This is a genomic window from Sinorhizobium arboris LMG 14919 (genome assembly GCF_000427465.1).
Lineage (GTDB): Bacteria > Pseudomonadota > Alphaproteobacteria > Rhizobiales > Rhizobiaceae > Sinorhizobium > Sinorhizobium arboris.
The window spans coordinates 789,051-829,551 of record NZ_ATYB01000014.1 but is presented as its reverse complement, the minus strand read 5'-3'; the positions used below and the strand labels follow the sequence as shown (position 1 = coordinate 829,551).

The 40,501-nt window shown below is 62.7% G+C and carries 27 protein-coding genes (2 of these 27 only partly in view); 15 read left to right on the top strand and 12 right to left on the bottom strand.

The features are described from left to right. On the bottom strand, positions 1–9,228 hold the 5' portion of the coding sequence (locus tag SINAR_RS0115040; RefSeq protein WP_441004998.1) for a tandem-95 repeat protein. 3,558 nt of this gene lie to the left of the window's left edge; the window shows 9,228 of its 12,786 coding nt (coding positions 1–9,228); it begins with the start codon at positions 9,226–9,228; its stop codon lies off the left edge, out of view. A gap of 736 nt (positions 9,229–9,964) precedes the next feature. Between SINAR_RS0115040 and SINAR_RS0115035 the strand changes: the two genes are divergently transcribed. After that, complete coding sequence (locus SINAR_RS0115035; protein WP_027999869.1) at positions 9,965–10,306, top strand: DUF2147 domain-containing protein; 342 nt, start codon at positions 9,965–9,967, stop codon at positions 10,304–10,306. Between the two features lie 156 nt (positions 10,307–10,462). Here the strand turns inward: SINAR_RS0115035 and SINAR_RS0115030 are convergent, their stop codons facing one another. Beyond that, a complete protein-coding gene (locus tag SINAR_RS0115030; protein ID WP_027999868.1) occupies positions 10,463–11,164 on the bottom strand; it encodes a glutathione S-transferase family protein in 702 nt (233 codons plus the stop codon). A gap of 234 nt (positions 11,165–11,398) precedes the next feature. On the opposite strand from SINAR_RS0115030, the gene SINAR_RS1000000135410 reads away from it, so the two are divergent. From SINAR_RS1000000135410 to SINAR_RS0115005, 4 genes are all read left to right on the top strand, one after another. Then, positions 11,399–11,572: a hypothetical protein gene (locus tag SINAR_RS1000000135410; protein WP_027999867.1), complete on the top strand. Its 174-nt coding sequence runs from the start codon at positions 11,399–11,401 to the stop codon at positions 11,570–11,572. 13 nt (positions 11,573–11,585) lie between these two features. After that, the gene (locus tag SINAR_RS1000000135405) at positions 11,586–11,759 is read left to right on the top strand and encodes a hypothetical protein (RefSeq protein WP_027999866.1); all 174 of its coding nucleotides are present in this window, start codon (positions 11,586–11,588) and stop codon (positions 11,757–11,759) included. 75 nt (positions 11,760–11,834) lie between these two features. Continuing rightward, a complete protein-coding gene (locus SINAR_RS0115010) occupies positions 11,835–12,155 on the top strand; it encodes a YnfA family protein (RefSeq protein WP_027999865.1) in 321 nt (106 codons plus the stop codon). A gap of 79 nt (positions 12,156–12,234) precedes the next feature. Continuing rightward, the gene (locus tag SINAR_RS0115005) at positions 12,235–13,737 is read left to right on the top strand and encodes an AMP nucleosidase (protein ID WP_027999864.1); all 1,503 of its coding nucleotides are present in this window, start codon (positions 12,235–12,237) and stop codon (positions 13,735–13,737) included. Between the two features lie 43 nt (positions 13,738–13,780). Here SINAR_RS0115005 and SINAR_RS0115000 read toward each other — a convergent pair whose 3' ends face one another. Then, complete coding sequence (locus SINAR_RS0115000; protein WP_027999863.1) at positions 13,781–14,731, bottom strand: lysylphosphatidylglycerol synthase domain-containing protein; 951 nt, start codon at positions 14,729–14,731, stop codon at positions 13,781–13,783. Positions 14,732–14,826: 95 nt separating this feature from the next. On the opposite strand from SINAR_RS0115000, the gene SINAR_RS0114995 reads away from it, so the two are divergent. After that, entirely contained in the window at positions 14,827–15,846 is a 1,020-nt protein-coding gene (locus SINAR_RS0114995) for a glycosyltransferase family 2 protein (RefSeq protein ID WP_027999862.1), read from the top strand. After that, positions 15,839–17,326, top strand: a complete 1,488-nt coding sequence (locus SINAR_RS0114990) for an ArnT family glycosyltransferase (RefSeq protein WP_027999861.1) — start codon at positions 15,839–15,841, stop codon at positions 17,324–17,326. The genes SINAR_RS0114995 and SINAR_RS0114990 overlap by 8 nt, the downstream gene beginning before the upstream one ends. 16 nt (positions 17,327–17,342) lie before the next feature. Here SINAR_RS0114990 and SINAR_RS0114985 read toward each other — a convergent pair whose 3' ends face one another. Both SINAR_RS0114985 and SINAR_RS0114980 read right to left on the bottom strand, forming a co-directional pair. Further along, positions 17,343–18,269 carry a diacylglycerol/lipid kinase family protein gene (locus tag SINAR_RS0114985; RefSeq protein WP_027999860.1) on the bottom strand — a complete coding sequence of 309 codons (927 nt, stop codon included), beginning with the start codon at positions 18,267–18,269 and terminating at the stop codon, positions 17,343–17,345. A gap of 152 nt (positions 18,270–18,421) precedes the next feature. Further along, positions 18,422–18,799 (bottom strand): winged helix-turn-helix transcriptional regulator, encoded by a 378-nt coding sequence (locus SINAR_RS0114980; protein ID WP_027999859.1) that lies wholly within the window; start codon positions 18,797–18,799, stop codon positions 18,422–18,424. 99 nt (positions 18,800–18,898) lie between these two features. Between SINAR_RS0114980 and SINAR_RS0114975 the strand changes: the two genes are divergently transcribed. Then, on the top strand, positions 18,899–19,912 hold the full coding sequence (locus tag SINAR_RS0114975; RefSeq protein ID WP_027999858.1) for a zinc-binding alcohol dehydrogenase family protein: 1,014 nt from the start codon (positions 18,899–18,901) through the stop codon (positions 19,910–19,912). A gap of 73 nt (positions 19,913–19,985) precedes the next feature. Here the strand turns inward: SINAR_RS0114975 and SINAR_RS0114970 are convergent, their stop codons facing one another. From SINAR_RS0114970 to SINAR_RS0114955, 3 genes are all read right to left on the bottom strand, one after another. Further along, positions 19,986–20,873 (bottom strand): ABC transporter permease, encoded by an 888-nt coding sequence (locus SINAR_RS0114970; RefSeq protein ID WP_027999857.1) that lies wholly within the window; start codon positions 20,871–20,873, stop codon positions 19,986–19,988. 262 nt (positions 20,874–21,135) lie between these two features. Continuing rightward, the gene (locus SINAR_RS0114965) at positions 21,136–22,134 is read right to left on the bottom strand and encodes an ABC transporter substrate-binding protein (protein ID WP_027999856.1); all 999 of its coding nucleotides are present in this window, start codon (positions 22,132–22,134) and stop codon (positions 21,136–21,138) included. A gap of 600 nt (positions 22,135–22,734) precedes the next feature. Further along, positions 22,735–24,399, bottom strand: coding sequence for an electron transfer flavoprotein-ubiquinone oxidoreductase (locus SINAR_RS0114955; protein WP_027999854.1), 1,665 nt, complete (start codon positions 24,397–24,399; stop codon positions 22,735–22,737). Between the two features lie 271 nt (positions 24,400–24,670). Here SINAR_RS0114955 and SINAR_RS0114950 point away from each other — a divergent pair, with 271 nt between their 5' ends. From SINAR_RS0114950 to SINAR_RS0114930, 5 genes are all read left to right on the top strand, one after another. Beyond that, entirely contained in the window at positions 24,671–25,960 is a 1,290-nt protein-coding gene (locus SINAR_RS0114950; protein WP_027999853.1) for an Hsp70 family protein, read from the top strand. 127 nt (positions 25,961–26,087) lie between these two features. Continuing rightward, the gene (locus tag SINAR_RS0114945) at positions 26,088–26,975 is read left to right on the top strand and encodes a uracil-DNA glycosylase (RefSeq protein WP_027999852.1); all 888 of its coding nucleotides are present in this window, start codon (positions 26,088–26,090) and stop codon (positions 26,973–26,975) included. Positions 26,976–27,116: 141 nt separating this feature from the next. Next, positions 27,117–27,293, top strand: coding sequence for a hypothetical protein (locus tag SINAR_RS1000000135395; protein WP_084617437.1), 177 nt, complete (start codon positions 27,117–27,119; stop codon positions 27,291–27,293). A 37-nt stretch (positions 27,294–27,330) separates the two neighbouring features. Further along, positions 27,331–27,486, top strand: a complete 156-nt coding sequence (locus SINAR_RS1000000135390) for a hypothetical protein (protein WP_084617435.1) — start codon at positions 27,331–27,333, stop codon at positions 27,484–27,486. 157 nt (positions 27,487–27,643) lie between these two features. Continuing rightward, positions 27,644–28,933, top strand: coding sequence for an MFS transporter (locus SINAR_RS0114930; RefSeq protein ID WP_027999851.1), 1,290 nt, complete (start codon positions 27,644–27,646; stop codon positions 28,931–28,933). A 43-nt stretch (positions 28,934–28,976) separates the two neighbouring features. On the opposite strand, the gene SINAR_RS0114925 is transcribed toward SINAR_RS0114930, so the two are convergent. Further along, a complete protein-coding gene (locus tag SINAR_RS0114925) occupies positions 28,977–29,915 on the bottom strand; it encodes a DMT family transporter (RefSeq protein ID WP_027999850.1) in 939 nt (312 codons plus the stop codon). A gap of 425 nt (positions 29,916–30,340) precedes the next feature. Between SINAR_RS0114925 and pepN the strand changes: the two genes are divergently transcribed. Both pepN and SINAR_RS0114910 read left to right on the top strand, forming a co-directional pair. Next, positions 30,341–32,995, top strand: coding sequence for an aminopeptidase N (pepN, locus tag SINAR_RS0114920; RefSeq protein WP_027999849.1), 2,655 nt, complete (start codon positions 30,341–30,343; stop codon positions 32,993–32,995). Between the two features lie 567 nt (positions 32,996–33,562). Continuing rightward, a complete protein-coding gene (locus SINAR_RS0114910) occupies positions 33,563–35,890 on the top strand; it encodes a PAS domain-containing sensor histidine kinase (protein ID WP_027999848.1) in 2,328 nt (775 codons plus the stop codon). A 15-nt stretch (positions 35,891–35,905) separates the two neighbouring features. Here the strand turns inward: SINAR_RS0114910 and SINAR_RS0114905 are convergent, their stop codons facing one another. The 3 genes in view from SINAR_RS0114905 to SINAR_RS0114895 are tightly spaced (at most 35 nt apart) and all read right to left on the bottom strand, a layout consistent with a single transcriptional unit that may run on beyond the window. Then, entirely contained in the window at positions 35,906–38,866 is a 2,961-nt protein-coding gene (locus tag SINAR_RS0114905) for a bifunctional [glutamine synthetase] adenylyltransferase/[glutamine synthetase]-adenylyl-L-tyrosine phosphorylase (protein ID WP_027999847.1), read from the bottom strand. A 35-nt stretch (positions 38,867–38,901) separates the two neighbouring features. Further along, positions 38,902–40,299 carry a sensor histidine kinase gene (locus tag SINAR_RS0114900; RefSeq protein WP_027999846.1) on the bottom strand — a complete coding sequence of 466 codons (1,398 nt, stop codon included), beginning with the start codon at positions 40,297–40,299 and terminating at the stop codon, positions 38,902–38,904. Next, a protein-coding gene (locus tag SINAR_RS0114895) for a response regulator transcription factor (RefSeq protein WP_027999845.1) crosses the window boundary here: on the bottom strand, positions 40,296–40,501 show its end. The gene runs 496 nt beyond the window's last position; only the last 206 of its 702 coding nucleotides appear in the window; the start codon falls outside the window, past its right edge; the stop codon is at positions 40,296–40,298. Before SINAR_RS0114895 ends, SINAR_RS0114900 begins: the two co-directional genes overlap by 4 nt.

Here is a 40,501-nt window from a genome sequence, read left to right as displayed (position 1 = left end):
GTCTGTGGCCGTAAAGGTCAGCGTCCGGTCGCCGGCGGTCGGGTCTTCGGTCGTGCTTTGATAGGTGATCGCCCGCAGCAGCGCGGTCACGTCCTCGCCCGGCATCGGGACCGCGGCGCCCGAAACATTGGTGAAGGCAAGGCCGGTTGCCGGGTCGTAGCGGTAGGCGAAGGTCGTGTCGCCGAAGGTGACGGTGCCGCTGCCCGCGACGCCGACGGTGACACTGTCCGCGGCACCGATTCCGATCACCTCCGCCGGGCCGTCGGCGAAGCCGCCGAGGGTCACGTCGAGCCTGACGATCTCGTCCTCGGCGTCGAAGGCCGCCGCATCGCCGTCGGCAATGGCAACGGGCGCATCGCCCTCCGTGAAGATCGCGGCATGGCCGAGCCCGGCTCCGGACGCGTCGAGATCGACCACCGGCGGATCATTCACCGCCGTCACGGTTACCGTTACCGAACCGGTGCTGTAGCCGCCCTGCCCGTCGGTGACGCGATAGGTGATGGTGTCGGTACCGTAGAAGTCGGGATCGGGCACGTAGTGCAAGGTGCCGTCGGCATTGATCGTCACCGTTCCGTTGCCCGCCGCGGGCGGCACCATGGTGTCGACGGACAGGACGTCGCCGTCCGGATCGGTGTCGTTGCCAATCACCGCAATGTCGACGGGCGTATCCTCTGATGTGGTCGCCGCATCGTTTTCCGCGGTCGGCGCCGGGTTGGTCACCGTGAAGGTGAACTCAGCCGAGACCTGGCCGCCCTGACCGTCATCGGCGGTTATGGTTACGGTATAGGGACTCATCGTCGAGGCGTTGCTGGCGATCGTGCCCGTGATCTCCCCGGTCGCGGCGTCGATCGACAGACCGGCCGGAAGCCCCGTAGCGCTGAAGGTCAGCGTATCGCTCTCGACATCCTGGAAATATTCCGACATGTCCAGCGGCTCGGCATCGAGCGATGCACCATCGGCCTTCGTCACGTCGGGCAGCCCGTCCGCATCCACGGTCGGAGCGTCATTGACGCCTGTGACGATGACCGTGAGCGTCGCCGTGTCCGTATGGCTGTCGGAATCCGCCAAGGTGTAGGTGATGGTCGTGCTGCGGCTTTCGCCGGCCTGGAGATCTTCGAAGGCGCCGTCGGGCGTGAAGCTGTAGCTGCCGTCTGAATTGACCACGAACGTGCCGCCGTTCGAACCGGTCACGGTCGCAGGGCTCCCGGGCGACACCGGCGAACCCATGACGGCGGACACGCGGATCGGGTCGCCGTCGGGATCGCTGTCGTTGTCCAGCAGTCCGTCGGTCGCGGCGACGGCCGTGGTGGTTGAATCCTCCGCAACCGATCCGGCGCCCGGCAGCGTGTCGTTGACAGCCGTCGGCGGCAGATTGGAGATCGTCCATGTAAACGTCTGTCTGACCACGCCGCCCTGGCCGTCATCGGCCGCGACCGTGACCGTATAGACACCGTCGCCGTTCGGTCCGCCCTGGCTGGCATTGCTTGCGACGGTGCCGCTGACGACCCCGGTGTCGGCGTCGATCGAAAGACCGGGCGGCAGCTGCGTAATAACGGCAAACTTCAGATCGTCGCCGTCGACGTCGCTGAAATAGACCGAAAGATCGACCGCCTCGGTCCCGGTCTTCACCTGGCCGTCATTGTCCACCTCATCCGAGATGTCCTCGCCGGTCGGCTCGTCGTTGACCGCATTGACCGTGATGGTGACCTGGGCGGTGGAAACACCCCCGTTTCCGTCGGCGATCGTGTAGGTGATCGTGTCCGTGCCGTTGAAATTGGCGGCCGGCGCGTAGCTCAGCGTTCCGTCCGCGTTGATGCTCACCGTGCCGAAGCCGGCCGTGGCCGAGGTCACGCTCAGCGAATCGCCGTCCGGATCGGTGTCGTTCTGCAAGACGTTGATGGTGATGCGCTTGAGCGCCTCCTGATACTGCGCCCTAGTGAAGCTGCCGGACAGCGTGACGACGGTGTCCGTGCGCGTCCAGGCTATCCCGTTCGAAAGCGTTCCCGATGCGGCGGCCGAGCCGTCGACCAGCAGCCGGTCGCCGGCCTGCGGGTTCGCCAGCGTGACGGTGGCGCCCGTCATGTTGGCGCTGTCGGCATCGGTGATGGTGACGTCCGCATCCGCGATCGCAACGCCGGCGCCGTCCTCCGTATAGTTCACCGTATAGTCAAGGCCAGCCGCGCCCGAGGAGTTGTTGGCGTCGAGATCTATGACCGGCGTGGCGACATTGTCACGATAGTCGAGATCCCGCCCGCGCGGCGCAGCATCGGAGCCATCGGCGGCGGTGTCGTTGTCCGTATCGGCGAGATTGAATGTAGTGCCCGTCAGGTTCTCGTCATTGACGTCGTAGCCGTCTTTGACGTTCGCGCCCTCGAAGATGTCGAGCAGCCCGTCGCCGTCGCTGTCGGCCGTCGAGGTGACCGAAGTCGGCTTACCGTCGTCCCGCTCGGCGATATCGGCGATACCGTCGGCGTCGCTGTCGGCGTCGAGGTAGTCCGGGGTGCCGTCGCCGTCGGTGTCGACCGGCGTCAGCCCAGCGCTCGCGGAAACCGACGTATCGGCGGTGTCGGCGTCATAGACGTCGTCGAGACCGTCATTGTCGGCATCGGCCATCGCAGCGCCTTGGCCGCTCGGAAGGATGTAGCTTTCGGTCGCCTGCGCTTCGACGTTGTCGGTGATGCCGTCATTGTCAGAATCGATATCCTGATGATCATAAAGACCGTCGCCGTCTCTGTCGCGCTGAACAAGCGCAACATTGCGCAGCGCAAGGCCTATTTCTCGAACCTGCGTCTCGTTACCCGGCTGCGGCCCGTAGGTATAGCTACTACCGGCGACAACAGCAAAGGAGGCAACCCCAGAGTAAGTCTGGCTCAGCGCGTAGTAATCCGGGTTGGTATCCTGATAGTGATCCGTGCGAAGATCCCTGAGAGACTCGCGGCCGAGTTCGTTACCGTCTGCATCGAAAAGTATCAGGGTGACGTCACGCAATCCGTCTCCCTCGCCAGCGCCGTCGACGGGCGATACGTCGTTAGCGATTACGAATGTGTCGACCGTTAACCCTCCCGAAGGCAAGCCTGCCGCCCCATCGAATCTTAGAGTGAAATCGGGATAGTCCGCCTCTTCCCCAGATGGATCGATCCTTAAGGAGGAATCAAAATCCCCGTCGTTCAACGCCGGGAGAGAACCTACTGTAACTTGCGCTCCGCTGAGAACGGGGATGGCCCAATTTCCCGGCCCCAAATAATCCGCTGGCTCGTATACAGTGTATTCCAAGGTGTCGAGTATCCCGTCATTGTCGTCGTCGATATCGCCGGCGTTGGCAGTACCGTCGCCGTCACTGTCGAGGGGCGTAAAGGTGGCCGCGGCCTCATTGGACGCCGTCGGCGAGGCGGCCGAGACGGCGCTCACGACGATGCTGCGCTGGGCGACCGTGCCGGACGTGCTCTCGAAGCGGACACTGCCCAGCGCCGTCTGGTAGTTGGCGAGCGTCGCGTCGCCGGTGAGTGTCAGCGTCAGGCTGTTGTCCGCGCTGTCGAAGCTGGAACTGGCGGTGATGCCCGGCACGGAAGCCGCCAGGTACAGGCGGTCGGCGGCGGTGGCGTTCAACAGCCTGATCGTCATCGACGTGAGATTGTCGTTCTCCGGATCGGTGACGGAGACGAGCTTGCCGATGGGAACCGGACCCTGGTCGTATGTGGCGGCATAGCCGGATCCGAACGTGGTGGTGTCGAGGTCGATGCGCGGCGCATCCGCCACCGCGGTCACGGTGACGGTGACGTCGGCGGTCTCGGTCAGGCCACCGGACGTGACGGTGTAGGTGAAAGCGGGATTGGGAGTACTGCCGTTATAGTCCGCCTTAGGCGTGAAGCGCAGTTTCTGCCGTCCCGCCTCCTCGATCAGCGTCACCGTGCCGCTGGCGACGGCAACCGAACCGTTCAGGCCGATCGCCGTCCCGTTGACGGCGGTGATCGTCCGGCCGGCATTCTCGAAGCTGTCGTTGGCAAGGACGTCGATCGTGACCGCGGTGTCCTCGTTCGTCGTCGCATTGTCGTTGGCGATGTCGGCCACCGCCGTCACCGCGATCGCCACCGTGTCGCTGTCCGAAAGCGTCCCGTCCGAAGTCATGATCGTCAGCTGCGCCGAGCCGTTGTAGTCGGCCGTCGGCGTGTAGGACGCCCCGTTCAGCGCCGCGTTGATCTCAGCCGCCGTACCGCTGAAGGTCATCGTCTGGTCGGCCGTGCCGTCGCCGGATGTGAAGCTGAGGCCGGCCGTGCCCGACAGCGTCAGCGTGCCGTTGGTGACACCAAGCATCACCGTCAGCGTGCCGCCGTCCGCGTCATTGACCGTGATGGCATTGCCGTTGGCCGCGCTGAAGGTCAGCGTCGCATCTTCTGCCGTCGTCTGTGCCCCCGGGACCGTGTTGACCGGCGCGTCGTTGACCGCCGTCACCGTGATCGTCGTCGTGGCGGCAGCGGACGTGTTCGTTCCGTCATTGACCGTCACCTTCACCTGCCGCGGCTGCGTCGAGGGTGTCTGGCTGGTGCTCCTGAAGGTGATGCGCTTGAGCGCCTCCTGATACTGCGCCCTAGTGAAGCTGCCGGACAGCGTGACGACGGTGTCCGTGCGCGTCCAGGCTATCCCGTTCGAAAGCGTTCCCGATGCGGCGGCCGAGCCGTCGACCAGCAGCCGGTCGCCGGCCTGCGGGTTCGCCAGCGTGACGGTGGCGCCCGTCATGTTGGCGCTGTCGGCATCGGTGATGGTGACGTCCGCATCCGCGATCGCAACGCCGGCGCCGTCCTCCGTATAGGTCACCGTGTAATCCAGACCGGCCGCACCCGAGGAGTTGTCGCCGTCGAGGTCGACGACCGGGATGACGACATTGTCACGATAGTCGAGATCCCGCCCGCGCGGCGCAGCATCGGAGCCATCGGCGGCGGTGTCGTTGTCCGTATCGGCGAGATTGAATGTAGTGCCCGTCAGGTTCTCGTCATTGACGTCGTAGCCGTCATTGGCGTCCGAACCCTCGAAGATGTCCAGCAGCCCGTCGCGGTCGCTATCGGTCGTCGAGGTGATCGAAGTCGGCTTGCCGTCGTCCCGCTCGGCGATATCGGCCGTGCCGTCGCCGTCGCTGTCGGCGTCGAGGAAGTCCGGGGTGCCGTCGCCGTCGGTATCGACCGGCGTCAGGCCGACGCTCGCGGAAACCGCGGTATTGGCGCTATCGGCGTCGTAAACCTCGTCGAGGCCGTCATCGTCGGCATCGGCCATCGCGGCACCCTGGCCGCTCGGGAGGATGTAGCCCCTGGTCGCCTGCGCCTCGACGTTGTCGGTGATGCCGTCATTGTCGGAATCGAGGTCGAGGCGGCTAACGATGCCGTCGCCGTCGGCATCTCTCGCAACCTTGAGATCCGCGACCTTGTACACCCGGACATCATCCAGACCAAGATATCTGGCCTCACCTGTCCCCCCAATCGATACGACGATGGTCGGCGCCGTCGACGTCGCGAGGAAAGTGATCGTCGATTCAGACCAGTGCTTTGCTACGTTCCCTTCGTAGGTAAGCGTGTCGCCGTCATATGCGACGCCATCGATGGTGAAGATAAAGTTTGCTTGTGTACCCGGCTCAGTGACACCATTGACGCCGCCGAATATCTGCTTGAAGGAAATCTGAACTTCGTCGCCGACTTGTATGCCGGCAGACGCCGGAATTTGCTTCGATATCGCTTCGGCGGTGAAGCCGTTGTACAGGGCGATGAAAACCTCCCCCTCAGCGGCGCCGGGAACGCCGTTCATCGCTCCGCCCCAGTAGTCGGTCCCCTCGAGCGAGAAACTCCCCTTCCAGCTGTCCGCCGATCCGTAATAACTAGTCCAGCCCGAACCGTTGATGTTCGAATTCAGACTTCCGGTGTTGGTGTTCTCCGTCCAGGCGACATCTTTGGCGCCCTCCATCGACCCGTCGATAAGCGATGGCACCGGAACCCTGTTCTCGATGACGTCCAGAATGCCGTCGTTATCGTCGTCGAGATCGCCGGCATTGGCCGTTCCGTCGCCGTCACTGTCGAGGGGCGTAAAGGTGGCTGCGGCCTCATTGGACGCCGTCGGCGAGGCGGCCGAGACGGCGCTCACGACGATGCTGCGCTGGGCGACCGTGCCGGACGTGCTCTCGAAGCGGACACTGCCCAGCGCCGTCTGGTAGTTGGCGAGCGTCGCGTTGCCGGTGAGTGTCAGCGTCAGGCTGTTGTCCGCGCTATCGAAGCTGGAACTGGCGGTGATGCCCGGCACGGAAGCCGCCAGGTACAGGCGGTCGGCGGCGGTGGCGTTCAACAGCCTGATCGTCATCGACGTGAGATTGTCGTTCTCCGGATCGGTGACGGAGACGAGCTTGCCGATGGGAGCCGGACCCTGGTCGTATGTGGCGGCATAGCCGGATCCGGACGTGGTGGTGTCGAGGTCGATGCGCGGCGTATCCCCCACCGCGGTCACGGTGACGGTGACGTTGGCGGTCTCGGTCAGGCCGCCGGACGTGACGGTGTAGGTGAAAGCGGGATTGGGAGTACTGCCGTTATAGTCCGCCTTAGGCGTGAAGCGCAGTTTCTGCCGTCCCGCCTCCTCGATCAGCGTCACCGTGCCGCTGGCGACGGCAACCGAACCGTTCAGGCCGATCGCCGTCCCGTTGACGGCCGTGATGGTTCGGCCCGTATTCTCGAAGCTGTCATTGGCCAGCACGTCGATGACTATGCCCATGTCTTCCGGCGTGGTCACGCTGTCGGCGGTGGCATCGGTGATCGGATATACCGTCTGCTTGACGGTATCGGTCGCCGTGGAGAAGGCGGTCGAGCCGCCGGTGCCGTTCGCCGCGACGTTGAAATAGGCGCCGTTCGTACCCTGCGTCTGGTCCCAGGCGCGGATCGTCAGCACATCGTCGATCGTGCCGTTATAGTCGCCAGCGGGCTGGAAATAGACACGCGTCGTGCTGGCGTTCGACAGGAGAAGCGCATTGCTCTCGGAGACGGTACCGATCTGCTGCCAGGTCTGCCCGTTGTCGATCGTGTACCAGAGTTTTCCGTGACTGGTATTGGCGCCGACGACGGCGATCCCCCGCAACACCGTCCCCTCATAGGCGTTCTCGGTCACCCAGCCGTTACTGTTGATGTAGAAGGCGCCTTCCGTGACGCCTTGCCCGACAGCGCCGCTGGGGCCTCCGAACGGCGTATTCGAATTGTTGTCCTCGTAGAGCGCATTCATCTCGCGCGCCTGATCGACGAGCACAGGCGCGTCGTTCACCGCCGCGATCGTAACGGCGACGGTGTCGGTGGCGGTCGAAAAGGCGCTCGTGCCGCCGTTCGTGGCGGTCGTGACCTTGCCGCCGGCCGTCCCGCTGGTCTGGTCCCAGGCGCGGAACGTCAGCGCCGAGGTACCGCCGCTGCCGTTGTAATCGGCCGTTGTGGCCTGGAAATAGAGCCGCGTCTGCGGGTTGTCGGCCAGAAGCAGCGCGCTGGCGTTCGAAACCGTGCCCACCTGCTGCCAGGTGGTCCCGCCGTTGGTGGTGTACCACCACACGCCGTTGCTGGGCGCATTCCCGGTAATGGCGATACCCTTCTTCGCGCCGGAATCCACATCCGTGATCCCGCCGGTATAGGCCGACACCAGCGACCCCACCGCACCCGTCGGGGAGGGATCGTCCTCCTGGGCCGTGTAGGTCAGAACCCTATCGCCCAGAACCGGCGCATCGTTGGCACGCGCCACCGCAAGCGTCGTGACCGCGGCGCCCGAACTGTTCGTCCCGTCATTGACGGTAACGTCGATGGTGCGCGGCGTGGTGGAAGGGTCTTCGGACGTCGAGCGATACTGCACGAGATCCAGCGCCGCCTCGTAATTTGCAAGGCTGGCACTGCCGCTGAGCGTCAGCGTTCCGGCATTGGCTCCCGTGCTTGCGTAGCTCGCGGTAATTCCGCTCGGCAGGGTGCCGCTGGTGAAAAGCTCGTCGCCAGCCTGAAAATTGGCGATCTTCACCGTCGCCGAAGCGAGCGTCGTCGCATCGCTGTCCCGGATCACGAGATCGGGATTGACGACGCCGACGCCCGTACCGTTCTCCGTATAGCTGGCGGTGTAGTCCGCGCTGCGGACCTCCCGGAGCGACACGCCGTCGACGATCAGCCCGACACCGTCGGTGTTCGCGGCTTTGATGCCGCTGGTGCTGCCGTCCGAGGTTATACGCAGGACGGTAGAGGTCGAAGTCGCTTCGAAACGGACCGTGTAGAGCTTCCAGCTGCCGTCCGTCGTGAAATTCAGAACGGCGTTGCCGTTCACCGACAGAATACCCCTGTCGCCGGTGTTGTGGGTAGTCCGGGTGATGGCATAGACCGAATATTCATAGGTCTTGCCGACTTCGGTGGCGACGGTCGTCTCCACATAGGTTGAGTCTACGGCCCCCTCCACTTCCGCCACATAGCCGCCATCGGGCGAAGCTGCGACACCGTAGGAGGAAATTGGATTCACCTCGAAGAGGCCGCTTTCCGCCGTCCACCCAGCCCTGTCGCGAGCCGTCGTGCCGAAGGACCCGTTGCTCACGAGGTTCGGCCCGAACGTCGAGAGACTGGGCGGCGCAAGCAGATGGTCCCAGCCTTCGGGCGAAAGCGCCGCCGCCTCGATCGTCCCGGTCTCGGCCTCCAGAACCCAGTCGCCGCCGAATTCGGCCGCGCCGGTATCGTCGGTCGAGGCCGCGATGTCGGCGCCGGTGAGCGCCGCAAGCGCCTGGGTCGCGCGCGCGCCTTCCGCACCGTCGGCAAAATCGCATCCGTAGATCAGGATGTCGGCATTTTCCGAGAGCGATGCGCCGATGGCCTCGAACTCGTCGGCATATTCGCCGGTAATGGTGGCATAGTCGACCTCGCCCGACCCCAGCATCAGGTTCCCGGCGCCGCCATGCGACAGGATGTGGACGGCATCGACATTCTCCCGGCCCGCCAGCGCCTCGGCGATCTGGGCGACGCCGTCCCGCTCCGCGTCGATCATCACGATCTCGTAGTCGCCGCCGATCTCGGCAAGGAGCTTTTCCGGATGCTCGACGCGGCTGTCGATGAACACGATCTGCGTCGGAGGATCGAGGGACGCTTCGCCCTGCGGAGCGTCGGCCGCGCGGTCGACGAGTGCGTCCACGAGCGCGACGTAACCGCCGGCGTCCGCCGCACTATCCGCATCGGCGCCGGAGTCGGCCGCCGCGTCGGCCATGTCCCCGCCGTCCGTACGCTCGAGCGTCTCGGCGGCCGCACCGTCGAAGGCGATCCGCTGCTCGAGTTCCACGAGCATCGAGGCATAGCGGGCGGCCGTCCTCCCCCCGACCCTGCCGGAATTCCCGCCGTTGCTTTTCGAACCGTCGAAACGCTCGTTCATCGAACCTACTCCTGCCTCCGCAGCATTCACTATTACCGGCGGCTGCGATGCACATTCCCGCAGTCACCCTCACCACGATAACCGGAAATCTCCGCCCCATTCTCTCATACATACAAGAAAATGAATTCTTTTTAGCAAAGGATAAGAAAGCCAGAGATTCCTTCCGCGGGATTGTCCTCCACGCCATAGCAAACATCAAGTCTCGATATGGATTATTCCGGAGATGGCAAGCGCACGTTTTTATTACTATTCATACCCTGTTCGATTTTTAATCTGCTGGAATCGATATCCTTTCCTGACGAAGATCAAAATTACATAACATTATCGTGAACTCCGGCCGATCCCCGTTCCGGCATCCGTGCACGGCTGCCGCCCAGGCGTACCAGGAGACGAACCGGCCGTTGCGGATGAACGGCGTCATGGCAGCAACGAATCGCAGGATCCTTGCAGCTCGGCACCTTTACCTTCACGTACGCGTAAGATACCCTGCTGCGGAGAGCGAACGACCGGCGCCTTCACAGGACAGGTGCGGAATGCGATCGACAGGGAAACAGATGCGTCAGCAGGAGACCGAATGATTCGCACATTGCTAGCCGCGGCGGCGCTTGGCCTTGCCGCAGCCGCCACGACTTATGCCGCCGAGCCGATCGTTGGAAACTGGAAGACGGCAAGCGGCTCCACGGCAGTGATCGCACCTTGCAGCCAAGGCTTCTGCGTCACGCTGAAGACCGGCAAGCACGCGGGCAAGCGTGTCGGCACGCTGACGGGAACCGGCGGCACCTATAGCGGCGTGGTGACCGATCCCGAAAACGACAAGACCTATAGCGGCTCGGGCTCGGTCGACGGCAATCTCTTGAAAATGCGAGGCTGCGTGCTGAAGGTGCTCTGCAAATCGCAAACCTGGACGCGCCTTTAGGGCCTTTCGTCACGAGGAAAGATGCGGGCGGTTCTGCGCCGGCGTCCCGCATCTCGTTTTGCTGGAATCGATCGCCATGATTTCTCGTCGATCCGACCTGAAATCATCGCGATCCGGGGCATAGGGCCCGAAGCCGGAACCAGGGCCAAAACAGGTTCAGCGGGCGCGCTGCCCGAAGAGGACCTTCTGAGCTTCCTTGTCCTCGGCAAGGTTCTTCTGGCGGGCCCGCTCCTCCTTGCCCACCTCGATCGCCTTTTTCACCGCCGGTCGCGCAAGCACCGCGTCGAACCAGCGCTTCAGGTTCGGGAATTCTTCGAGATCCTGCCCCTGGTTCTCGTGCGGGATCACCCAGCCGACGGCGGCCATATCCGCGATCGAATAATCTCCGGCGAGAAACGCCCTGTCGGCGAGCCTCCTGTTCATCACGCCGTAAAGGCGGTTCACTTCATTGGTATAGCGGTCGATGCCGTAGGCGATCCGTTCCGGGGCATATTGGCGGAAATGGTGCGCCTGACCCGCCATCGGGCCGAGCCCGCCCACCTGCCAGAAGAGCCATTGCTCGACGTCGACACGGGCGCGTTCGTCGGACGGATAGAACTTGCCGTATTTGCGGCCGAGATACTGCAGGATCGCACCTGATTCGAACACGGAGATGGGCTCGCCACCCGGGCCGTCGGGATCGACGATCGCCGGCATCCGGTTGTTCGGCGAGATCTTCAGGAAGTCCGGTTGGAACTGATCGCCCCGGCCGATATTGACATAGTTGACGACGTAGGGAACGCCGAGCTCCTCCAACATTATGGTGATCTTCCAGCCGTTCGGCGTGGCCCAGTAATAAAGCTCGATCGGAGCGGTCATCGCGTTCTCTCCTGATTTGTCGGAAGGACTGACTTAGGAACACGACGGCTCAACGACAAGGCCGCGGTCCGAAGCGCATTTGTTCGAGCGCATGGTGGTTCTTCCAAACCGCTGCATCGTTCCGCATGGCGAAGATGAACGCCAGATGAACGGACATCTCAGCAAGAGTTCAGTTTGGTTGTGCGAAAAGACGATCAATCGATTTGAACGTGTCTCGCTTCAACGGACGGAACCATGGACATTCTCGCTCGCCGCCTCACCATCATCAGCCTGCTCATGGTCGTCTTCGCGATGACGCTCGCAGCCGCAGTCGGCGCCGATACGGAGCGCCGCCGCCAGAACACCTATATCGGATCGCTCACGGATTGCACCGCTCACACGGCGCAATACTGCCGAGCCAAACTCTGAAGGAACCCGTGGAATGGCCGCGCTCGTCTCCTCCGCCATTCTCTCGCTCCGGCTCCTGATCCTCACGGGCCTGCTGATCGGACCGATCGGAGCGGTCGCTTACAGCAAGGCCGCCGGCTACGGCATCGGCAAGAACGGTGCCGGCTTCGTCCTTTTCGTCACCCTTCAGCGCCAGGCCATGAGCTGATCTCGAGGTACCGCTTTCGGTCCTTGCATATCGGTTGAAAGTCCGGTCCTCTCTTTATGGGGAGGATCCGAAAACATGCCCGCATACACTATCTATCTTGTCGCAGCTCTTGCCGAAATCGCCGGATGCTTTGCCTTCTGGTCGTGGCTGAGACTCGGCAAATCCGCCTTGTGGCTCATTCCCGGCATGGTTTCGCTAGCGCTTTTCGCCTGGCTGCTGACGATGGTGGACGCGGCAGCGGCCGGCCGCACCTATGCCGCCTATGGCGGCGTCTACATCGTCGCGTCGCTCTCCTGGCTCTGGCTTGCGGAAGGCGTCCGGCCGGATCACTGGGACATGACGGGCGCCGCCGTGGCGCTCGCCGGCAGCGCGATTATTCTCGCGGGGCCTCGCTGAAGTACAACGTGCGGCACTGCAGAACAAAAAACGACAGGCTTGTCGTTTGCTTGTCGAAAGGTGCAGCATATAATGCGACATGAACAAACGAATCTCTTCAAACTCCGTCCTCTCCGTCGCCACCCCTGAACCTTTCGAGCCGCAGCTCTTCGACGATCCGGCCGAGGCCGTCGATTGTCTGGAAGCGCTTTACGAACGCAACACCCGTTTCCTCTGCGAAGCCTTCGAAGGTCTCGGGAAAACCGGCAGGCCCCTCACCCGTTTCCGTGCCTGCTATCCGCAGGTCAGCATCGAGACGAGCAGCTTCGGACACGTCGATTCACGGCTTTCCTTCGGCTATGTCAGCGCGCCCGGCGTCTACACGACGACCATCACCCGGCCCAAACTGTTCCGACACTATTTGAAAGAACAGCTCGGCCATCTCATGCGCAACCACGGCGTCGGCGTCACGGTGTCGGAGTCCTCGACACCGATCCCCCTCCATTTCGCCTTTGGCGAAGGGGCGCATGTCGAAGCGTCTGCGGCCGAAAGCATCGACATTCCGCTGCGCGACCTTTTCGACGCGCCGGATCTCACGACCACCGACGACGAGATCGCCAACGGCTCCTACGAGCCGGGACCGGGAGAACCGTCGCCGCTCGCGCCCTTCACCGCCCAGCGCATCGACTATTCGCTGGCGCGCCTCAGTCACTATACCGCGACCAGCGCCAGGCACTTCCAGAACTTCGTGCTTTTCACGAACTATCAGTTCTATGTCGACGAGTTCTGCGCCTGGGCGCGCCAGCAGATGGCGGAGGGCGGCAACGGTTACACCGCCTTCGTCGAACCCGGCAACATCACTACGCCGGCGGGTGCCGACCGGCCGGATGCCGACTATTCGCTCGCCCGTCTGCCGCAGATGCCCGCCTATCACCTGAAGAAGAAGGGACACGGCGGCATTACGCTCGTCAATATCGGCGTCGGCCCCTCCAACGCCAAGACGATCACCGACCATATCGCCGTGCTGAGGCCGCATGTCTGGCTGATGCTCGGCCATTGCGCGGGACTGCGCAACAGCCAGCGGCTCGGCGACTACGTTCTGGCGCATGCCTATATGCGCGAGGATCACGTGCTCGATGACGATCTGCCGGTCTGGATTCCGCTGCCCGCACTGGCAGAGGTGCAGGTCGCGCTGCAGGACGCCGTTGCCGAAGTGACGGGCTATAAGGGATACGACCTCAAGCAGATCATGCGCACGGGCACGGTCGCGACCATCGACAACCGCAACTGGGAACTGCGCGACCAGCGCGGGCCGGTCAAACGGCTCTCGCAGGCCCGGGCCATCGCGCTCGACATGGAATCGGCTACCATCGCCGCCAACGGGTTCCGCTTCCGCGTCCCCTACGGAACGTTGCTCTGCGTGTCCGACAAGCCGTTGCACGGCGAACTGAAGCTGCCCGGCATGGCAAGCGCCTTTTACCGGACCCAGGTGAGCCAGCATCTGAAGATCGGCATCCTGGCACTGCAGAAACTGGCGGCAATGCCACCCGAGAAGCTGCATTCACGCAAGCTCAGAAGCTTCTACGAGACCTCGTTCCAGTAGGACGTTTCGCGCTTTCACCCGGCTCTTGCGGCTGCGAAGCCTTTCACGCTTTCGGCCGCAGGAGGAGTGACAGCAGCGTGCCGGCCACCGCCGACACGATGACCAGGAGGTGGGCATTGACGCTGGCACGCCCGAGCGTTTCGAGCGTCGCCCGATCCGCTCCGAAGGAGACCGCCCCCGCGACGATTGCCGCCGCGTAGGTTCCCACACCCGCCGGCCCGTGCACCGGCAGGACGGAAGACAATTCGCCTCCGAGCGCCCCGCCGAAAGAGGCGGCGAGCGGCGCGACCCCCATGATCGCGAGCACCCAGGCGAGAACGACGACCTTTACCGCCCAGTTCAGCATCGTCATGGCCCAGGCCCGCAGGAAAGCGGGGATGTCGACCGGCAGGCCTGCCTCCACCTCGTCCAGGAGCGGACCGACCTTCGCCGGCGCGAAACGGCGCATCGCCGCGAGAGCTTTTTCCTTCAGCAGAAAGAAGGCAAGAGGCGACAGAAAGGCGAGCAGCCAGAGAACCCAGGCGATCACCCCATGGCCCGGCCCGGCCACCAGACCGACCGCAGCGACGGTGAGCAGGGCATGCAGATCCAGAAGCCGCATGACGAAGAGCGCCGATGTGCCGCGCACCAGCGGCACGCCGAATTCACTTCGCATGAGCAGCGGAAAGCTCGTTTCGCCGGCTCTGAACGGCAGCATGATGTTGAGCAGATTGTGAACCTGGGTCACGCGGAAGAGAGACAGAAACCGCCCCCTGGTTTCTCCCGGGAAGTAGTCGTGGATCCGATAGCAGCGGATGAAATAGGTGGCGACGAGAAGCGATAGCGCAGAGAGGACCGGCCCGACGCCGATTTCGGCCCATTGCCGCAGCAGTGCCGGCCAGCCCCAGATCCCCTCTACGAAGATCGCATAAGCCGCGATTGCCGCCACGGAAATCAGTGCCAGACGGTTGCGCGCGAGCCACGACCGCCGGCTGCGCTCCCAGTTCGTATTCATCGAGACCGTTTTCCTGTATCAGCAATGCGATTCGACATTGGTTATAACCTCATAAGTATGCAAGAAAACCTGCAAGCACACCGGAGACTGCCCCCTTGAATCGCATCGAAGAACCCGTGAAGCCGACGACCGAAGTCCTAGAGGGCGTCGAGCTCTCCATAGTCGTGCCGGTATTCAACGAGGAAGAGAGCGTCGGGCCGCTCGTCACGCGCATCCGGACGGCAATGGCCGGGTTCCTGAAGTCATGGGAGCTTATCCTCGTCGACGACGGCAGCACGGACCGAACCTTGCCGAATGCGCGCAAGGAGCTTTCACATCCGGATCTGCAACTGAAGATCATCGAGCTCCAGAAGAATTTCGGCCAGACAGCCGCAATGCAGGCGGGGATCGACGCGGCCTCCGGCCGGCTGATCGCGACGCTTGACGGCGACCTCCAGAACGATCCCGCGGACATTCCCAACATGGTCGCGGCGATAGAAGAGCGCGGGCTCGATCTCCTTGTCGGCTGGCGGAAAAACCGGCGCGACGCACTGATCCTGCGAAAGATTCCCTCCTGGTGCGCCAATTTTCTGATCGGCAAGATCACCGGCGTGAGATTGCACGACTATGGCTGCAGCCTGAAGATCTACCGGGGTTCCATCATCAGGCAGGTGAAGCTGATGGGGGAAATGCATCGCTTCATCCCCGCCTGGGTGGCGGGTGTCGTGCCGAGCAGCCGGATCGGAGAGATGCCGGTGACCCATCACGCGCGCCATTTCGGCACCTCGAAATACGGGATCTCGCGCACGTTCCGGGTTATTCTCGATCTGCTCGCGGTCTTGTTCTTCATGCGCTACAAGGCGCGGCCGGGTCACTTTTTCGGCTCCATCGGCCTTGCCGCCGGCTGTCTCAGCGCGCTGATCCTGTTCTATCTTGCGATAGACAAGTTCATCTTCGGCAACGACATCGGCACCCGTCCGATGCTGATCGTCGGCGTGATGCTCTTCCTCTCCTCGATCCAGCTGATCACGACAGGCATTCTCTCGGAGATGATGGCGCGCGCCTATTTCCGCGACGACGAAACGACGAGCTACATCGTCCGGCAGACTTTCGAGCGGGAGCAGCCGGATGCTTGAAGCGGACAATCGGCGGCCGGGAGCGGTCGCCCTGGCGGTTGCCGGCTATTTCCTGCTGTGCATCGTCCTGCGGATATCCGTCTCGAGTTCGCTGGAGATCGACGAGGCGGAGCAGGCCTTCCTTTCGCAATTTCTCGAACTCGGATATGGGCCGCAGCCACCCTTCTACAACTGGCTGCAATATGGCCTGGCAAAGCTGATCGGGACGTCGCTTGCAACGATGACCATTCTAAAGAACGGGCTCCTGTTTCTCTTTTGCCTGTTCTACGGCCTTGCGGCGCGGCTCGTGCTGCCAGACCGGCGCCTGGCAGCCGTCGCAATGCTCGGCGTTCTTACGCTGCCGCCGGTTTTTCTGCTGGCGCAGCGCGATCTCTCGCACACGGTTGCAGCACTCTTCACCGTCTCGCTGTTTCTTTACGGTTTCCTGCGGACGCTCAAGAGGCCCAGCCTCTTCTCCTATATCCTCACCGGCGTTGCGGTGGGGCTCGGCCTGATGGCAAAGTACAACTTCGCTGTCGTCCCGCTCGCGGCGATCATCGCCGTCCTGCCCGAACGAGAGCTGCGGGCGCGGATCTTCGACTGGCGCATTCTGCCGGCGATTGCGGTGGCAGCGCTCATCGTTCTGCCCCACGCCTACTGGATGCTGCAGAATCTCGGTTTCGCATCGGGCGGAACCTTGAACGAGATGAGGGAGCGGGAGGCGGAGGGGCGTCTGCTTCAGGCCTTTTACGGCGTCTATTCGCTCGGCTCCGCCATCGTCAGCGGCAGCCTGGTGCCGCTGCTGGTCTTCGGCCTCGTCTTTGGCGGCAAACTCCGTGCAATCTGGCAGGCGGAAAGCCAGTGGAGCAGGATCGTAGGGCGGATGCTCGGCCTTTGCCTGATTGCGGTCCTCATCGTCGTACTCAGCGTCGCCGCAACCCATGTGCGCGAAAAATGGCTGGTCCTCTTCCTCGTTCTCATCCCGCTCTATCTATGCCTGAAGATCGAAGCGGCGAATATCCACTTCGCCGACAGTCTCAGGCGTTTCTTCCTGCTGGTCTCCGTCATCGCCGTAGGCGCACTCGTCATCGTATCGGCGCGCGCCGTCGTGCGGCCCTGGTTCGGCGACTATTCGAGGCTGAATATACCCTACGCCGCCTTCGCCGAAGCGGTGGTTCAGGCGGAAGGCGGTCAACCGGCGCTTATCCTCGCCAATGACAAACAGATTGCGGGAAATCTCCGAACGCAGTTCGGCGAGGCACAGGTCACGATGCCAAGGCCCTCGAATGCGCTTCCGGTCGATGGGTCGAGACGGCCCCTTCTGGTCGTCTGGCACGATGACGCACAACCGGAAGCACCCGTTCCCGATCTGCTGCGAGACGCTCTCTCCGCGCTTGGTATCCCGGAGGCAGCCGTGGCGCCGCGCCACCTCGCCTTGCCCTATCTCTACGGGAACGGCCCGGATCGCTACAGCTTCAGCTACATCTGGATCGCGGAATAGACGCCCTGGAAAACCGCTACGCGGGCTTGCCGGAGTTGCTCTCCTGCGAGCCGACCAGCAGCTTCAATTCGCCCGGGTGAATGCGCAATGCAACCTGACCGCTTCTGATCGGAACGAGTTCGCCATCGATGACGCAATTGATCTTTCGGTCCATCTTCGGAAAATGCAGATCGACCGTGAGAGCGCTCATCTCGGTGATCAGCGTGCTGCTCCTGAATTTCCCGCGCAGGATGTCGAAGGAGAGTTTTGCCACGCCGGCCGGGCTTAGCGGCGGCGCCGTGTAGAAGCCGAGGTGGCCGCTCGTCAGGTCTTCCGCATACATCAGCGTGTCGTGGCCGAAATGATTGTTTGAGACGGAAATCGCCGAAACATGCCGGCGCTCGCGGTGCCCGTCCGCGTCGAACTCGATCTCGAAATCGGGTGGATTGAAAATGGCGCCGATGGCGGCGCGTGTGCTGGCGCTGATCTTCCCTAGCCGCGACGCGAAACGGTAGGATTGGCGGTAGCGCACCATGCGGGCGTGAAGGCCCATCGAAAACTGATGCACGAATGCGCGGCCATCAGCACTACCGATGTCGGCATCGATGATCCGGCCCTTGGCCAGCACTTCCGGAACCTTCCAGATATCGAGCGGCAGCTTCAAGGAGCGGGCGACGAGATTCATCGTCCCGGCGGGAACGATACCCAGCGGCATGCCGGTTTTCCAGGCGACTCCTGCCGCCGACGAAATCGTGCCGTCGCCGCCGCCGGCGACAATCGCATCGAGATCGTCCCGCCCGCAGGCAGTCTCCAGCGCATCTCGCACCTCATCCGCTCCGACCACGGCGATTTCGATCTCGTGGCCGGCAGACCGAAAGTCCTCCTCGACCCTCGTGCTGTAGGCACCCATGTCCGTCGTTCGAAAAGTCCCCCCATCTCGATTGAAGATGGCCTTGACTTTCAATGGCTGCTGCCTCCGTCATGCGCGTGCGCTCAGCTTCTCAGATAAGTGCGGCAGCGGGGGTTTCCAGAGCGGTGCGACGAAAAGTGCGGGCGGTCCTTTCCTTCGGATTGCAGCGGTTTAAACGAAGCGGTCAGGCGCGCTTGAGTTCGGGCTCAGGTGGATTCGTGCGGCTTCAGTGTCATGCTGTCGCCGTCGCAGCGAACGTTCTCCTCGCCCCAGGCTTTCAGAGCCATTATCACCGGCCTCAGGCTTTCTCCCCTCGGCGTCAAGGCATAGTCGACGCGCGGCGGAACGACCGGAAAAACCGTGCGCGACAGAAGTTCCGCCTCCTCCAGTTCCCGCAACTGCCTGGTCAGCATCCGCGGCGTCACGCTCGGCAGTCTCCGGCGGAGTTCGTTGAAGCGCAGCACGCCTTCGACCATCAGATGATAGAGGACGACCCCCTTCCATTTTCCGTCGATGAAACACAGCGTCGACTCGACCGGGCAGCCCGGAAAGGTGTTCGTCAGCTTCGTGCGTGAACGGGACATACGGTATCCTTTTCGACACTATAGGCTAAATTTGTGCATTCTTGTGCTGGCCGAGCATAGGGCCCATGTAGCTCCTGTTCAATTTCAAAGGAGCATTCCATGCGTGCCGTTGCCTACAAGACACCGCAACCCGTCGCCAACGAGACGGCGCTGATCGATGTGAACCTGCCGGTGCCGACACCGGGGGAGCGTGACCTCCTGGTGGAAGTCAAGGCGGTTTCCGTCAATCCGGTCGATACCAAGGTACGCGCCGGCGTTCAGCCGGAGCCGGAGCAACTGAAGGTTCTCGGTTGGGATGCTGCCGGCGTCGTCACAGCGGTCGGCCCGAAGGTCACGCTGTTCAAGCCCGGCGACGAGGTGTTCTACGCCGGCGCCATCGACCGGCCAGGGACCAATGCGGAGTTTCACCTTGTCGACGAACGGATCGTCGGACGGAAGCCGCGATCGCTCGATTTCGCTGCTGCGAGCGCTTTGCCGCTTACCGCGATCACCGCCTGGGAGGCGCTCTTCGACCGCCTCAAGGTAAACGATCCCGTGCCCGGGGCAGCGAGTGCAGTGCTGATCATCGGGGGCGCCGGCGGCGTCGGCTCGATCGCCATCCAGCTGCTGCGCGCCCTGACCAATCTCACCGTGATTGCGACCGCTTCACGCGCCGAAACGCGCGAGTGGGCATTGAAACTGGGCGCCCATCACGTACTCGACCACAGCCGTCCGCTTGCGGCGGAGGTGGAGCAGCTCGCTCTCGGCGCGCCGGCTTTCGTGTTCTCGACGACCAAGACCGACACGCATATCGACCAAATCGTCAAGCTGATTGCACCGCAGGGGCGCTTCGCGCTGATCGACGACCTGCCCGTTCTCGACGTGGTGCCGTTCAAGCGCAAATCCGTCTCGATACACTGGGAGATGATGTTCACCCGCCCGCTGCTCCGAACGCCGGACATGATCGAGCAGCACAATCTCTTGAACCGGGTTGCGGAACTGGTGGATGGCGGCAAGATCCGCACGACCTTGACGGAGACGCTCGGTCCCATCGACGCGGCAACGCTCCGAAAGGCGCATCAGATGATCGAAACCGGCCGCACGCGCGGCAAGCTGGTGCTCGCCGGATTCTGATGCCGGCAGGCGCTGGACCTTCGACAAGGCCCCTCCCCAACTCGTGGGGAGAGGCAAGCTCGGGAGCCGCGTCCTATCCGTGGATGATCTCGCGGTGTCGCTGGAGCCGACGCCCATAGGCCTGGCTCACCCGGTCGAAGATGATCGCGATCCCGACGATGGCGAGGCCGTTGAAGATGCCGAGGGTGAAATACTGGTTGGCGATCGCCTTCAAGACCGGCTGGCCCAGGCCCTGGACGCCGATCATCGAGGCGATGACGACCATGGCGAGCGCCATCATGATCGTCTGGTTGATCCCGGCCATGATCGTCGGCAGCGCCAGCGGCATCTGAACATTCTTCAGCTTCTGCCAATTCGACGAGCCGAAAGCGTCCGCCGCCTCCAGCACATCCTTGTCGACGAGGCGTATACCGAGATTGGTCAGGCGGATCATCGGCGGGATCGCGTAGATGACGACGGCGATCAGCCCGGGAACCTTGCCTATGCCGAGCAGCATCACGACGGGAATGAGATAGACGAAACTCGGCATCGTCTGCATGACGTCGAGCACCGGATTGACGATGTTCTGGAACCGATCGGAGCGCGACATGATGATGCCGATCGGTATTCCGATCGCTATCGACAGGACCGTACAGACGAAGATCATCGAGATCGTCTTCATCGTGTCGTCCCACATGTCGAGATAGCCGATGACGAGCAAGGTAGCTACGGCGCCCGCGACGACCTTCCAGTTGCGGCTGGCGAACCATGCGATCAGTGCGATCAGTATCAGGATGATCGGCCAGGGCGTTCGCGTCATGAAACGTTCGGCGTGAATGAGGAAGAACTGCAACGGATCGAAGAAGGATTCGATTGCGTCGCCATAGGCGCGCGTGAAGGTGCGGAACCCTTCATCGATTACCTTCTTCAGCGCTCGAAGCCGATCGTCGTCCATATGCGGAAATGTGGTCAGCCATTCCATATCTTGATTCCCCTTCGCATTCTTTTGGGCAGCCTATGGTTGTTCTTGTTTTGCTGCCGGGCCTTCACACGCTACGCGCGGTGTAATCGATGAAGCTCCGCGATCTTATTCTCAAACCGACATGCGGTGAACGAAATCTTGCGCCGCCTTCGAAAACGACGCGCTTCCGGATGGAAAAACCGGTACACGCGTTTCCCGGAAACGCTGCAGAACATAAAAAACGGCGCGCTTTTACGCGCGCCGCTCATTCGAGGAGAGTCGATCAGAGCGCAGCCTTGATCTTCTCGGCGACTTCAGGAGAGACCCACTTGGTCCAGAGGTCCGGGTTCTCCTCCAGGAAGTGCTTCGCGCCCTCCTCGCCGCTCGCCTGATTGTCGGTCATCCAGGCCATGAGCTTGTTCACCGTGTCATTTGTCCAGGCGCGGGTGTTGAGATACTCCATGGCCGGTCCGGCGCGGTCGGCGAATTCCTTGGTCACCAGCGTCTGGACTTTGTCCTTCGGCCAATCGTTCTTCTTCGGATCCGGGCAATCCGCGACCGTATTGCAGCGCTTCCATTCGGCCATGTCATTCGGCACGCCGTGCTCGAGCTTGACCATTTCGTACTTGCCGAGCAGCGCCGTCGGAGCCCAGTAGTAGCCGACCCAGCCCTGCTTGCGCTCATAGGCCTTGGCAATCGAACCGTCGAGGCCGGCTGCCGAGCCGGTGTCGACCAGCGTGAAGCCCGCCGCCTCAGCCCCATAGGCCTTGTAAAGCTGCGTCGTCACCACCGTGCCGCCCCATCCCTGAGGACCGTTGAAGATCGCGCCCTTGCTCGGATCTTCCGGATCCGGGAAGAGTTCCTTGTGCTTCAGGACGTCATCGATCGTCTTGATGTCCGGATTGGCATCGACGATATATTTCGGCACCCACCAGCCTTGGACGGCGCCATCCGAAAGCGCGACTGCGGCGCCTACGAGCTTGCCTTCCTCGAGACCGCGGTTCACCACGTCCGGCAGCAGGTCGACCCAGCCTTCCGGCGCGATGTCCGGCTCGCCCTTCTCGATCATCGAGGTGATGGTCGGCACAGTGTCGCCGACGACGAGTTCGGCGTTGCAGCCGTAGCCTTCGGTCAGGATGAACTTGTCCACACTCGCCAGGACTTCGGCGCTCTGCCAGTTCATGTTGGCAATCGTCACATCGCCGCATTCCGCCGCCGATGCCGCGCTGCCGAGTCCCAGAAGACCAGCGGCCAGGCACGTCGTTGCAAAAAGTTTCTTCATTTCGGCTCCCTCTGTTTTGGCGGTGTCTCTATGACAGGCTGCCAGCCTCACCGCAGTCGCTGGCAGTGAATGGAACAAGCATCCGCCCCGGCCCGAGGCCGGAGCGCGACAACTCGCGGGGTCAAACGATAGCTATGCGCACCGATGCCGCCCACATTGCTATCTTGTCTTTCCGGCAAACACTTTCCCATTTGCGTCAGCGGCCGACATTCCTGCCATTTCTCAAACTACACAAATAATTGATGGGTTTAACCCCCTTTTTTAAATTCACTTGCCGGCGCCGCCCCGCCCTGCGCGTCGGAACGTGGATGATTGAAGAGACGCATGCGAAAAGGCCGGCGATCGCCCGCCGGCCTTTTCGCAGTTGCAGCTGGTGGTCCGGCAGACCGGTCCTTCGCCGCGCATTTCTCCTGGCGGGAGTCCGTGCGGCCGACCTGTCCGAACATTCACATGTTCGGATAGACCGGGCCTTCGCCGCGCTCTTCTCCTGACGGGGGTCCGTGCGGCCGACCTATCCGAACATTCACATGTTCGGATAGACCGGGCCTTCGCCGCGCTCTTCTCCTGACGGGGGTCCGTGCGGCCGACCTATCCGAACATTTACATGTTCGGATAGACCGGGCCTTCGCCCCCTTGTGGCGGCACCCAGTTGATGTTCTGGTTCGGGTCCTTGATGTCGCACGTCTTGCAGTGGACGCAGTTCTGGGCGTTGATGACGAAGGTCGGCTGGCCGTCCTTCTCGACCCACTCGTAGACGCCGGCCGGACAGTAGCGTGACGAGGGACCGGCATAGACCTCGTATTCCGAGCGCTTCTGCAGATCCCAGTCCTTCACCTGCAGATGCACGGGCTGATCCTCCTCGTGATTGGTGTTCGACAGGAACACCGAGGAGAGCCGGTCGAAGGTCAGCACCCCGTCCGGCTTCGGATAGTCGATCTTTTCATGCTCGGCCGCCGGCTCGAGCGATTGCGCATCGGTCTTGCCATGCTTCAGCGTGCCGAAGAAGGAAAAGCCGAAGAGCTGGTTCGTCCACATGTCGAGGCCACCCAGGGCGACGCCGATCGCGGTGCCGAACTTCGACCACAGCGGCTTGACGTTGCGGACCCGCTTCAGGTCCTGACCGATGGCGCTCTCGCGCCAGCCACGCTCGATCTCGATCGGCTCGTCATTGGCGCGGCCTTCGGCGATCGCCGCCGCGAGTTTCTCCGCCGCGAGAATCCCGGACAGCACCGCATTGTGACTGCCCTTGATGCGCGGCACGTTGACGAAACCGGCCGAGCATCCGATCAGCGCCCCGCCCGGGAAGGACAGCTTGGGCACCGACTGGTATCCGCCCTCGGTAATGGCGCGGGCGCCATAGGAAAGGCGCTTGCCCCCCTCGAAAGTGCCGCGGATCGCCGGATGCGTCTTGAAGCGCTGAAATTCCTCGAACGGATAGAGATACGGATTCTTGTAGTTGAGATGGACGACGAAGCCGACGGCCACCAGATTGTCCTCGAGGTGATAGAGGAACGAGCCGCCGCCGGTCTTCATGCCGAGCGGCCAGCCAAAGGAATGCTGCACGAGGCCCGGTTTGTGATTCTCAGGCTTCACCTCCCAGAGCTCCTTCAGGCCAATGCCGAATTTCGGCACGTCGCGGCCCTCGTCGAGCTTGTATTTGGCGATCAGCTGCTTGGCGAGCGAGCCGCGCACGCCCTCGCCGATGAGGGTGTACTTGCCGAGCAGCGCCATGCCGCGGGCGAAGTTCGGTCCCGGCTCGCCGCTCCTCTCGATGCCCATGTCGCCAGTGGCGACGCCGATCACCGCGCCCTCGTCGTTGTAAAGCACTTCGGTCGCCGCAAAGCCCGGATAGATCTCGACGCCGAGCGCCTCGGCGTGGATGGCCAGCCAGCGACAGACATTGCCGAGCGAGACGATATAGTTGCCGTGATTGTTCATCAGCGGCGGCATCAGGACGTTCGGCAGACGCACCGAACCTGCGGGGCCGAGGAAAAGGAAATGATCGTCGGTGACTTGCGTTTTGAACGGGTGATCCGGCTCGTCGCGCCAGCCGGGCAGAAGCCGGTCGATGCCGATCGGGTCGACCACGGCGCCCGAGAGGATATGCGCGCCCACTTCGGCGCCTTTTTCCAGGACGACGACCGAAAGCTCCGGATTGACCTGCTTCAGCCGGATGGCCGCGGCAAGCCCCGCCGGACCCGCCCCGACGATCACCACGTCGAATTCCATGCTCTCGCGTTCGGGGAGCTCTTGCTGCTCGGTCATCACACTCTCCAGTTTTTGCCGGTCTTCCGCCGGCTCCGTCCCGGCCAAATCACCCCGTCATGACAAATGCAACAGGCGTTGTCGAGCCGGGATGCGACAGACTGTCCCTGCATTTGCGCATGACTTCATGAGTCTCTTATGTTACCTGCACGTAAACGTAAATAGATTTGCTCCGGATCGGGCCGGTTGGCGGCTTGCTTTTGCCGCGTTCGCATGCGAGGAGGCCCGCCCCATCCCGCAAGCCGCACCACCCGAAAAGACGGAGACGATCATGGCATCCGCCCTAGGCCTCGACTTCGGCACGACCAATTCCGTACTGGCGCAGGCCGAAGGCGCATCGACACGCTCCATCATCGTGGAAAGCCCGGTGGGAAGATCGGACACGACGCGGACGGCGCTTTCCTTCCTGAAGGACGCAGGTCCCTCGCCGATGAAGGTCGAAGCGGGCCAGGCGGCAATCCGGGAATTCATCGACAATCCGGGCGAGTGCCGCTTCCTTCAGTCGATCAAAACCTTCGCTGCGAGCGCGCTCTTCCAGGGCACGCTGATCTTCGGCAAACGCTACGAGTTCGAGGACCTGATGCAACGCTTCCTGGCGCGGCTCAGAGACTATGCCGGCAGCAACTGGGAGCCCGCCTTCAGGCGTGTCGTGGTCGGTCGTCCGGTGCAGTTTGCAGGCGCGAATCCGGACGAGAAACTGGCCCTCGAGCGCTATAATCGCGCGCTTACCCGCATCGGTTTTCCAGAAATTCATTACGTGTACGAACCCGTGGCGGCCGCCTTCTATTTCGCGCGCAGTCTTGATCGGGATGCGACTGTACTCGTTGCCGACTTCGGCGGCGGCACAACCGACTACTCGATCATCCGCTTCGAGAGTCGGGCTGGGCGCCTGACGGCGACTCCGATCGGGCATTCCGGCGTCGGCATCGCGGGTGACCATTTCGACTTCCGGATCATCGATAACATCATCTCGCCGCTTATCGGAAAGGGGAGTCTGTTCAAGAGCTTCGACAAGCTGCTTGAAGTGCCGTCGAGCTACTACGCCAATTTCGGCCGCTGGAACCAGCTTTCGATCTTCAAAACGCTGAGGGATTTCACCGAATTGAAGAAGCTGGTGCGCGCAAGCCTGGAGCCGGAAAAGCTGGAGTCCTTCGTGGAACTCATCGAGCATGACGAAGGCTACCCCCTCTATCAGGCGGTCTCGGCTACCAAGATGCGGCTCTCACAGGAGGAGGAGACCGAATTCGCCTTCGCGCCGCTTGGCGAGCGCGCACGCCGTACCGTTCGCCGGGAAGAGTTCGAAGCCTGGATCGCGCCCGACCTCGCCCGCATCGGGGAGGCGCTTGACGAAGTGCTTTCAAAGACTGCGACCTCGCCCGGCGCGATCGACAAGGTGTTTCTGACCGGCGGGACGTCCTTCGTGCCGGCGGTTCGCCGTCTCTTCGAGAACCGCTTCGGATTAGAGCGTATCGAGAGCGGCGGCGAGCTTCTGTCGATCGCCCATGGCCTCGCGCTCATCGGCGAGCGCGACGATGTTGAGTCGTGGACCGCGGCCGCCTGAATGCCCTCATTGTCGCTGCAGCGCCGCGCTGTAGCACCTCGAATGGCTGCATGCATCTGTCCCTGATCGAAAGCGACTTAAGGAAACATCCAGTGGACCGTCCCCGCCGATCTGTTACATTCGCGCCATGATCTCGGCCAACGACCTCTCCCGCTCCGAACTTGCCGCCCTTCTCGCCTTCCACGCGGAAGCGGGGGTCGAATGGCTGCTCGAGGACGCGCCTGTCGACCGGCTGGCCGAATTCGAGGCGATGAGAAGCGGGCGCGCGGAATACCGCGCGGCGCCGCCAGCCAGCGAGACGGCAGTCGGGCGTCAGCAATCCGCGCCACCCGCCAACACTTCGCGCGAACCCGGCACGTCTCGCGAGCGTCGTCCCGCCGCGCCTCCGGCGCCCCTTCCGGCGGTAGCGATACCCGACGAACAGGCCGTCCGGGAGGCACAGTTCGTCGCGGATGCGGCGCGGTCGCTCGGGGAGCTGCGGACCGCGATGGAGGCCTTCGCCGGCTGCAATCTCAGGAACAGCGCCCGCAATCTCGTCTTCGCCGAAGGCAATGCCACTTCCGGAGTCATGATCATCGGTCCCATGCCCTATGGGGACGACGACCGCGACGGCAGGCCCTTTGCTGGAAGGCACGGCGAGATGCTCGAACGTATGCTGTCCGGCATCGGCCTCTCGCGGGAGAACGTGCTTCTCGCCAATGCCGTGCCCTGGCGGCCGCCGGGAAACCGCGTTCCGAGCGCTCGGGAGGCGGATATCTGCCGCCCGTTCATCGAGCGTCAGATCGCGCTCGCAGAACCCAAGCAGCTGCTGCTTCTCGGCAACTTCACCGCCCGCTTCTTCTTCGGCACCGGTGAGACGATCCACCAGATGCGCGGCGACTGGCGAGAACTCACCATTGGTAGCACCAGAATACCGACAGTCGCCACCTTGCACCCCCAGGACCTGATCGCGGCTCCGATCAACAAGCGCTTCGCCTGGCTGGATTTGCTGGCGTTCAAGTCCCGCATCGGCTGACGATAGGACAATCCGATTCATGAATGAGTCATGAAAAAAGCCATGCGATTTGCGCATGTCTGAGCGGCGTTTTAACGCATTGCAAAATCGATGCTGCAACGCAATATAGGGCAACGGGAGGAATGGATAAGGAACTGAACCATGACGGCCCGTTACCGCCCGATTCACAGCAGCTTCGAGACGCTCCGCTACGCCGGCGCCGCCTCGCGGACGCCGTTCGACCGTTTCGGCACGGCTGCCAACGAGCAGATGACTGCAATCGGCCTTGCGCGGACGACCCGTCCGGCGCAGATCTTCGCCGAGTTCATCCAGCGCTGAACGACGCCGCGACGGAACGACGCAGGAGAGAACGATCATGTCCAAGCCGCTCGACAGCATTCGCGGTCTCGCCGATGCGATCTCCGATATCCGCACCGCCGTCCGCGCATCTCGCGAGTACAGCCGGCTGAGCATGGCCAGCGACGGCCGGCGCGCCCATGACGGCGCGGCGAGCCGGTTGCTGCCGAGCTAGCCTTTCCTTCCCGGCTGCGCCATTTCACCATTTCCTGTCGCAATCGACAGCGCCCCGGAACTTCGTTACAGCCACTCTCGATTCCGTTTGAGGAGCGACGAAGTTCATCGGCCGAAGCCGAAACCAAGCCGCTCCTTTCCCCTCTCCAGGAGCGCCGATGCTGGCGAATTTCGCTTCCGTGTTCAGCCTGATGCTGTCCACCTTTCTGATGATGGTGGCCTTCGGGCTGCAGAGCTATGTCATACCGGTACGCTCGGTGACGGAAAGCTGGTCGACCCTCACGATCTCGATCTTTGCGACGGGCTACACGCTGGGCTTCACGCTTTCCTGCATCGTCACGCCGAAATTCGTCCTGCGCGTCGGCCATGTCCGCGTCTTCACTGCGCTCATAACGCTGCTGTCCATCGCGATCCTGATGTGCGGGCTCATCGTCGACTGGCGCGCCTGGATCGGCTTCCGTGCCGTCTCCGGCTTTGCGATTGCCGGAAGTTACCTGGTCGTGGAGAGCTGGTTGAACGAGCGGGTGACGAACGAGAATCGCGGCCTGCTCTTCTCCCTTTATCTCATAACCACCATGGTCGGCACGATCGGCGGGCAGTACCTGGTGCCGCTCGGCGATCCGAGCAACACCTCGCTGTTCATCCTCTGCGGTGTCCTCTTCTCGCTCGCCCTGCTGCCGACCGCCCTCTCCTCCTCGCCGATGCCGGCACCGCCGGCACGGGCAAACTTCGACATCCCCGCACTCTACCGCCGCTCGCCCGTCGCCGTCGTCGGCGGCTTTCTCGCCGGCGCGCTCTCCGGCGCCTGGCTCAATCTCGGCGGCGTCTTCACCCAGAAGATCGGCCTCTCGACCGGCGAGGGAGCGACACTCCTCGCGTCGCTTCTGGCCGGCAGCGCAATCTCCCAGGTCCCGATCGGCCGCGCCTCCGACCGGATGGACCGGCGCATCGTCATGGTTGCCTGCGGCATCGCCGGTGTTGTGTCATGCCTAGCCATGTCCCTGGCGATCGCAAGCAGCCCGCCGGTGCTCTACGGCCTTGCCGCCTGCATCGGCACCGTCCTCTTTCCGATCTATGCGCTGAACGTCGCGCATGCCAACGACCTGGCGCGCCCCGACGAATATGTGGAAGTTTCATCCGGCCTGATGATCACCTACGGTCTCGGCACGATCTCCGGCCCGCTGATGGTGGGGCCGCTCATGGATCGCTTCGGCCCCGTCGCATTGTTTGTCGTGCTGGCTGTCTATTTTGCGCTCTACGCCGGCTATGCGGCATGGCGCATTCTCCAGCGCCAGCAGCACGAGGGCCTCGTTGCGAAAACCGATTTCCAGGTGACGACGGTGCTGCCCACACCCGGTCCCGACGTCACCAGTCCGCTCGCACATCAGGACGCAGGCGAGATCATCGAGGACGATACCGTTCCCGCCTGGGAGCAAGAAACGTCCTGACTCTTTGAAGCGACGGCCGCTGTGCACTCCTCGAGCGGCATGCCTATCCCTGCGGCGTCACGTGCTTGCGCGCGCCCTTTCGCTCCAGTCCCAGCTGGTGCTCCCGGTAGATGATGAAGATGCCCGCGCCCACGACGATCGCCGTCCCGGCCAGCATGGTTGCGGTCGGCACATCGCCGAAGAGGAAGTAGCCCAAAACGATGCCGAGCACGATCGACGTGTACTCGAAGGGGGCGATCGTCGACATATCGGCGTGGCGATAGCTCTCCGTTAGCAGTATCTGCCCGACACCGCCGCAAAAGCCCGCGATCATCAGGAGAAGGAAGGCCCGCCAGGAGAGTTCGGACCAGCCGAACGGCAGCGTCGCAAGCGAGAACACTGCGGCCGAAAGGGAGAAATAGAGGACGATCGTGTGGGTGCGCTCCTTCTGCACGAGCTTGCGCACGAGCACCATCGCCGTTGCCCCGAGCGCCGCCGAAAGCAGCACCGCGACCGCGCCCATCGCTTCGGTCGATCCGAAGCCGCTCTGGTTGAAGAGCGTGAGGCGCGGCCAAGTGATGATAAACACGCCGACGAGCCCGATGACCACCGCAGACCAGCGATAGAGCCGCACCATCTCGCCCAGAAAGATGGCCGCGAAGGCCACGGCGAGCAGCGGCATGGCATAGCCGATCGCGATCGCCTCCGGCAGGGGCAGGTGGACGAGACCGTAAAAGCCGCAGCTCATGGCGAGGATGCCGACGAAACCGCGCGCCAGGTGTCCCGTGACATTCGCCGTCCTGAACGCGTCCCGCAATGCGCCGCGGCAGGCGAGGAATCCAAGGATCGGCACCATCGCGAAAGCCGAGCGGTAGAAGGTGATCTGGCCGGTCGCGATGCCGTCGCCTGCAGCCTTGATACAGGTCGACATGCACACGAAGACGACCACGGAGAGCACTTTGAGCGCAATCCCCTTCATCGGGCTCGGAGCGTCCGCATCCATGAAACGTAGCTTTTCAAACTGGCATCGGCGAACCGATTGGAAGGGAAACGGAGGTGGGAGGACGCGGCGGTAAAGCCGCGTAGGAATACGTCACCTTAGCCGTGCTTGCGCAGGATGTTGGATCAAATTTCGTGATGGAGTTGGTTTTTTCGTGATGAATTCACCCGCATGTGCGAAGCTCGCAAGGGGAGCGAGATGGCCCGGCAGTTTGTTTAGCAAGAACGAAAAAATCGCCATCGATTCAGTTCTTGTTAGTGCTGCTGCGATAAATCTCCGGTCAATAACAGGCGGGACGGGCCCTGCATTTTTGCTGCCAGACGTGCCGTCGCCGGCATCACATCGTGCAGAATCTCGGATCTTGGCTTTTCACCATCATGAGCGCCCTCTAGAAGGCGAAGAGCAAGAAGGCGCAAGCAGGACTGACCATGCGGACAAACACTGGCCAGATCGTTCATCTGGAAAACTACCGGCCGACCGATTTCGTTCTCGAGAGGGTGGACCTGACTTTCGAACTCGATCCGCGGGAGACGAAGGTCGAGGCGCGCATGATCTTCCATCGCCGCCAAGGCGTCGCCCCTTCGGCACCGCTCGTTCTCGACGGCGACGAGCTCGTCATGACCGGCCTGCTGCTCGATCAGGAAGCGATACCCGGCACGCTCTATGAAGCGACGGACGACACGCTTACCATTCGCGGACTGCCGGAAGCCGCCCCCTTCGAGATCACTGTCACGACGGCCCTGTCTCCGGAAGCCAACACCAAGCTGATGGGCCTCTATCGCACCAGTAACGTCTACTGCACCCAGTGCGAAGCGGAAGGTTTCCGTCGCATCACCTACTTCCCGGATCGTCCCGACGTGCTGGCGGTCTATACCGTCAACATCATCGCCGACAAGGCTGCCGCACCGCTTCTGCTTTCGAACGGCAACTATCTCGGCGGCGCCGACATGGGCGACGGCCGTCATTTCGCCTCCTGGTTCGATCCGCATCCCAAACCGAGCTATCTCTTCGCGCTCGTTGCCGGCGATCTCGGGGTAGTCGAGGACACGTTCACCACCGCTTCCGGCCGGGACGTCGTCCTCAAAATCTATGTCGAACACGGCAAAGAGCCGCGCGCCGCCTACGCCATGGATGCGCTGAAGCGGTCGATGAGATGGGATGAGCAGGTCTTCGGCCGCGAGTACGATCTCGACATCTTCATGATCGTCGCAGTCTCCGATTTCAACATGGGCGCCATGGAGAACAAGGGGCTCAACATCTTCAACGATAAATATGTGCTCGCCGATCCGGAAACGGCGACCGATGCGGACTATGCCAATATCGAGGCGATCATCGCCCACGAATATTTCCACAACTGGACCGGCAACCGCATCACCTGCCGCGACTGGTTTCAGCTCTGCCTGAAGGAAGGCCTGACCGTCTATCGCGACCACGAATTTTCCGCCGACATGCGTTCGCGCGCCGTGAAGCGTATCGCCGAGGTGCGGCATTTGAAATCCGAGCAATTCCCCGAGGATACCGGCCCCCTCGCCCACCCCGTACGCCCGACGCAATACAGAGAAATCAACAACTTCTACACGACCACGGTTTATGAGAAGGGATCCGAGGTCACGCGGATGATCGCGACGGTGCTCGGCCGCGACCTCTTCAAGAAGGGCATGGACCTCTACTTCGAGCGTCACGACGGCCAAGCGGTGACGATCGAGGACTTCGTCGCCTGTTTCGAGACCGCAAGCGGTCGAGACCTCAAGCAGTTCTCGCTCTGGTATCATCAGGCCGGAACGCCGCTCGTCACCGCTTCGGGCACCTATGACGCCTCCAAGCAGACATACACGCTGTCGCTGGAGCAGACCGTTCCGCCGACGCCGGGGCAGAGCAGCAAGGCGCCGATGCATATTCCGCTCCGCTTCGGACTGTTGCTTCCGGACGGAAGCGAGGCAAAGCCCTCGGCCGTCTCCGGCGCGGAGATCGCCGGCGACGTACTGCACCTGACCGAGCGCAAGCAGACCGTCACCTTTTCCGGCATTCCATCCGAGCCGGTCCCCTCCTTCAACCGCGGTTTCTCCGCGCCTGTCAATCTGCACGTGGCGCAGAGCGCCGAGGATCGCGCGCTGATTGCGCGCCACGAGACCGACCTCTTCGCACGTTGGCAGGCGCTGAACACGATGGCCCTCGACAATCTCGTCACGGCGGCGGCACAGGCGCGTGCCGGCCAGCCCGTTGCCTGTGACGATGCGCTTGTCGATGCCCTGCTTGCCGCGGCCGCCGACGACCGGCTTGAGCCGGCGTTCCGGTCGCAAGTGCTTTCGCTGCCCAGCGAAACCGACATAGGCCGCGAAATCGGCGGCAACAACGATCCGGATGCCATTCATTCCGGGCGCCAGGCTGTCCTGGCCGCCATCGCCCAGGCCGGCAAAGATACTTTTGCGCGACTGGTGAACGAGATGTCCCTGTCCGGTCCGTTCCGTCCGGACGCCGAGAGCGCCGGACGGCGGGCCCTGCGCAATTCGGGGCTTACCTATCTCGTCTATGCCGACGGGAGCCCGCAAAAAGCCGCTGACGCGTTTCGCTCCGCCAACAACATGACCGATCTCAGCCACGCGCTGACGCTTCTTGCGCACCGGTTTCCGGAGGCCGAGGCGACAGCTGACGCCCTGGCGGCGTTCAAGAAGCGCTTTGCCGACAACGCGCTGGTCATCGACAAGTGGTTCGCCATTCAGGCGACGATCCCAGGGCCGTCGACGCTCGACCGCGTTCGGGGGCTGATGTCGGATCCGCTCTTCAACGCCAGCAATCCGAACCGCGTTCGTTCGCTGGTCGGCACATTCGCCTTCGCGAATGCCACCGGCTTCAACCGCCTCGACGGTGAAGGCTATCGTTTCCTTGCCCGACAGATTCTCGACATCGATGCGCGCAACCCGCAGCTTGCGGCGCGTATTCTTACGTCGATGCGTTCCTGGCGGTCGCTTGAAAGTACCCGGGCCGGCCACGCCTGCAGCGCGCTCGAAGAGGTCGCGCGCGCCTCCAACCTTTCCGCCGATGTGAGCGACATCGTCGATCGCATGCTCAAGGACGAGCACTGACGAGCACCGGCCCGCGGCTTGTTTGATCTCCTCGTCCCTGTGCTTGTCACAGGGCGAGGAGAGATTGCAGTCCTCCGATACGCTTCCTAAAGCGCCGCGCTTCTTATTGGACGCGGCCGCTTAAGCACTTCGATCTGCTGCATGTTTTTGTCCTTTGGTCGGCAACGATTCAAAGGAAACAGGCAGCAGGCTGCGCAGCCGAGTCGGCCCTCAAGGAGTTCAAGCGCATCGCGCCATGCGCGCCGACAAAACCGACCGGAGCTTCAACGCCGATATCCATCCCGCCCATCGGTCGTCATGGACTCCGGACGAGTCTCAACAGGCTCCAGCAGTCCGGCTATCATTTCCCAACGATGAGATATGGTTAACAAATCTTTACCATTACCTCTGGACAAGGCGAATCGCCCTGTGATTCATTGAGTCAGATTCGGGCGAGCGGCGCGCCGAATCACTGAATCGCCCGCTTCCGGGAAACCGCTGAAGACGGGGTCGACGTTTCAGACTGAGAAGAATCAAGGCGTTCCCTGCAGCATTATCGAGTGCGGAACGCTTCTCGAGGACGACAAATTGGAAAAGATGGCGGACGCGCGACGGGGAAGCGCAGCCGAGGGGCGGTTGCGACTCAAGTTTCCGGGCTTTTCGGGCCTCGAACGAGAGTTCATCGAGCAGGCGAAGATCTTTGCCGAACCGGCATCGCGGAAGCTCGCCATGGCCGAGCCAATGCTCAAACGGTCCATCCCGATCCTCATCATCGCTTTTCTGCTCATCGTGGCAATCTCACGGATGTCGGGCATCATGGACGAGCACGCCCGCATGGAGGCCTCCTCCCGCCGATCGGTCAGCCTTGCGGCGGCGGCGGCAGCCGGTGCATTCCAGACCGACGGAGCGGAACTCTTCGCCGATGGCCGCCGCTGGGAGGTCGAACGGCGGCTCACCGAATTTCTGCCCGCCGACATTCTGGATGCCGGGATTTTCCTGCTGACGGTCCGCAGAGACGGCCGCGTATTTGCCGGCACACAGGATGGCGTCCATCTCATCGGACGCACACTCTCCGCAATCGCTCCCGAGGTCGCCACGCTGCAGTATTACGGCGAGGGCGCCAGCATCGTGAAAGCCTCGATCGACGGCATCGAGCATTTCATTGCCCTCCGGCAATTGCCGGATTCCGGCGGCGCCGTTCTGGCGGCAACGTCGACCGCCCGATTCGAGGCGGCCTGGCGCGACGAAATCTCGCTCAACGTCACGCTGTTTGCCGGTGTTTCGGCGATCCTGATGGTCGTCCTGTATGCCTACTACATCCAGGCAAAGCGTGCCCGCGATGCCGATGCGGTCTTTGCCGAATCGAACCTGCGCGTCGAAACGGCCCTCTCCCGCGGACGCTGCGGCCTCTGGGACTTCGACCTCGACAACAGGCGGCTCTTCTGGTCCCGCTCGATGTACGAGATGCTCGGCATGCCGGGCGACGCGAGCGTGCTGTCGTTCGGCGATGCCGCCCGTCTCATGCATGTCGAGGATCGGGGCATATACCGGGTCGCGCGGGCGATCGCCAAGGGCAACGAGCGCCAGATCGATCAGGTGTTCCGCATGCGCCATGCCGATGGTCACTTCGTATGGCTTCGAGCACGCGCCCAGGTGATCCGCACCGTATCCGGCCGGACGCATCTCATCGGCATTGCGATGGACGTGACCGAACAGCACAGGCTTGCCCAGCGTTACGCCGAGGCCGATCAGCGCCTCGCGGATGCGATCGAGTGTACCTCTGAAGCTTTCGTGCTTTGGGACAAGCACGATCGCCTGGTGATGTGCAACACCCACTATCAGCAAGCCTGGCAATTGCCCGACCACGTGCTGGTGCCCGGCACCGAACGCACGACCGTCCATGCAGCAGCGGCAAGGCCGGTTGTCGAACGGCGCGTCGCCGATCCGGACCGAAGCAACCAGTCGCAGACGACCGAAGTGCAGCTTGCCGACGAACGCTGGCTGCAGATCAACGAGCGGCGCACGCGCGACGGCGGCCTCGTTTCGGTCGGCACGGACATCACGCTGCTCAAGCGGCATCAGGTGCGTCTGCGCGAATCCGAGCGGCGGCTGATGGCGACCATCGGCGACCTCTCTGCCTCGCGCGTAACACTTGAGCAGCAGAAGGCCGAACTCTCCGTCGCAAACGCGAACTATCAGGCGGAGAAAGAACGCGCCGAGGCGGCGAACCGGGCCAAGTCCGAATTCCTCGCCAACATGTCACACGAGCTGCGCACACCGCTGAACGCCATTCTAGGCTTCTCGGAAATCCTGCAGGACCAGATGTTCGGCCCGCTCGGCTCGGAGAAGTACCACGAATATTCACGCGATATTTTCGAAAGCGGCAAGCATCTGCTCAACGTCATCAACGACATACTCGACATGTCGAAGATCGAGGCCGGCCATATGCGCATCACGCGCGAGAGGATCGACCTCGCTCCGCTGATCGAGGAGACGCTTCGTTTCACCACAATTCCGGCAGAGCGAAAGAACATCCGCGTGGTCCAGCAGATATCCTCGGGCCTGACGATGTTCGCCGATCGGCGCGCGATGAAGCAGGTTCTGCTCAATCTCCTCTCCAATGCTGTCAAGTTCACCAATGAAGGCGGACGCATCTCCTTGCGGGCGCGTAAAGTGAGGGGCGCGGTCACGCTGACGATCGCGGATTCCGGCATCGGTATTCCAAAGGACGCGTTGCAGAAGATCGGTCAGCCCTTCGAACAGGTGCAGAGCCAATATGCCAAGAGCAAGGGCGGCTCCGGGCTCGGACTCGCCATCTCGCGCTCGCTGACGCGGCTCCACGGCGGGACCATGAAGATCCATTCGGCGGAAAATGTCGGGACCATCATCTCGGTCAGGATTCCCGACCGGGCCTGACCCCGCCACGCCCGCTTACGCTGCAGCGATAACCGCCTGGAAGATCCGGCGCACGGCCTTCGAGAGACGACGAATATCGGCCTCGAGATGCGTCAGGTCCGGATAGTCGCCGGCACGGCAGACGAGATCCACGAGGCCGGCCGGCGCTTCCCTCGGGTCGAAGTCGCCATCGATGCAGAGGCGCACGAGCTGCGATAGCTCCGTGAACAGCACAAGCGCTTCGGCGGCCGTATCGAGGTCGTTCGCATGCATCATGCCGGCACCAAGCGTCTTCAGCGCCTCGAGCGTCTGCGTACCGGCAGCAGGCGGCGTCACTCCCTTCGCCGGCGCGACCAGGGCGAGGTACTGGGCGATGAACTCGATATCGACCAGGCCGCCGGGAATGAGCTTGAAGTCCCAGATATCCTTCGGCGGCTTCTCCTTGTCGATCAGGCCGCGCATCTCCGCGACATCCATACGGATCTTTGCGATATCCCGCTTTTCAGAGAGGACCTCGGCAAAGATCGCCTCCGCTTCGCCGACGAGACTCTCATCGCCGCAGATGCAGCGCGCCCGAGTCAGCGCCAGATGCTCCCAGGTCCAGGCTTCCGTTCGCTGATACTTGGCGAAAGCGGTTATGCGCGTCGCAACCGGCCCCTTGTTGCCGGAGGGTCGCAGCCGCATGTCCACGTCGTAGAGGATGCCCTCTGCGGTCGGCGCCGACAGCGCGGCGATCAGCCGTTGTGTTACCCGCGTAAAATAGCGAACCGGATCGAGCGGCTTTGCGCCATCGGACTCCAGCACTTTGTCGTCGTAGTCATAGAGCAGGATGAGGTCGATGTCGGAACCGGCGGTCAATTCGTGGCTGCCGAGCTTGCCCATTCCGACGATTGCGACCCGGCCGCCGGGGAAATGGCCATGCGCCGACCGGACCTCCTCCAGGACCGCGTCGAGCGCCGCGGCGATGATCAGATCGGCGAGATCGGTGAGAGCCCGTCCCGCCTGCAGGCCGGTGATGGCTCCCGTGAGGAGCCGGATGCCGATCAGGAAGCGCTGCTCGGCGGCGATGATGCGCAAGCGATCCAGCACCTCCTCATAATGCCGTCCTCCGGCGACGAAATTGGCGATACGCGGCGCCAGATAGTCCCTCGTCGGCAGTTCCGCAAGCAGCCCCGGTTCGAGCATGCCGTCGAAGACGTGCGGTTTGGCGGCGATGATGTCCGCCAGACGCGGGGCCGACGACATGATATTGACGATCAGCGACAGGAGGCCGGGATTGTTGCCGAGCAGGGAGAAAAGCTGGATCCCGGCGGGCAGCCCCGAGAGGAAGTGGTCGAAACGCAGAAACGCTTCATCCGCCCGTCGGCTTTCACCGAAGACGCGCAGGAGTTCCGGCGTCAGTTCCGTAAGCCGCTCGCGCGCTTCGACCGACTGTGTTGCGCGATAGCGCCCGTAGTGCCAGGTGCGGATGGTGCGGGCGATGTCGGACGGCCGCTGGAAGCCCAGTTTCTTCAGCGTTTCAAGCGTATCCGGATCGTCCTGTTGGCCGGTGAAGACCAGATTCCCCGTCTCGGTGGATAGCTTCACCTCCTGCTCGAAGAGTTGCGCATAGCGCCGCTCGACCGTGCGCAGCACACCCGACAGAGCATTCGAGAAGGATGCCGTATCCTCGAAGCCGAGCATATAGGCGATCCGCTTGAGTTCCGCTTCGGTCTCCGGAAGGAGATGCGTCTGCTCGTCATGCACCATCTGGATGCGATGCTCGACGTCGCGCAGGAACCAGTAAGCCTCGATCAGTTCCTCGGCGGACGCCCCGTCGATCCAGCCGCTCTCGGCGAGCGTCCGCAGCATCGTTTCCGTTTCGCGAAGCCGCAGCGCGGGCGTGCGGCCGCCGGCGATCAGCTGCTGTGTTTGCACGAAGAACTCGATCTCGCGGATGCCGCCGCGCCCGAGCTTGATGTTGTGACCCTTCACGGCGATTTCCCCGTGCCCCTTATGGGCGTGGATCTGCCGCTTGATCGAGTGAATGTCGGCGATCGCCGCATAGTCGAGATATTTGCGAAAGACGAAGGGCGTCAGTTCCTTGAGGAAGCGTTCGCCGGCCTCGATATCGCCCGCGATCGGCCGCGCCTTGATGAAAGCAGCCCGTTCCCAGTTCTGCCCCCTGCTCTCGTAATAGAGCATTGCCGCCTCGACTGGGATGGCGAGCGGCGTCGAGCCCGGGTCGGGCCTAAGCCGCAGGTCCGTGCGGAAGACATATCCTTCGCCGGTTCTCTCCTGCAGGATGCGGATCAAGCGCCTCAACAGCCGGGCGAAGGTTTCCGGGGCATCGTCCCGCTCCACGATGACGCCCGACTGCGCATCGTAGAAGACGACGAGGTCGATATCGGACGAATAGTTGAGTTCGCCTGCGCCGAGCTTGCCCATGCCGAGCACGACGACGCCCGAGGCGGAGGACGGCGCGGAACTGTCCTTCAACGCCAACTTGCCGCTTTCATGCGCGCCGAGCAGCAGGTGATCGATGGCGGCCGACACGGCCGCCTCTGCAAAATCGCTGAGCCACCGTGTCGTCTCCCGGCCGCGGAAGAGGCGCGAAAGATCCGCAAGCGCGACGGCAAAGGCCACCTCCCGCTTCGCCCGCCTCAGCCGTGCCATGATCTCAGTGTCCGGCAGCGCCGTCCCAGGCGCTTCGGCCTGCCAGGCTCTCCGGGCGGCCTCGATCCTGCGCTTCAAGAACGCCGGCAGCGTTTCAGAAAGCAATGTTTCGAGGATCTCCGGATGGCTGCGCGCCGTATCCCGCAGGAACGGCGAGAGCGCGAAGGCGGCGACGAGAAAATCCTTGAGCGGCGCGTCCGATGCAACGAGCTTCGCGATGCGTTCGTTGCCTTTCGCCGCATCCTTGAGGACGGAAACGGCGGCCTTGGCATCCGCCTGGCTTGCCGGGCGGATCGGCACCACGTGGATATCCGACAAAGACCGCTCGATCGCTTCCGCCATGTACAACCTCTCCATCGGTTCCCGCTACGGGTTTATCAGCTTGCAACCGCCGGGAAAACCATGCGGACCGTAAGCCCCTGGCCGTCCTCCTCCGTCGCCGCCAGTTCCAGCGAACCGCGGTGCATCTCCATGACCGCCTCGACGAGCGACAGGCCGAGGCCCGTCCCCGGCTTCGACCGGCTTTCGTCCAGGCGAACGAAACGCTTGACGACCTCTCCGCGCATATTCTCGGGTATGCCGGGCCCATGGTCGGCAACGGTCAAGACGACGTGACGATCGCTTCTCGTCATTTCAACCCGTATCAACGGATCTTCGGCACCTTCCGCATATTTGATCGCATTGTCGATCAGGTTGCCCAACGCCTGGCTGATCAGTTCGCGATTGCCGGAAATCATCACTCCGGGCACGGCCTCCGCTTCGATGCGCATTTCCTTGTCTTCCGCCAGCGGCTCGTAGAGCTCTACGCAATCCGCCACGATCTGCGCCAGGTCGACCTCGCTCATCTCGGCGACGGCGGAACCCGCTTCGACACGGGAGATCATCAGAAGCGCGTTGAAGGTACGAATCAGTTGATCGGACTCGGCGATGATCTGTTCGAGGGCGCTGCTCTGATTGCCCCCTTCGGTATCGGCGAGCGCCGCCTCCGCCCTGTTGCGCAAGCGCGTCAGCGGCGTCTTGAGATCATGCGCTATGTTGTCCGAGACCTGTTTCAGTCCTTCGTTCAGCTTTTCGATGCGCCCGAGCATTGCATTCAGCGATTCCGAAAGCCGGTCGAATTCGTCGCCTGAGCCGCTTGTCGGCAAGCGCTGCGAGAGGTCGCCCGCCATGATCTTGGTGCTGGCCTCCGACATCCGGTCGATGCGGCGCAGAGCATTGCGGCCGATGCCGAACCAGATGACCAGCGCGCCGAGCCCCATGATGCCAAGCGCGACCATCAGTGCCTGACGGACAAGCACGCGGAACTTCTCGGGCTCCTGCAGGTCACGGCCGACGAGTATCCTCAGACCGTTGTCGAGCACCAGGACCTGGGCAAGGGCGACGTGCCTGTCGGTACGGCTCTCGTCGGTGAAGCGCCGATAGCGGAACGGCTCCGATTTCCAGCCCTCGTCGTCGAGGAGCCCGGGCTCGAGTGCCGCCACATTGCCGGCGAGAATTTCGCCGTTCGGCCCCGCAATGACATAGAGATTCGCTCCCGGCTGACGTGCCCGGCGCTCCAGCGAACGAAGCAGCCCGTTGATTCCGGCGCGGTCGTAGACATCTGCGATCTGGGTTACCTCGCCAGCGATCGCGTCGCGCGTCTGCTGCTGCAGGAGACGCTCCGACATGCCGGTCACGTAGAAGACGAGAAAGGCGGCGCAAAGGGAGAACAGAATCAGATAGAGCGCAGAGAGCCTGACTGCGGTCGTCCTGAACAGCACACTGATCCTGCTCATGCGTCCGCAGCCCGGTCGTCCTTGATCATGTATCCGGCGCCGCGGATCGTTCTCAGCAACGGCCGGTCGAAGTCCTTTTCGATCTTCGAACGCAGCCGCGAAACATGCACGTCGATCACGTTGGTCTGAGGATCGAAATGATAGTCCCAGACGTTCTCGAGCAGCATGGTTCTCGTCACCACCTGCCCGGCATTCTTCATCA

Bases quoted from the DNA above. Each gene is read 5' to 3' on its own strand.
- SINAR_RS0114990 (WP_027999861.1), top strand. From the start codon at position 15,839: ATGCTTGAAGCGGACAATCGGCGGCCGGGAGCGGTCGCCCTGGCGGTT.
- SINAR_RS1000000135405 (WP_027999866.1), top strand. From the start codon at position 11,586: ATGGCCGCGCTCGTCTCCTCCGCCATTCTCTCGCTCCGGCTCCTGATC.
- SINAR_RS0115010 (WP_027999865.1), top strand. From the start codon at position 11,835: ATGCCCGCATACACTATCTATCTTGTCGCAGCTCTTGCCGAAATCGCC.
- SINAR_RS0114955 (WP_027999854.1), bottom strand. From the start codon at position 24,399: ATGACCGAGCAGCAAGAGCTCCCCGAACGCGAGAGCATGGAATTCGAC.
- SINAR_RS1000000135410 (WP_027999867.1), top strand. From the start codon at position 11,399: ATGGACATTCTCGCTCGCCGCCTCACCATCATCAGCCTGCTCATGGTC.
- SINAR_RS0114975 (WP_027999858.1), top strand. From the start codon at position 18,899: ATGCGTGCCGTTGCCTACAAGACACCGCAACCCGTCGCCAACGAGACG.
- SINAR_RS0114965 (WP_027999856.1), bottom strand. From the start codon at position 22,134: ATGAAGAAACTTTTTGCAACGACGTGCCTGGCCGCTGGTCTTCTGGGA.
- SINAR_RS0115005 (WP_027999864.1), top strand. From the start codon at position 12,235: ATGAACAAACGAATCTCTTCAAACTCCGTCCTCTCCGTCGCCACCCCT.
- SINAR_RS1000000135395 (WP_084617437.1), top strand. From the start codon at position 27,117: ATGACGGCCCGTTACCGCCCGATTCACAGCAGCTTCGAGACGCTCCGC.
- SINAR_RS0114945 (WP_027999852.1), top strand. From the start codon at position 26,088: ATGATCTCGGCCAACGACCTCTCCCGCTCCGAACTTGCCGCCCTTCTC.
- SINAR_RS0114980 (WP_027999859.1), bottom strand. From the start codon at position 18,799: ATGTCCCGTTCACGCACGAAGCTGACGAACACCTTTCCGGGCTGCCCG.
- SINAR_RS1000000135390 (WP_084617435.1), top strand. From the start codon at position 27,331: ATGTCCAAGCCGCTCGACAGCATTCGCGGTCTCGCCGATGCGATCTCC.
- SINAR_RS0115035 (WP_027999869.1), top strand. From the start codon at position 9,965: ATGATTCGCACATTGCTAGCCGCGGCGGCGCTTGGCCTTGCCGCAGCC.
- SINAR_RS0114925 (WP_027999850.1), bottom strand. From the start codon at position 29,915: ATGGATGCGGACGCTCCGAGCCCGATGAAGGGGATTGCGCTCAAAGTG.
- SINAR_RS0114930 (WP_027999851.1), top strand. From the start codon at position 27,644: ATGCTGGCGAATTTCGCTTCCGTGTTCAGCCTGATGCTGTCCACCTTT.
- SINAR_RS0114970 (WP_027999857.1), bottom strand. From the start codon at position 20,873: ATGGAATGGCTGACCACATTTCCGCATATGGACGACGATCGGCTTCGA.
- SINAR_RS0115000 (WP_027999863.1), bottom strand. From the start codon at position 14,731: ATGAATACGAACTGGGAGCGCAGCCGGCGGTCGTGGCTCGCGCGCAAC.
- SINAR_RS0114900 (WP_027999846.1), bottom strand. From the start codon at position 40,299: ATGAGCAGGATCAGTGTGCTGTTCAGGACGACCGCAGTCAGGCTCTCT.
- SINAR_RS0114905 (WP_027999847.1), bottom strand. From the start codon at position 38,866: ATGGCGGAAGCGATCGAGCGGTCTTTGTCGGATATCCACGTGGTGCCG.
- pepN (WP_027999849.1), top strand. From the start codon at position 30,341: ATGCGGACAAACACTGGCCAGATCGTTCATCTGGAAAACTACCGGCCG.
- SINAR_RS0114950 (WP_027999853.1), top strand. From the start codon at position 24,671: ATGGCATCCGCCCTAGGCCTCGACTTCGGCACGACCAATTCCGTACTG.
- SINAR_RS0115030 (WP_027999868.1), bottom strand. From the start codon at position 11,164: ATGACCGCTCCGATCGAGCTTTATTACTGGGCCACGCCGAACGGCTGG.